Here is a 57,671-nt window from a genome sequence, read left to right on the forward strand (position 1 = left end):
ATGGACGATATAGCCCAGCGTATGGGAGTATCCAAAAAGACGCTGTATGCTCATTTTGCAGATAAGGATGAACTGGTGATGCATGCCATTTCCCGCTATCTGAACCACTTAGCCCAGGAATGTGTGGAGTACCAGGATAAAGCTGCAAATGCCATTGACGAACTGTTTCTGGTAATGAAAATGCTGGACCAAAGCTTCCGCAATATGAACCCGATCATCCTGTTTGATCTGCAGAAGTTTCACGTCAAAGCATTCCAGGTGTTTCAGGATTATAAGTATAATAACCTTCAGAAAACTGTACGGCAGAATTTAGAAAGAGGGGTCCGTGAAGGATTATACCGGTCAGACTTTGACATAGAGATTATGACGCAATACCGGCTGGCAACATCCATGCTTTGTTTTCAGCCTGATATATTCCCCTACGGGAAATATGATATGAGTAAAGTACAATGTACCCTGCTTGAACATTTCCTGTACGGACTTGTTTCACCGGAAGGGTATAAACGCGTTGAAGAGAATAAACTACAACTACAGTAAAACCAATGACCTTTATGCAACCTGACAAAAAGCATGCGGGCCTTACAGGACTCCTGCTGCTGATTATTTTTCACTGTGGAATGGCCCAGCAGCAGCCCAGACCTCCGCTGCAGGAAACGATCTCGCTGTCTGCAAAACAAGCAATTGATTATGCGCTTGCTAATCAGGCCAGCGTACGAAACGCGAAACTGGATGAACTTATTCAGCTGGCCAAAAACAAGGAAGTAAGCGGACTGGCACTGCCTACCCTTGCCGGTTCTGGTACCTACCAGCATAACCCTATCGTACAGAAACAGTTAATTGACGCCGCTAACTTCAGTGATACTGTACCGAAAGGTACCCTTGTACCCTTTGCATTTGGATTGAAACATAATGCAGTAGGAGAGGTCACACTTAAACAAGTGCTCTTTGACCCGAGTGTACTGGTAGCCTTACAGGCACGGCAAACGCTGGAGCAGCTTTCAGCTAAAACAGTTCAGAAGTCAGAGATTGACGTAAAGGTAAATGTGTATAAGGCTTATTATAATGTGTTATCCGCCCGCAGAGGCCTGGAAATACTCGGTAATAACATCACTAATCTGAACAAACTATTGGGCGAAACCCGCGAGACTTATAAGAACGGGCTGGTGGAGAAGCTGGATGTAGACAGATTAGTAGTGCAACTGACCAATCTGCGTACAGAAGAAACCAAGTTGCGCAATATTGCAGAAGTAGGTATTGCTGCATTAAAGTACCAGATGGGTATGCCTATCCAACAGCCTATACAGCTTACAGATACTTTATCCCTGGATGAGATCAAATCAGCGCTGGCTTCAGAGCAGTTTGACTACTCACAGCGTATTGAATATCAGTTGCTGCAAACGCAGAAGCGGGCAAATGAGTTCGACCTCAAGCGATACAAGTTGCAGAAGCTTCCGACATTATCATTGTTTGGTACCGGTGGTGTAAGCCGTGCGAGTGATGTATTCAACTACTTCAGCAATGAGACCTGGTATGGATATGTATCATATGGTGTAAACCTGTCTTTTACCATCTTCAGCGGGTACCAGCGCAGACGTAAAGAAGACCAGGCATTCCTTCAGCTGAAAAAGACAGAAGTATCGCTCGAAGATGCCAAGCTGGGTATAGATATGGAACAGGCACAGTCTACCTCCAATCTTCGTAATAATATTCTGACACTCGAAGCGCAGGAGGGCAATATGAAGCTGGCCGAAGAAGTGTATAATACCACGCAGATCAAATATCGCGAAGGTGTTGGCTCGAGCCTGGAAATGAGTACAGCTGAGAATGAATTACTTACTGCACAGAATAATTACTTTACGGCACTCTATAATGCCGCTGTGTCAAAAGTAGATTACCTCAAAGCATACGGAAAACTGTAAGTGCATACTACAACTAACTATTAACTTTTAATCATATGTCCAAGATATATCGTCCCGCTCTGCTGATTGTTTCACTTATGGCTGCCTGTGGTAGTCCATCTCCGGAGGCGAAACTTGCAGAGCTGAAAAAGCAGGAGGCAACCCTGAAGCAGGAAATTGCTAAACTGGAAAAGCAAACACAGAAAACAGATACTACCGCACGCAAGAAGAAAGCTGTGATCATAGCTACTGTTCAGGATACAGTATTTGAGCACTATATAGATGTGCAGGGTGCTATTGACGCACGTGAAAATGTCAGTGTATCATCCAGGATACCAGGTGTTGTAACAGCTATTCATGTAAGAGAAGGCCAGGCCGTTAGTAAGGGGCAGGCGCTTGCACAGGTAGATGATCAGGTAATGAGAGCGAATATGGCAGAACTGCGTACACAGATGGATCTGGCAAACACTATGTTCCAGAAGCAGCAGAATCTCTGGAATCAAAAGATTGGTTCTGAAGTACAATATCTGAATGCAAAAAATCAGAAGGAATCACTGGAGAGGAAAATGGCCACTTTACAGGATCAGATAGGGCAGGCGAGGATCGTTTCTCCTATCAATGGTACTGTTGATGCGGTGATTGTTAAACTTGGCGATAATGCGGCTCCTGGTAGTCCTGCATTTCATGTTGTAAATGGTAGTAACCTGCGCGTATTGGCCAATGTAGCAGAAGGTTATGCCAGCAAGGTAAAAACCGGCGATCAGGTAGTACTTGACTTCCCGGATATTGATAAAACCATCCGTACAAAGATCGGTTTTGCATCTAAAGTAATCGACCCTGTGAGCCGCACGATTAAAGTGGAAGTGCCTTTGCAGAATGATCCGGAATTACGCCCTAATATGATTGCCAGGATGAAGATCATTGACTACGTTGCTCCAAAAGCAGTAGTAATACCAGTGAATATTATCCAATATTCATTGGGTAAGCCCTATGTGGTTGTAGCAGAGAATAAAGGCGGCGAAATGGTAGCTAAGAGGAAAGAAATTGAGTTGGGCCGCACTTATAATGATAAGGCAGAGATTAAGACAGGCCTGGCAACTGGCGAACAGATAGTAACTATCGGTTACCAGGGATTGAATGATAACGACCTTATCCAGCTTTAATATTCTAAAACTGGTTTATGCAAGACAATCTGAATAAAGAATTTAAACCTACCAGCTGGTCCATTGATAATAAGGTAAGCATCTATGTTGCAACCCTTATCCTGGCCCTGGCAGGTATCATGTCCTATCAGAGCCTGCCGAAGGAGCAATTTCCCGAGGTAGTGTTCCCACAGTTCTATATCAGCACCATCTATAGTGGTACATCTCCCGAAGATATGGAGACGCTGGTAACGAAACCGATAGAAAAACAACTAGGCGGTATATCTGGTGTGAAATCTATCAAGAGTACCTCCATGCAGGATTACTCGGCCATCACTATTGAGTTTGATGCCAGTGAGAATATGGAAACAGCCCGGCAGGAAGTACGTGAAAAGGTAGATGATGCCAAGAAAGACCTGCCTAACGATCTTACCCAGGAGCCCCAGATCATCAAAATAGACGTATCCCAGATACCTATTATGAACGTGAACCTGTCAGGTGATTTTGATCTGCAATCACTGAAAAAGTATGCAGATGAGATGCAGGACAGGATAGAAGCATTGAATGAGATTACCCGTGTGGATATTGTTGGTGCGCTGGAAAGGGAGATACAGATCAATGTTGATAAGTACAAAATGGACGCTGCAAAAATCAGCTTTGACGATGTAGCCAATGCGATTGCGATGGAGAACCGTACTATCTCCGGAGGTCTGGTATCTATGGACGGGCAGAAACGTACATTGAGTGTAAAAGGCGAGTATAAAGATGCTTCCAAAATCAGGGATATAGTAGTGCGTGGTATGTCAGGCGCTACTGTCTATCTGAAAGATGTAGCAGAGGTGGTGGATGGCTTTGAAGAACAAGAGAGTTATGCCCGCCTGGATGGCAAGAATGTAATTACGTTAAACGTGATTAAGCAGAGCGGTAAGAACCTGATTGATGCGTCAGATAAAATCCGGGTGATCATTGATGAAATGAAGAAGGATTATCTGCCTGCCGGATTGAACGTCACTATTACAGCAGATCAATCTAACTCAACACGCGTAACCCTGCATGACCTGATCAATACTATTATCATTGGTTTCATACTGGTGACGTTGATTCTGATGTTCTTCATGGGAGCTGTAAATGCCATATTCGTTGCTTTATCAGTGCCTATATCCATGTTCATTGCTTTCCTGCTGATGCCGATGTATGACTTCACCCTTAATATGATGGTGTTGTTCTCCTTCCTGCTGGCATTGGGAATAGTAGTGGACGATGCGATTGTGGTGATTGAGAACGTACACAGGATATTCTATGAACGTCGGGATCTTGGTATAGTAAGAGCAGCTAAGGTAGCCGCAGGAGAGGTGTTCCTACCGGTATTCTCTGGTACGCTCACAGTACTCGCACCATTCTTCCCGCTGTTATTCTGGCCTGGCATTATCGGAAGTTTTATGTTCTTCCTGCCAGTAACGTTAATTACGACGCTGGGAGCTTCATTGATAGTTGCCTATATTATCAACCCGGTATTTGCGGTTGACTTTATGGATCGACATGAGGGAGAAAATCATCCTAAGCCGACGTTTAACAAGAAAATGAAGATACTGACTGTGGTATTCATAGTGGTGGCATTGCTGGCATATGTATCAGGTAGTCCGGGAGTAGGCAACTTCACCATCTTCATGCTGCTGATGATTATGCTGGAAAGGTTCTGGCTTGGAGGTGTAGCGCGTCGTTTCCAGAGTCATGTATGGCCTCGCGTACAGGAGAGGTATAAGCATATCCTGCAGTGGTGCCTGGTTGGCTGGCGCCCGATATGGATATTGCTAGGTACGTTTGGATTGCTGGTATTCAGCATTATGCTGACCGCTATCCGTAGTCCGAAGGTGGTATTCTTCCCACAGGCAGATCCGAACTTCATATATACTTACATCGAGTTGCCTATGGGTACCGATCAGAAGTATACTGACTCAGTGACCCATGTTATAGAACAGAAGATTGCGGCGGTAGTAGGCACTAAGAATCCAATTGTAGAATCTATTATATCTAACGTGGCAGTAGGAGCAGGAGACCCTTCTCAGATGGACATGAGTGTGCAGCCGCATAAGGGTAAAGTGACAGTAGCATTTGTGGAATTTGGTAAACGTGACGGGCACTCGACTGTTCAATACCTGGATAAGATCCGTAAGGCAGTAAGGGGTATTCCCGGAGTAGATATTACTGTAGAGCAAGAACAGGGTGGTCCGCCTACAGGTAAGCCAATCAATATTGAAATTTCCGGCGATGAGTTTGAGGAACTGACTATTGCAGCAGATAAAATGAAAAGATACCTGGATAGTCTGGAGATTGGAGGCGTAGAAGAGCTGAAATCTGACTTCCAGAGCAATAAACCGGAGATTCTGGTGAATATTGACCGTGAAAGAGCAAACAGAGAAGGTATTAGTACAACAACTATAGGTATGGCATTGCGTACCGCGTTGTATGGTCAGGAAGTATCCAAGTTCCGCGATCCGGAAGATGATTATAAGATCATGGTACGGTTCAGGGAAGATCAGCGTAACAACATCAATACCCTGATGAACCTGAATATCGTGTATCGCGATATGAATATGGGTGGTGCAATACGGCAGGTACCCTTATCTGCGGTAGCAGACATCAGGTATTCTAACACTTACGCCAGTATCAAACGTATTGATCAGAAGCGTGTTGTGACGTTGTATTCAAATGTATTGACCGGTTACAATACCAATGAAGTGGTGCAGCAGATACAGACCGCCATACAGGATTTCCCTAAGACGCCTGGTATTTCAGTAAAAATGACCGGGGAGCAGGAAGATCAGGAAGAGACATCAAGCTTTTTGGGTATGGCAATGCTGGGCGCTTTCGGTCTGATTCTGATGATCATGGTAACGCAGTTCAACTCCATAGGCCGTCCGCTGGTAATATTTATGGAAATATTGTTTTCTATTATAGGGGTGTTCCTTGGTTTTGCCATCTTTGGAATGGACATCTCTATTGTAATGACTGGCGTAGGTATTATGGCCCTGGCCGGTATAGTAGTACGAAACGGTATAGTACTGGTGGAATTTACCGACTTGCTGATACAGCAGAACATGCCAGTATATGAGGCAGTTATAGAAGCGGGCAGAACACGTATGACCCCGGTATTGCTGACAGCGATCGCGGCTATATTGGGTCTGATACCGCTGGCGGTTGGGTTTAATATCGATTTCGCCGGATTGTTCTCTTCATTTGAGCCGCATATCTTCTTTGGAGGCGATAACGTCGCATTCTGGGGACCGCTGGCGTGGACAATGGTATACGGACTCGTGTTTGCGACGTTCCTGACATTGATACTGGTACCGGTGATGTATGCGATGAATAAACGCTCAATAGATGTCCTGGACCGCTATAATTTGCCCAGGACGTTAAAATATGTCCCTTTTCTGGTGTTGATACTGAAACTGAGATTAAGGAAAGAGGAAGTGCGCAGGTTGCATGATCCGGCTTATGTATCAGCGAAGCCTTACCGGTTTTTCCCGGATGGAGAGGAAGAGGAGACAGAACATACATATAAGCACCATCAAGATAAGAAGATGCATGAAAGAGTTTAGTTCACACTATACAGTGTAACAGTTGTAGGTTTAACAGGTACCGCTTCGTTTCTACGAAGCGGTTCTTTTTTTATACCTTAACAAATTTTAACAATTGACTGCGATTGCAATTACTTACATTTGATCCACAAGAGCCATTCTTGTTAACCTTGATTAATATATCAACGCTATGCGACGCAACCATGAAATAGATTACCGTATCTATGGTGAAGAAATACAGATTGTCGAGATAGAGCTGGATCCACAGGAGACTGCAATTGCTGAGAGTGGAAGTTTTATGATGATGGACCAGGATATTCAGATGCAAACGATGTTCGGGGACGGTTCACAACCTAATCAGGGACTTTTAGGCAAACTGGTATCTGCCGGTAAACGTATGTTGACCGGAGAGAGTCTATTTATGACTGCTTTTACGAATATTGGTCAGGGTAAGAAGAAGGTGAGTTTTGCTGCGCCATATCCGGGTAGGATTCTTGCAATGGATCTGCAACGGATGGGAGGGAAGGTAATTTGTCAGAAGGATGCGTTCCTATGTGCAGCGAAAGGTGTTAGTATTGGGATTGAATGGCAACGGAAGCTGGGAACCGGCATTTTTGGCGGGGAAGGCTTTATTATGGAGAAGCTGGAGGGTGATGGTATGGCATTTGTGCATGCAGGCGGTATGGTTATCGAAAGAGAGCTATTACCTGGCCAGGTATTAAAAATTGATACTGGTTGTGTGGTTGCGTATACTTCAGGCGTACATTTTGACGTTGAATTTGTAAAAGGGATTAGGAATATGGTGTTTGGTGGTGAGGGATTATTCTTTGCCACATTAAGAGGTCCAGGTAGGGTGTGGATACAATCTTTACCTATCAGCCGGATGGCCGCGAGACTTATGTCTTATGGTACAGGAAAGCGTAAGGAGGAGGGTAGTATTCTGGGAGGATTTGGTAATTTGCTGGACGGAGATTGATCCAAGACACGTTATAGTGGTTCCGTATGCCCTGGAGGCTGCAACAGTACTCATTTTTTTAAGTAAAGTACAGGTAATGGCGGAATCAGGTAGAAGAAACCTGGAATTTTGATTTATGTTTGAAGTATCAAAAAGGTTTGCTGAAGAGCAGGACCAATTAGACCCATTAAAGACGTACAGGGAACAATTTTATTTCCCTCAGAGAAATGGAAGAGATGCTATATATTTTTGTGGAAATTCATTAGGATTACAGCCGAAAAACGTAAAACCGGCCATAGAACAGGAACTGAACGACTGGAAGCATCATGCAGTAGAAGGATACTGGAATGCAGAAAATCCATGGCTTTATTATCAGCAATATTGTAGCAAACCACTTACTAAAATAGTAGGAGCCAGCCAGGAAGAGTTAACAGTGATGAATACGCTTACTGTAAATCTCCATTTATTACTGATGAGTTTTTATAAGCCTACGACACAGCGTTTTAAGGTGCTGATGGAGGCGGGAGCGTTTCCGAGTGATCAGTACGCTTTAGAGACACAGGTGCGTCTGCATGGATTTGATCCGCAGGAGGCAATTATAGAAGTGGCCCCCCGGCCTGGTGAACATTTGATCAGAGAGGAAGATATTTTTAAGATTATTGAGCAGGAAAGTAGTAGCTTAGCAATAATATTATTGGGGGGAATAAACTATTATACCGGCCAATTGTTTAATATGCAGTCCATTACGGAAGCCGCCCATAGAGTTGGGGCTGTAGTCGGGTTCGACCTGGCACACGTAATAGGAAACGTACCTTTGAATTTGCACGACTGGGAAGTAGATTTTGCCGTTTGGTGCTCTTACAAATATTTAAATGGAGGCCCCGGCGCTGTAGGTGGAGCATTTATACACGAGAAACACGCCCGCGATACTAACCGGCAAAGACTAGGTGGTTGGTGGGGCAACGAAGAAAGTACCCGTTTTAAAATGGAGAAGGGTTTTAAACCCAAAAGCCGTGCAGAAGGCTGGCAAATTAGCACGGCGCAGGTATTTAACATGGTAGCATTAAAAGCCTCACTGGAACTATTTGAGTCCGCCGGGATGGCAGCTTTAAGAGATAAGAGCATTAAACTCACCAATTATCTTGAATTCCTGTTAAAACATATAGAAAACATAAAATTTGAAATAATTACGCCAAAAAATTGTAAGGAACGCGGTGCTCAATTATCTTTGCTCTTTCATGAAAAAGGGAGAGAAATCCAACAAAAGATGACAGACGCCGGTATAATCGTCGACTGGCGGGAACCCGGAGTAATTCGTATTTCACCGGCGCCCTTATATAACTCATATGGAGACGTATTTCATTTTTATGAAATCATAGCTAATATTGATTCAAACGCTTAATTAAGTAAGATGACTTTTGAGAGAAACGAACGCCCCCGTAGGCCCTACTCTCCAACTGGTACAGAGAAAGACCAAGATCCCAATAAGGAGAGACCAGGCGGTTACTTCAAACCCGATTTTAATAACGATAGGGAGGGCAGACCTGGTGGATACCGGGATAGAGAAGACAGACCTTTTAATTCTGATCGTGACGGTGGTTACAACCGTGGGGATCGTGATAGCGGTGGCGGATATCGTCCACGTGATAATGGAGGCTATGGCGACCGTGATGGCGGTGGTGGCGGCTATAACCGCGATGGCGGTGGTGGTGGCTACAATCGTGGCGGTGGTGGTGGCTACGACCGTGATGGCGGTGGTGGCGGCTATAACCGTGGCGGCGGCGGTGGTTACGATCGCGGCGGCGGTGGTGGTTATGATCGCGGCGGTGGCGGCGGTGGTTACAATCGCGGCGGTGGCGGCGGTGGTTACGATCGCGGCGGCGGTGGTGGTTATGATCGCGGCGGTGGCGGCGGTGGCTACAATCGCGGCGGTGGCGGCGGTGGTTACGATCGCGGCGGTGGCGGCGGTGGTTACAATCGCGGCGGCGGCGGTGGTGGTTATGATCGCGGCGGTGGCGGCGGTGGTTACGATCGCGGCGGTGGCGGCGGTGGTTACAATCGCGGCGGCGGAGGCGGTGGATTTAACCGTGGCGGCGGCCAGCGTGGTGGTCCACGTGGTGGTGGCCAGCGTAGACCTTTTACGCCTAAACCTGACAACAAGATCTATTTTATCGCCTTACTCCCTACAGCTGAAGTAGGTAAGGAGATCATTAAAATAAAGCAGGAATTTGCTGAAAACTATGGTCCTTTATATGCGTTAAAAGTATTGCCGCATATTACCCTGCAGGTACCATTTACAGCTGATCCTGCACTGGAAAAAGCTTTCTGTGATGAATTAGCAGAATTTGCTAAATCACAGGCACCGTTTGAGGTTTCCCTCGATGGTTTCGGTACCTTCCCTAATAAACAGAACCGCGTTCTGTTCATTAATGTAGAGAAGAGCGAAACAATGAGCGCCCTGCACAGACAGCTGATCAACTTCCTGCGTAAGGAATTTGGTTTCAGTACAATGCTGGCTCGTACCGGATTCACTCCGCATGTTACAGTTGCTTTCAAAGACCTGGAAGATGCGCAGTTTGAAAAGGCATGGCCTGAATACGAAAACAAGGAATATAAAGCCACCTTCAAGGTGAATAACCTGTACTTCCTCCGTCATAACGGTAAATCCTGGGAAGTTTTGCAGAAATGCAAACTGGGAGGAGCCTGACAATAAAAAGGTGGTCTGTTCAACAGACCACCTTTTTTATTTAACTACTTTTGTTTAAACAGTAGATTAATCCTGCTTACCAGACTTTCCAAGTCTATACACATCCCCTTCCTTCGTCCAGCTTACATTGGCACTTATTGATATAGTTGACAAGACTTCTTCTAACGGCTGAGCGGGTGTTATCCTGGTTTTAATATTGTATGACCTGACATCTTCATCCGCTACGATCTTAATACTATATAATGCTTCCACTTTTCTGATTACATGGCTGATCGGTTCGTCGTTAAAGACCATGATATTGTCCTTCCAGGCCATGAAGTCATGATTTGAAATGGCGTCTTCTGCCAGGTGTTGTTTTTCACCAAGGGTGACTTTTCGACCTTCTGTCAGTACTACCTGACCAGCCTTTTCTTCACTTCCTGCCGATACAGCTACTTTTCCACTAAGGACAAAGACTTCTACCGGCTCGACAGCATAGGCTTTAACATCGAATGTTGTACCTAATACCTGAGTCCTGGTTTGTGGCGTATATACTACAAATGGATGTGCATCATCTTTCACGACATCAAAGAAGGCTTCCCCCTCGAGATGAATAGCACGTTCTCCCTCACCGAAGTTTTTAGCATACTGCAGACTACTGCTTTTGTTGATAAAAGCCCGGGATCCATCCGGTAATAGAACAATATTCGTCTCATTAGCAGCAGTTTTTACACTGATGTGTTCCGGCCCACGGAGCATAAAGTACGCAGTTGCTGCACCGCCTATAAGTAGTATAGCAGCTGCTGCACGTATAAAACTGCGGGAACTTCTTACAACAGTCATTTGTGGTTGTGCGGGTTGTGACCGCATTTTACGGTTGAAGGCAGCCCAATTTGCATCAATATCAGGAGTGATATCATCGTCAGCATTACCGGTCAGATCCCAGGTTTTACGTACTTGCTCGTAATACCTGCGGTTTGCGTCATCTTCCTCCAGCCAGCTTTTCAGCTCTGCCTGTTCCGCAGCACTCAGGCTGCTTTCCAGCGAGCGCACTATCAACGTTTCTATATGGTCAAAGGTGTATGACATACATTAAAATTGTAAAAGTAAAGGATAAATAGCGCTACCTGCAAGGAAGAGTATAAAGATCTGCAGATAGTCCTGCAGGGATACCCTTAGCTTTTTCAGTGCGGTTATCATCTGATTTTCAACAGTCTTTACGGATATTTTAAGCGTAGCTGCAATTTCACGATAAGACATTTCTTCATAACGGCTGAGAATGAATATCTCCCGGCATTTCTCAGGCAGTTTATCTATCGCCTGTTGTATATGCCTGGTAGTCTGTTGCAGACTTTGACCGGCTGGTGCTGCCTGAACAGGCTCCATGTACTCCTCAATAGGCATATGTACGCCTTTTCGTTTATTCTTATCAAGATGATCAAGTGCCATATTAATACCCGCTCGCTGCAAATATGCCTTGAAGTATACCTGATGCAGTTCCGAACGCCTGTTCCATATCTTGATGAACACGTCCTGCGCAAGATCTTCAGCGGTTGCATTATCCTGGACGATGCGGTAAATTGTCTTACAAACGAAGGAAAAGTAGGTTCGGAAAAGGGTTTCCATAAACACCTCTTCATTCTCCTGCAAAAGTTGTTGTAGTTGTGCATTTTCCGGCATTGTACAAAAATAGGTTTTGTCCTTATTTCTACTAACAAAACTGTTTGTTGTTCCGGAAAATGCAGCTATATAACCAGCCTGCATGTGTGACACTTTCGATATTATAGTTTAATTACTCTCCCTGACCCTTGTATATTAGTGCTAACAGCTGCCCCACCTTTATATCTGACATCTCCGCTGCCACGAATGCTAACATCCAGTGAATGACCTACCTGTAATGTATGATTACCAGATCCTTTGACAGAAACATTGGCGTCATGACAATATAAATCAAGTCCGCTCACATCTCCGCTGCCATTAATAGTACTATGAAGGGATTGAACGGTTCCAAATAACTGGATATTGCCGCTACCATCGACACGTGTATCAAGTCTGTCTGTCACTATTTTAAAACGGGCATTACCGCTACCATCCATTTTATAGGAAAAATGATCTGTTTTAATGGTGTCCAGGCTTTCAACGCTGCCAGAGCCTGAGAAATCTACACCATAGTATTGAGCAGATTGAAGGTATACGTCAATGTTTCGGGTAGTACGCAGTCTAACACCTCGTTTGACGCGGATGCGAAGAGTGTTACCACTAACATAAGTTTCAATCGCCCGCATTGCGTTATCATCTGCGGTTACTTCAACCGGACCATCAGTACCCTGTCTGAGGTGTACGTGGAAGGGGCCATCTGCTGAAACGTCTGAAAAAGCAGGCACTTGCCTGGTTTCAGTTACAACTACTCCTGAACCAGATACAAAGTCTTTATCGCAGGCAGTCAGGGTAAAGCTAAACATGGCCAGCAGAAATATTTCCCAGCTCGCAGTGTTCCATCTGCGAATAATACTATTATAATTCGATTTTTCCATTTGAAGGGGATTTGACAATTATAACGGCAGGAAGAACAAATACCCCTATAAAGACTGGATATGGACCAAAAAAAAGAGCCGGCCATACAGACGTACGGAACCGGCTTTTTGATTAACCCCTATGAAAACCAACTATTGCTTACATTTTTATTGTTCAAGTTTGATTTCACCCAGATCAGTTACTCTTCCTTCTTCCACATTTATATCATTGATTGTTACCTTTTTAAAAGGTTGTTTGGCCTCAATGATCACGGAGTAATTGCCTGGTTTTGCGCCCTGCAAGTTAAAAGTCCCATCCAGCACATCCGCCTTCAGTGTATCTGCACCATAAATGGCCCAGGCTTTACTGGCTCCATCCAGCGGAGTAACTTTACCCGTAATGGAACCACCTTCAACACTACTGAAGGAAAACGCTGCGATAGCTGCAACTGTCAGGGCTAATATGCTTACGTTGAATTTTTTCATATCTACATTTTTAAGGTGATACAATCAAGTATTTTCCTTGTGGTGTAAGCATATTCGCAGTGAAATCTACTAAAGAACTACATGGTAAAAAGATCAATTTCCATGCCACCAGCTTGATCCAAGTTTTATAAGGCGGTATTTAACAATCCTTTATAACAGCTTTAACATTAATCGGTTAGGTGTTAACATAAAGCTGCCAGCGAACTCTAAAATAAGCCTGACAGAATGTTGTATTTATACAACAAAATGGCGCACACTGCCAACAAAAAAGCCTGCACATTGTGCAGGCCCTTATAACTTAGCTCAATATTAAACAACGCTACCTTCTGTTGAGTTTGGCGAGAAGATTCAATATTTCCAGATATAGCCACACTAACGTTACCAGCATTCCAAAGGAAGCCAGCCACTCCACATGTTTAGGCGCTCTTTGTTGTACCCCCTGATATACGAAGTCAAAATCGATTGTCAGGCGTAAGGCTGCTACTGTAACAACTACCAATGAAAAAATAATTCCAATGGTGCTACCTTCATGAAGGAATGGGATCCTGATATTAAACATGCCAAGTACCCATGCCAGCAGATAGAAAATAGCGATGCCTGCTGTAGCTGTAAATACGATAGATTTAAATCGCTCAGTAACACGGATAATACCTGTTCTGTACAATATCAGCATAGCAGTAAATACTCCAAAAGTTAACCCAACCGCCTGTGCAATGATACCATCATAAAGATTATTGAATATCACTGAAATAATACCCAATGTAAACCCTTCTGCGAGCGCATATGCCGGCGCAAGGTATTGAGCCCATTCTTTCTTAAACATGATGATAAGGAAGATCACTATACCAGCAATGAGGCCACCATAGAAGAGAGGAAGGATATTCTGATTTCTCGCAGGCGCTCCCCAAGCATATACAGCAGAAGCTACTACGAGTAATAATAAGAAGGCCATTTTACCAATTGTACCATTAACAGTCATGGTGCCCTCCGAACTTTGAGAACCTGCCTGCTGAAGATTTCTTTCAGTCAGTATAGGGTTACTACCGGATCCAAATATTGCCATTATAAAAAGGTTTAGTCCTACGAAATTACAATTTCAGTGATATTTCCAACGGTCGAGCCACGAGTTCTATCATTTATCAATTCTTATATTCCTGACTTGCCTCTATTGCCAATTGTAATCGCCAAATGAGTTTCCAAGCTTGGCTAAGACATTTATTCCCCATCAAATTCCCAAATAGATAAACAGATACAGTTAAATCTGACATAGCTTTGCATCCCGATCAGGCAGACTGTAAACAACCAATTATCGGCAGCTCATCAATTACTTAAAGTTATGAGGCATAACATTAATCTATGTGATGCGCACAGAAAAGTCTATAAGGTTTGTGTACTTTTGTCTTCCCTGACCTCGCTGACAGGTTTAATATATCCAGCGGTTACTACCTTGCGAATTATTAAATTTACAGCCTGAAATACAAAGGATAGTTAAATAAGATATTCAATGTCAAATACTTCGGTTCAACAGATAGAAGACGTAGTGATAAAATTTGCTGGTGACAGTGGCGACGGTATGCAGCTGACTGGTACTCAGTTCTCCAATAACACTGCATTAATCGGCAATGACCTAAGCACATTCCCGGATTTTCCGGCAGAAATACGCGCCCCACAGGGAACCCTCGCAGGCGTGAGTGGCTTCCAGCTGCATTTTTCTTCAAATCGAATTTTTACTCCGGGAGACGCCTGCGATGTACTGGTAGCGATGAACGCTGCCGCGCTGAAGGCTAACCTGAAAGGCCTCAAAAAAGGCGGTATCATCATCGCTAATACAGATGGTTTTGATGCTAAAAACCTTCGTCTGGCTAATTATCCGGATGGAGTAAACCCACTGGAAGACGGTTCTTTACAATCTTATCAGCTGCACACAATGGACGTTACCAAAATGACCCGTGAAGCGCTTAAAGAGGTTAACCTGGGTATGAAGGAAAAGGACCGTGCAAAGAATATGTTTGTATTGGGCTTCCTCTACTGGCTGTACGATCGTAATATGGAAAGTACAGAGAACTTCCTGACAGAAAAGTTTGGTAAGAAACAGGATATTCTCGATAGTAACCTGAAGGCATTACATGCAGGATATAACTTCGCAGAAACAGTAGAAGCATTCAGTACCCGTTTCCGTGTAGAAAAAGCCCGGATGGAACCAGGAACTTACCGTAGTATTACTGGTAATACCGCACTGGCCTATGGACTAATCGCGGCAAGCCAAAAGGCCAATTTGCCGTTATTCCTGGGTACTTATCCAATTACGCCGGCATCAGACATCCTGCATGAACTAAGCCGGTACAAGAACTTTGGCATTCGTACTTTCCAGGCGGAAGACGAGATTGCTGGTATAACATCCGCTATTGGCGCTTCATATGGAGGTCACATGGGCGTAACTACCACATCTGGTCCTGGGATGGCATTGAAAGGTGAAGCCATGGGGCTGGCAGTGATGCTGGAAATTCCCCTGCTGATAGTAAATATACAGCGTGGCGGCCCTTCTACTGGTCTGCCTACCAAAACAGAGCAATCTGACCTGCTGCAGGCTTATTACGGCCGTAACGGTGAATGTCCGATGCCGATCGTATCAGCATCTACTCCGTCAGACTGTTTTAGTGCCATATATGAGGCTTTCCGTATATCCATTGCACATATGACGCCGGTTATCTTCCTTAGTGATGGTTACATCGCAAATGGTGCAGAACCATGGCGCTTCCCGCAAAGCAAAGACTTACCTGTCATTCCTGTAACCTTTAAGAAAGGACTCGAGGACGGTGAAGAACAATTCCTGCCTTATCATCGTGATGAGAACCTGGTACGTCCGTGGGCTGTTCCTGGTACGCCGGGACTGGAGCACCGTATAGGTGGTCTGGAAAAGCAGAACATAACCGGTAACGTAAGCTATGATCCTGAGAACCACCAGTTGATGGTGCGTATCCGTCAGGAAAAAGTAGACAGGATTGCTGATCACATTCCTGCGCAGACGATTGAACTTGGCCCTGAGAAAGGTAAAGTACTCGTACTTGGATGGGGCTCTACCTACGGTGCCATTAAAAGCGCAGTACTTGAATTGTTGTCAGAAGGTCATGAGGTGGCACATGCTCATATCAGATATCTGCGTCCTTTCCCAAAAAATCTGGCGGAAATACTGCATAGTTATGATAAGGTATTAATCCCTGAGATCAACAATGGTCAGCTGATCAAGATTATCCGTGAGCAATTCCTGATCGATGCTGTTGGGTATAATAAGATTATGGGAGTACCTATTACTAAAGGAGAACTGGTAATCAAGATAAAAGAGATGTTGCAGCAATAATGCAGCAAACCTTCATGATAAATTTATATAAGATCCTGCCTTTAGGGGCAGGATTTTTATTATATTTAATACTATATAACAAAACAGGCAACTGTACGTTTGCTATATAGGAACGGATTACTACAACATCCAAAACCTTTATCATGAAAGGCGCTATCTGGTCTACACTGTTTCTCTGCCTGTTTACATTAAACAGTGCATTGTTATACGCCCAAACACACAATTACGAAATACGTTTCAGTAATCACGTTATAGGTAACATTACCGCACATTGTAAGGTAAACGGAGCTGCCCGAAATATCTCCATTAAAAGTAAGGTGGAGATGAAGCTACTCGCTAAATTCAACCTTGATATCTCCTGTGATTTCGATAATAATATTCTGATCCGTTCAAAAGTGATAAAGAGTTCCGGCAAGGAAGGCGACGATAAGACGATTGTCACCCAGCGGGAAGCGAAGCACTATGCGGTTATACTAAACGGACAGAAATCTGTGCTGAATACTTCTGAGATTATACATTCCGTTGGCGAAATGTACTTTACAGAGCCAAGACAGATTACAAAGATCTTTTCTGAGACTTTAGGCATGTTTTTGACGCTTAATTCCCTTGGAAATGGCTCATATGAGCTATTGCTGCCAGAAGGCAAGAAAAACGTCTATAAATACGAAAAAGGTACATTGGTGCAGGTAGAAATTGCGCAAGCTCTTGGTAAAGCCTATATTATCAGGATCAGTTGATCTGTCTGACTGGCTTTTGATCTTCACTCCAAATGAGTACTAATACATCACCAAAAGGGCACCTCAATATCCCTTCGATATACAGATGCCCTCTTAGTGCCCTTATGATGTAATGAAAATATGAATAGTAAAGCCTATTAAAAAGGGGCTTAACTTAAGCCCCTTTTTTACTAAAATGTTATAAAACACGTTCAATAATCTGCCCGCTTTTCTTCTCTTTTAAAATCAGCTTCTTAGCGCCGAAGTGAGTCATTTCTTCTTTTACCAGATAGTAATCCGCATCATAATCCACCAATGTCTGAGGCTTGGTTAATCCAGTCTGGCCACGCCAGATATCCAATTGTACCGGTTCCCATTGTTTGCTGGCGGCACTTCTATAAGCTGCGTCCAGGACTGCATTTACTACATATCCGTCATAGAAGGTTTCACGCGCTGGCCTATTATTCTCAATAGCGTTAAACATGTCAGCAAACATGTGGTTATATCCAAGTTCATTCAGTTCATCTCCTACCGGGAATAACCATCCGGTATTACTTTCTGCTTTTTCTGCAACATAATCAGCGCCTTTACCGGTGGTGAACATATCAAAGCCTGTACGCAGGAAGCTGTTGAGCCAGATTGTTCCTTCGGTACCCATTACTTCGTCACGTAAATCAAGTCCGCCACGGAATGTCCAGCTAACCTCAAATTGTCCGATAGCTCCATTCTCATATTTTACCAGGCCTATTGCATGATCTTCTGCGTCAATGGGTTTTACCTGCGTGTCAGCCCAGCACATTACTTCTACTGGTTTAATATCTTTTCCTATAAAGCTGCGAGCAATTTCTACGCAATGGCAGCCAAGGTCAAGAATACAACCACCGCCTGCCTGTTCCTTGTCCCAGAACCATTCACTGTGTGGACCAGGGTGGGTTTCCCTGGATTTGGCCCAGAGTATCCGTCCTAATGCACCACTTTGTACGCTATCGAGCGCTTTCAGGAACTTGGGCGTATAAACCAGATCTTCCAGGTAGCCATTAAATATGCCGGCGGCTTCAACCATTTCCAGCATACGCTTGGCTTCTTCAGCGTTGCGTCCTAATGGCTTGGTACAGATCACCCCTTTTTTGTGTTTGCAACAAAGGGCAACGGCTGCTTCGTGCAGATTGTTAGGAAGTGAGATGCAAACAACGTTCACATCGGGGTGTGCTATAGACGCTTCCATATCGGTAGTCCAATGAGCTACATTATAATCATCTGCAAATTTCTTTGCACTTTCTTCTCTTCGTGAATAGATACTGACAATCTTGTCTCGGCTTCTTTGCCCCTGTAGGGAGTCTGCATAGAAGCGGCCAATGAAGCCGGAGCCTAACATGGAAATACGTTGCATAAATATCTGATTGAGTTTAGGAATTACAATGAATCGGAAATAAAAACTCCGCAGTAAAACAACCAGATTGACATAGGTAGTTCACTGCGGAGTGTTATATGTAGAAGGGGATTATGCTACTACTTGTTTTTTATTGTCACGGAAAGTGACCATGAATAACAGCCATACTACAACAGCAATGCCGGACGGTATTACCCATACATGTCTCCAGAAATTATCAACAGGGTGAGTAGTGTAGTAATCTGTAATGAAACCAGCAACCCAAAAACCGATCAGCATACCTACACCATAGGTAGCGAGGGTAACCAGACCCTGAGCCGCACTTTTATACTTTTCTCCTGCCTGTGCGTCAGTGTAGATCTGACCAGATACGAAGAAGAAGTCATAACAGATACCGTGGAGTGCGATACCTAAGATCAGCATAAAGGAAAGATCATCTGCATTCCCAAAAGCAAATAACAGGTAACGTACTGCCCATGCAATCATCCCAATCATGATGGTTATCTTAAAGCCATAACGGCTAAAGAATACTGGGATCAGCAAGATGAAAAGTGCTTCAGATACCTGGCCAATGATCATCTTACCTGATGGGTTTTCCAGACCTGACTGCTCAAGGAAATTATGCGCATTTTGATAGTAAAATGCCAACGGAATACATATCAGGATAGAGGAAATGAAGAAGATCAGGAAGTTTTTGTTCTTCAGTAATTTAATGGCGTCAAGACCAAGGATAGAGCTGATACTATCTTTCTGACTTTTATCTTTAACAGGAGGTGTCTTAGGTAGTGTGAAGCTGAACAGACCAAGCAACAGGGAAGAGATAGATGCCATTGCGAATGTGTTCTTCAGGGCGCCTGCCGCAGTACCTTCTTTTGAGTCCCAATGGAAGATATAACTGATTGAGAAACCGGCAACAATCCAGCCTACAGTACCCCATACACGGATAGTAGAAAATTCTTTTTCAGGATTTGTCATCTGACGGAAGGACACAGAGTTTACCAGTGCCAGCGTTGGCATGTAACCAACCATGTAAGCAAAAACATAAGGGTAGAATACACTTACACTTTCTGCGCGATACATCTGAAACATCAGAAATGCGCCAAGCAGGTGCAGGATGCCCAGTATTTTTTCAGCATTAAAGTATTTGTCTGCAATCATCCCGATGATAAATGGTGCTATGATCGCGCCGTAGGACTGTGTTGAGAACACGCTGGCGGTTTCAAGACCGGATGCAGATAGGTTGTTTGCAAGAAATGTTCCCAATGTCACAAACCATGCTCCCCATGTGAAAAACTCAAGGAACATCATAATGGACAACTGTAAGCGAGTACCTGATTTCATAACGAATTTTAGACTTTATTACTCAGTGATAAACTTTAACGGCAAAAGATAAGTAAAATATAAACGAAATTCCAAATTAGTAGTACGGATGGTCGTGATTTACAGCAATTTTTTTGGCATGACGCTGATGTCAGAGCCTTCAGCCAGTAGTACTGATACCGGTTGCTGCTGTAACATGGGCACAAAAGCTGGCCCATAGAGTATTGCGGTGTCGCAGTGGTAGGAGTAATCGATGATGCGATGTGTTCTCCACTGAGGATGAGCTACCTGGTATTCACCTGTACGTTTATCCGCCATTTGTGTATAACCCCAGTAATGGTCAGTAATAAATTCCGCTTCACTGCCAGCCGTAATTGGGAGCGCTTCCTTTTCAGCAGTAGCTTTTAGAAAATTCCAGTTCTGCTTTACTTTCCAGTCATAGCTTACTTCCAGCATATTGTCCGGAGAGTACGACCATTGGTGCCGCATAGGATGGGTGGCATATTTCTCCTTGTAGATAGTGTTGGCCACAAAAGTGATCATTCTTTTAGGGACAATCTCCTTTACGAATACAACACCCCTTTTCCATACACGGTCTTCTTTATAGCGTACATAGAAACGAAGATTAACTTCTTCAAAGTTGCGGTGAAAGGGAAGGGATAAGCCCATTACCCGGGTATTCTGGAACAGAAAGCCGACCAGACTCACATATAAGGTATTATTCCAGATATCCAGTTCGGTATTACGAGGTACAAGTGGTTGTAAGACAGCGGGGTCTGCCTCAAAGTTAATCATGAGGAGATTGCGCCAGGCGGCTGTAAGAAAAGGTTTTCCCATAATAAGTTAGTTAATTACCACGTACGAGGGTGCGATAGTATTTGCATACTGGTCGGAGGCCGCATTCCTCACATTTTGGTGTGCGGGCAACGCAGATATATCGTCCGTGCAGGATGAGCCAATGGTGAGCTATGTGCACTTTCTCTGTGGGAATATACTTAAGTAATTGTTTTTCAGTCTGTAGGGGAGTAGTCGCGTTGGTTGTCAGGCCAATACGGGCAGAAACACGAAACACATGGGTGTCTACGGCCATATTAGGTTGTTGGTGCACGACCGAGGTAATCACATTGGCTGTTTTACGGCCTACACCTGGTAATTTCACCAGCTGCTCGACAGTAGAAGGTATTTCTCCATTGAAATCCTCAACGACCATTTGAGCCATTCCTATAAGATGTTTGGTCTTATTGTTAGGATAGCTGATACTGCGTATTAGTGGGAAAAGGTCGTCAAAAGTTGCCTGGCTGAGCGCTTCCACATCCGGGTATTGGCTGAAGATGGCAGGAGTGGTCATATTCACCCGTTTATCAGTGCATTGAGCTGACAGAATAACTGCTACCAGCAGTTGATAAGGATTGTCGTAAATCAGTTCAGTCTCCGCATTGGGAGCGTGTTCTTCAAAGTATTCAAGGACGAAGGCAAAGCGTTCTTTCTTTGTCATATCTGTAAAGATAGGGCAAAGATAATATGCTGCAAATATGCAGTGCAGCAGGAGCACAACGATGCCTGCCTCTTTGAGAGCGATCTATGAATAATTGGGCTGAGAGTTGATAATCAGTTGATTACTTGGTTGGCGTCGTCGCCTTCTTTGCGTATTCCGCGATTGCCTGTAACGTCTCTGGTCTGGGTGAGAAACGAATAGTATCGAGCGCTTTCCTGGTCTGGTTGAGACACATCTCTTCTTCACGGGATAATTCCGGGTCATTATTAGTCATGGTCTTTAATTTATTGGCGCTATTAGTTACAGAATTTAAGGCAGAAAATGAGTGTGTAAAATTCCCCATGCAATATTGTTTTAATACAAATGATTAGTTGCTAAGACTATAACGGAGATCATTGATGAAGTATTGTCAACGTTATGTGAAATATTTAGGAAGTAAAGCTAACCGGTCTGCACAGAATTTCGGACGGCAATAGGAATATCAGTAACGTGGATCGGCGTTCTAGTTTTTCTCAGTGATAATGAACAGATCTTCATCATCTCTCTTCATCAGGTATTTTTCACGTGCGAATTTCTCCAGCTTCTCTGGGCTGGACAATAGTTCCTGTTGTTCTTTTCTTGTTTTGCTGATCTCGTCAAGGAAGAACTTTTTCTGGCCTTCCAGTTTATTGACTTCAGACTGGAGCTCATACTGTGATATGAAGTTCTTACTATCCATAAATGCCAGCCAGATAAAGAAAGCAGCTGCAGAAACAAAGTATTTGTTTCGCATGTAAGCTGGCAATTTGATAGATTTCAGATCTGGCATAATGGGCAGATGAACTAAAGAAAGAGTTAATGTAAAAAAAAGCCGGGTTTTGAAGTAACTCAAAACCCGGCGAATATGGACCACTAATTAAAATATCGTCATCAAAGATCCATTGCCGACATTCGACGTACGACACTCAATCGAGCGTTGTTATTACTTCTTACCAAATTTAACGGATTTTCCCGGATAATACGCTACGTTGTCCAATTCTTCTTCAATACGGAGCAACTGGTTGTATTTAGCCATACGGTCAGTACGGGAAGCAGAACCGGTTTTGATCTGACCGCAGTTCAATGCAACAGCCAGGTCAGCGATGGTAGTATCTTCAGTTTCGCCGGAACGGTGGCTCATGATAGAGGTATAACCTGCTTTGTGCGCCATGTTAACTGCGTCAATAGTTTCAGTAACAGTACCGATCTGGTTTACTTTAATCAGGATGCTGTTTGCGATATTCTGGTCGATACCTGTTTTCAGGCGTTTTACGTTAGTTACGAACAGGTCATCACCTACCAGCTGTACAGTAGAACCAACAGCTTCAGTCAGTTTTTTCCAGCCATCCCAATCGTCTTCAGCCATACCGTCTTCGATAGATACGATTGGGTATTTTTTGCACCATTCAGCCCAGAAAGCAACCATTTCTTCGCTGCTGATCACTTTGCCAGAGCTTTTGTAGAATTTGTAAGTCTTGTCAGCATCGTTGAACATTTCGCTGCTTGCTGCATCTAATGCGATGGAGATCTGTTCACCTGGTTTGTAACCAGCTGCTTCGATCGCTGCGATAACTGTTTCAATAGCTTCTTCGTTGCTCTGGATTTCAGGAGCGAAACCGCCTTCGTCACCTACGTTAGTACTGTAACCTTTCTTTTTCAGAACGGATTTCAGGTGGTGGAATACTTCAACACCCCAGCGCAGACCTTCAGAGAAGGAAGATGCACCTACAGGAACAATCATAAACTCCTGGAAATCAATTTTATTATCAGCATGTACACCACCATTAATGATGTTCATCAGCGGAATTGGAAGGGTAGTAGCATTAACGCCACCCAGGTAGCGGTACAGTGGCAGGTTAGCTTCATCAGCGGCAGCTTTGGCAACAGCCATGCTCACAGCCAGGGTTGCATTAGCACCCAGTTTACCTTTATTTTCAGTACCATCCAGTTCAATCAGGAATTTATCGATACCGGCCTGGTCTTTAACGTCCCATCCAACCAGCTCTTCAGCGATGATGTCGTTTACGTTGTTAACAGCCTGGATAACACCTTTACCCATGTATACTGCTTTATCGTTATCACGCAGTTCAACAGCTTCGTGCTTACCGGTAGAAGCGCCTGATGGAACGGCTGCACGGCCAAAGTGACCGTCTTCTGTGGTTACATCTACTTCTACAGTCGGATTGCCACGGCTATCAAGGATCTGCCTTGCATGGATTGATGAAATGGTACTCATTGTCGTTTAATTGTTTTAATATAATAATTTGTAAGTCAATTTGTTACCGGAATAATTGAAGCTTCCCGGGAACCCCCTACTTTGTCAATTCCCTGAATATAGACTCCAGGCTTTGCGAATTGCTTTGCAAAGAAAGGATGTTCCTGTTATTTATCAAAGCAAATTGTAGCAGGTTTTTACGTACTTCTTCCAGATTGCCGGCAAATAACTGCCAAGTACGCGGATCCTGTTGTTTAACATTTGTCACACCCGTAAGCTGTTGTAACTCAGCTGTTGTTGGCAGAGGATCGCCGAAGGATACCTGGATATACCCATTATCCATTCTTCCTTGCTGAAGGTTTGTCAATGAGTCATCGGCGATGATATTACCTTTATTGATAATGATGACCCGGCTACACATAGCTTCGACTTCCTGCATAATATGGGTACTCAGAAGGATGGTTTTCTCTTTTCCCAGTTCAGAAATCAGTTCCCTGATATCTACCAGCTGATTAGGATCAAAACCGGATGTCGGTTCATCGAGTATCAATACTTCCGGATCGTGTATAAGTGCCTGGGCTAAACCCACACGTTGCTTATACCCTTTGGATAAGGCACCGATCTTCTTTTTACTTTCAGGTTGCAGACCAGTCATACCAATTACTTCAGCAATACGCTTTTCCGTATTGCTACCTAATTTGTGTATACTGGCAATAAAAGTGAGAAATTCCCTGACATACATGTCTGTATACAGCGGATTGGCTTCGGGCAGGTAACCAATACGCTGCCGCACTTCAATAGGATGTGTTACTACGTCATAGCCGCCTACACTGGCAGTGCCACTTGTAGGTGGCAGGTAACCAGTAATCATCTTCATGGTAGTGCTCTTACCAGCTCCGTTAGGACCCAGAAAACCCACTACTTCGCCCTTGGTCAGTGCAAAGGAAATATCATTGACTGCCCGTTGCTCTCCGTATACCTTGCTTAACTGTGTTACTGTGATTGACATTAGGTTTTCCACTTTGGCGGCCCTAAAGTATGAAAATCGGATTAGAATAAAAATCGCTTATAATCGTCTAAATGTTAAATAACTGTATTCCAGGTCTATTTGATAAGTGATGCTACCGATTTAACTAAACTTTTATACCAAAAATTAGCTCAGAATATATAATTTTAAATATATTCACAAATCATAACCTGATGCAGGGCAGTATGTTCTGATTAATTCTGGTTATATTTAACACCTCCATCGTATTGAATGCATGGTCACAACAGTTGTTAATCAATAATCACTATACATTTTAAACCCTGCAAACTTTTAACATTTCATGGCAATTAATTTACAGAAGGGACAAAAAATCGACATCGGATTATCCAATATCAGCGTAGGTCTGGGTTGGAATCCTAACGAAGGGACCGGGAATGCTTTTGACTTGGATGCATCCGCGTTTATGATTGATGGTAACAGGTTAATCCCCGCAGAAGGATATTTTGTATTTTATGGTAATACTACCTCCCCTGATGGTTCGCTACAGCATACTGGTGATGATCCTACAGGTGGTAATAGTGCTGAAGGTGATGATGAAACAATCAAAGTTGATCTTTCCAAAGTAAATGCAGATATCAAGGAGATATTGTTTGTAGTAACCATTCATGACGCTACTGATCGTAAACAGAACTTTGGACAGGTAAGAAATTCATATATCCGTATTGTTAATGATGCAAATGGAGAAGAAATTGCTAAATATGAGTTAGGCGAAGATTTCTCTATAGAAACCGGCGTGGAATTTGGTCGTCTTTATTCACGGGATGGCAAATGGCGTTTCGAGGCTTCAGGTATCGGGTATAAAGAGGATCTGGCTTATTTCCTGGGCAAATACTACAAGGGACAAATTATTAAGTAGTCTATTCTATCAATACACACATAGCATTATATTTTATGGCAATCAATTTAGTTAAGGGACAAACCATTGACCTCCGCAAAAATGATAAAGGTGAAAGCTTCGATCTGTCAACAGTGACTATAGGTCTGGGCTGGGATTTACGTAAGAAAAGCGGTGGCTTTTTCGGTAAACTTTTAGGTGGTAAAGAAGAGGAATTTGACCTCGATGCAATTGCTTTCCTGCTGGATAAGAATGGTAAAGTCGCAGATCTTGGTAAAACTGTACAGACAAATGATGGACGTAACCTGAGCCTTTATCAGGGAGATGTCATCTTCTTTAATAGTCAGCGTCACCCGTCAGGCAATATCTGGCTGACAGGCGATAATCGCACCGGTGCAGGCGACGGAGATGATGAGCAGATCATTGTTAAACTGGATAGCCTGGATGCGAAATATGAGAAGATACTTTTCATTGTTTCTATTTACCAGGGCCGTCAGCGTAATCAGCACTTCGGCGGTATTGAAAACGCTTTCATCCGTGCTGTAGACAACAAAGGGAAAGAGATTGTTAAATTCAATCTTTCCGGTGATGCATCATATACCAATATGTGCTCAATGGTCTTTGCAGAGGTATATCGTAAAGACGGTACCTGGAAATTCAGAGCATTAGGAGATCCTCAGCCAGCTGATAGCTTCGTGGAAATCCTGCGGAATTATGTTTATTAATTAACCCATTCTATAAGAGTCATTCATGAGAAGATTACCGGTTTATTTAGTCCTGGATACTTCCGGCTCTATGAGCGGCGAGCCCATAGAAGCTGTGAAAAACGGTGTACAGGTTTTGATCTCAACCCTGAGGCAAGACCCATATGCCCTGGAAACTGCATTCCTCAGCCTGATCACTTTTGACAGTGATGCGCGCCAATTGGTGCCGCTCACAGATCTGTCCTCTTTCCAGATGCCTGAATTAAAAGCTTCAGGTGGTACTTCTCTCGGTTCTGCATTACAGCTGGTAGCCGATAGTATCAACAGGGAAGTGGCAAAGTCTACTCCTGATGTGAAAGGTGACTGGAAACCGTTGGTATTCCTAATGACAGATGGTATCCCGACCGATACGTGGCAGAGCGGATTGAATGCCTTTCAGAATACCAAAATAGGTATTACAGTTGCCTGTGCCGCTGGCAATGGCGCTGATGTGAATCTGCTCAAACAGATCACCAATACCGTTGTTTCACTCGATACGGCAGATGCCGCTACTATCAAAGCTTTCTTTAAGTGGGTATCAGCCTCTGTAAGTACAGGCAGCCAGAAGGTTGAAAGTGGCGATAAAGAAGTAGCCGGACTGAATGAATTGCCACCACCTCCACCGGAAGTGAATATCGTTGTGTAATATGGGAAATATCAGGCACGTATCTTTCGATCTGTGGATGACGCTCATCCGTTCGCATCCTTCTTTTAAAACGAAGCGTGCGGCCCTTTTCCGCTCGTTCTTTTCCCTGGAAGCCTTTCCGCCGGAGAAAGTAGAGTCAGTATACAGGGAAGTGGATGTGCTGATTAATAACATGAACGAAATTACCGGGCGTAACGTACATACATTTGAAATGTACCTCTTATGCCTGCACCTGTTGGGAATAGATATTAAAACTGTGCAACCGGACAAACTGGAAGAATTTTACAGTTTGTCCGAAGCACTTTTTTTTCAATATCCTCCGTCGCATTTGTATGAGGACACAACACAGTTGTTAGCCGCTTTGCAGCACCAGGGTATTACCACCTGTCTGCTCAGCAACACAGGATTTATTCAGGGTCGTACATTACGTAAACTGATGACAGCATGGGGGTGGGACGCCTATCTTTCATTTCAGTTGTATTCCGATGAAACAGGTTTTTCCAAACCGGATATACAAATGTTCAGTCTTATGCTGGACCGTGTATCCTCATTGCATACTGACCTTGCCCCCGCGGAGGTATGGCACCTGGGAGATAACCAGCTGGCCGATGTAAAGGGGGCACAACGCTTGGGTATATCCGCAACACTGACTGACATAGTTCAGAACCCCTTAAACAAGTTGTTAAATGAAAGATGTTTATGCCTTACATAGCATTTTAGATGACGCTCAATTCCCGTTTGATCCTGCCGCTTACAGCCGCTTTAAATTCGGGGACGGAGCCGTTGCAAACGCATATGGTACTGCACTTGCAGAAGGCTTCATTACCGCGTACGGAAACAGATTGTCAGAGAATGAACAGCTGGTTGTATTACCAAGCCCTTATACCAGCATCCCTACCGCTTCTTTTCACATGACAACAGCATTTGTAAAAGTGCTGAACCGTTATTTGTGTATGAGAGGCTATAGTCCGGCAGAAACAGCCAAAATTCACCGCTACAAAACCTATAGCATTGACTATGGGGCGCTGGATATGGAAAGCCGGAAGGCACTTATCATCAATGATAAATATCATCTTGATAAGGACTTCCTGGCGGGTAAGACGCTGATATTTACTGATGACATCCGTATAACAGGTAGTCATGAATTGATTATCCGCAACCTACTGAATAAGTTCGAGCTAAGTAACGACGCGTATTTCCTCTACTATGCAAAACTGCATAATCAGGATATACATCCCAACATAGAAAATAAGCTGAACTACCATAGTGTACATTCCCTGCATTGTCTTGAATCGGTAATCGCTTCACCTGATTTCCTGTTTAACACAAGGGTGGTTAAATACATACTGAACGCGCCATTCGCCGCGTATGAGCAGTTACTGATGAAACAGTCAAATACGTTCCTGGAGGATCTGGCTGACTGTTGTATCAGTAATAACTATCACCACATGGAAGAGTACAGAACGAACGCAAATTATTTATTTGATCATCTTCAAAAAATTATACCATCATGGCAATCAATCTGCAAAAAGGAGAAAGAGCCAACCTTGAGTTACCAAAATTCACTATTGGCTTAGGATGGGACATCAATGAATCACATACAGGTGGCGAATGCGATCTGGATGCTTCTGTATTCATATTAGGCGAGAACAGAAAAATTCTGTCTGACCAGCATTTTGTATTTTATAATAACCTTGAATCTCCAGACGGTGCTGTAAAACACTCCGGCGATAATAGAACCGGTGCAGGTGACGGAGATGATGAAACAATCCAGGTAGATCTGTCAGCGATCAACCCTGCTGCTAAAGAGATCTGTATCGTGGTAACCATCCATGAAGCAGCGGCACGTAAGCAGAACTTCGGACAAATCCGCAATTCCTTTATCCGCATCTATGACGCTGCTAAAAATGTTGAGCTGGTGAAATATGAGCTTGGTGAAGATTTCTCTATCGAAACATCCGTGGAGTTTGGCCGTATCTACAAACGTGATAATCAGTGGAGGTTTGAAGCAGTAGGTGTAGGACAAAGCGGAGGACTGGAACAGTACCTAGCGAAATATGCATAACACATAAAATATAGTTGAGGAATCAGGCACTGAAATTACAGTAGTATTCAGTAATATTTCAGGTCCTGATTCCTTATCCTGGCCCCTGATATTTTTATAATCGATTTGACATTGTAAAAGCATGAGAAGACTTCCTGTATACCTCTTACTAGACACTTCGGGATCCATGAGAGGCGAACGAATAGAAGCTGTGAAAAACGGACTGCAGGTATTAGTATCAAAATTAAGACAGGATCCTTTTGCCCTGGAGTCTGTGTGGATCAGTATTATCACTTTCGATAGAGAGGTGAAACAGATACTGCCGCTGACTGCTTTAGAAACATTACAACTACCTGAAATTATAACACCAGAATCCGGTCCTACCAATATGGGCGCGGCATTGGAAATGTTATGCACTAAACTTGATACAGAAGTTGTTAAAGGAAATGATACACAGAAAGGAGACTGGCGCCCGCTGCTCTTCCTGATGACAGACGGTAAACCATCCGATCTGGCAGTGTTCCGTGAGGTAGTACCTAAAATCAAGGGTAAGAACCTTGCAGCACTAGTAGCTTGTGCTGCGGGTGCAGAAGCTCAGGACAGTTTTCTTAAGGAACTGACAGACACTGTGGTTCATCTTGATACTGCAGACAGCTCAACGCTGATGTCTTTCTTTAAATGGGTGTCAGCGTCAATTGGCACTGGCAATAAAAGCGTCGGTACCACCGAAGAAATACAGCTGCCACCACCACCGGCAGAAGTACATGTAATTATATAACGAAGCAGATCAAGCCCTGCTATACATCATAACCATCGTCATGCTAACAAAGCATGCATGACTCAAAAGTGCTATACCCATGTTTTACTTTTTACTGCATCTGATCATTAACATCCTGATTGTAGGGCTCTTTTTATACTCAAAGCTGCTGCCTTATGAGGAACGTTTAACCGGTCAGTATAAGCAGACATTTAACTTCTTTAAAAGCATTTTTAAACCTATACTGGGCCTGTTTAGTGGTATTAAACCATTTCGGGTAGGTACAGGGTTATCTGTAGACATGACACAGATAATATTATTGATCATTTTGCTCGTACTTAACTATTTCTACTGATGAGAAGACTTCCCATTTATTTCCTCATAGATGTTTCTGAATCTATGGTAGGAGAACAAATTCAGTTTGTGGAGGAAGGGCTGGCAACGATTATCAAAGAGTTGAAATCTGACCCGTATGCATTGGAAACTGCCTGGGTATCTATCATTGTATTTGCCGGTCAGGCCAAAACAATCGTTCCTTTGCAGGAAGTCATCAGTTTCTACCCTCCTAAGTTCCCCATAGGTGCCGGTACCTCACTCAGTAACGGATTAGGGCATCTGATGTACGAAATGCGCAAAAATATAATCCAGACTACTACTACTCAGAAAGGGGACTGGAAACCAATCGTGTTCCTCTTTACTGACGGTTCTCCTACCGATGATAGCGCTGCTGCTATCCGCGAGTGGAAACAGAATTGGCAAAGCAAGTCCAATCTGGTTGCCATCTCTTTTGGGGATGAGAACAATCTGAGTGTACTGAAGGAGATGACAGAAACGGTATTGTTATTTAAAAATGCAACGCCACAGTCATACAAAGAGTTTTTCAGATGGGTAACTGCGTCTATCAAATCCAGCAGCGTGAGTGTGAGCAACAACGGCTCAGGAATTGAGCTGGCAAAGCTGAACGACGGGATAATTGAAAAAGTGGAACTTGATAAGCTGCCTCCTGTAAAGCAGGGATTTGTAGATACTAACTATGCCATCTTTGCGGCAAAGTGTCAGAATACTGGTAAACCTTACCTGATTAAATATAAAAAGGGACTACGCCCTGTAACAATCAGTGGCTTAGATATGCAGTCTATGGGATACAGGCTGAACGGTGCATTCCCCGTAGATAATGTCTATTTTGAGCTGTCAGCTGATGGTGGCGTAGTTAATAGCAAAGTGAGTACAGATGAACTTGAAGGCTTTCCTACATGCCCCTGTTGCGGCAACCAGTACGGGTTTAGTGTATGTAGCTGTGGCAAAGTACATTGTGTAGGGCAGGAGGAAGTAAGTACCTGTTCCTGGTGCGGAAAGCAAGGTAAGTATGGTTTTGGTGATGGTCATATGGATATAAACAGAACACAGGGATAATGACGAAACACGACCAGTCTTTTATCGAATCATTGCTGAAACTAAAAGGAAGTGCCGTCAGGGATAACCAGCAGGCATTGTTCCAGCAGTTTATACAGGAAGAACAAATCCTGAAGGCTGTGCAGGTGATTATAAAAACTCAAACTGATATAGTGGAATCCTGGAAAGAAAGATCAATGATTGATGATATCCTGCAGAAGCACATTATGTTGCCAAACGGCAGGGTAAACAAAGCGTATAACTTTACCTTCGATCCTGTTGCATCAGGATTAACAGAGATGGGGGATTTTGAATGGCAGATCCCTGCGGAACTGGGTATTGCTTTTGACGAAGCTACCAATACGATCGCAGGTACGCCTAAACAACAGGGGGAGTTCATTCTATCACTGTTGTTCCGCCTGAAGGATCATCCGGCAGATAAGCCTTTCTCTGAAAAGAAAATTCATCTTGTGATCAATCCGGACCCGAAATCATTGTGGCAGAATCTGCCGTCTGATCAACAGGATAAGTACTGGCAACCAGACAGTGCAGCTGTAACACTGCCTTTCGGAAACCGTAAGCTGGTGATTGCCTCAAAGAGAGGACGTAGCCATGCACATGAAGGTAAGTTCAGGGATGATAGCTTCGGATGCGACTTTAATACTGAAAAGGGATGGGGCATCATTGCCGTGGCCGACGGGGCTGGCTCTGCTAAATACAGCCGTAAAGGAGCTGATATTGCCTGCAAAGCTGCCGTGAACAGTTTCCAGGAGCTGCTGACTGGCGATAAAATAGCCGGTCTGGAAGACGCCATTAACACCTATCTGACAGATCCGAGTGAAGACAGCCAGAAAAAGGTTAGTATGCAGTTCATTGAGCAACTTGGTAAACTAGCCTTTACAGCACAAGGGAAGATCAAGCAAGAGGCACAAGAGAACGGCGCAGAGCCGAAAGATTATGCTACCACCCTTATTTTTGCCCTGGTAAAACAATATCCTGCGGGATATGTAATCAGTTCCTTCTGGGTAGGCGATGGCGGCATAGGCATCTATCAGGACGCGACAGGCGAAGCTTTTGTCATGGGTACCCCAGACAGCGGCGAGTTTGCCGGACAAACCCGCTTTCTTACCATGTCGGACATCTTCGCAAACGGCGCTTACGTAAACCGCATCCGTTTCAAAGTAGTGCCTGATTTTACGGCACTATTGCTGATGACTGACGGTCTCACTGATCCGAAGTTCCAGACGGATGCCAATCTGCAAAAGAGTGAAATCTGGCGCCAGCTGTGGCAGGACCTTAACGGCGCTAATGAAGACGGTACCAAAGTGAATTTTGCAGGCTCTCCTGAAGAAGTAAAAGAATGTCTCCTCAGCTGGCTGGACTTTTGGTCTCCGGGAAATCATGACGATCGTACCATTGCTATTTTATACTGATAAGGATTACATGAGCAACATAATTACAGTAACAGCACAGGACGGGAAGACCTATCAATACGTTGATAATGGTGACCCGATGCAGGGAGGAATGAAAGATGTATATTTTTCTCCGGATAAGTCCTACGTAGTAGCATTCTTCCGGGATAAGCAGGATTTCAACTCCAAAGAACGCCTTAACAATATCGTCAACACCTTCCGGGATAGGATATTTAATCAGCCTGGTGGGGAGTACTGGAAAGATCTGTTCTGCTGGCCGAATAATATAGTAGAACGTGATGGTAAAACCGGTATCATCGTGCCGGTATATCAGCAGAAGTTCTTCTTTACTACCGGCTATAACCCGGGTGCTGCCCAGATGGTATCTATTGCGGGAAAGGAAAAGGAAGGTCGCTGGTTTGCCTCGCCCCAGTTCAGAAGCCGTCAGTTCAAACTGCACCTGGACCCAAGTGAGCTGGGCGATTGGTTTAAATTCTTCCTTATCAATATCAAGATTGCCCGCGCTGTAAGGCGTATGCATGCAGCCGGACTGGCTCACTCTGACCTTTCCTACAAGAACGTTCTGATTGATCCCCGTACCGGCAGTGCTACAATTATTGATATTGATGGACTGGTCGTACCGGGTAAGTTCCCGCCAGATGTGATCGGCACCCCTGATTTCATTGCTCCTGAAGTAATGGCAACCAAACACCTTCCGAAAGAAGATCCTGCCCGTAAACTACCTAGTATTGCTACAGACAGGCATGCGCTTGCTGTAATGATCTACATGTACCTGCTATACAGGCATCCTTTGCGAGGAGGTAAGATTCACGATACAGATGCACAGAAAGACGAAGAATTATCAATGGGAGCGAAGGCGCTGTTCATTGAACACCCTACTGATACTTCCAACAGACCGCGTCTTAACCAGGTAAAACCAACCCATCTGCCATGGGCGGACGTAAGCAAAGTACCATATACGATATGCGGCCCTTACCTGAAAGAGCTGTTTGATAAAGCATTTATAGACGGACTGCACAACCCTTCAATGCGCCCTACCGCAGATGAATGGGAGCAGGCGCTGATTAAAACAGTTGACCTGCTACAGCCATGTCAGAACAAAAACTGTGATCAGAAATGGTTTGTCTTTGACAATACTACCAGCCCCTGCTGTCCACATTGTAATACACCTTACCGTGGGCAATTACCTGTACTCAATTTGTATTGGTCAAGAAAACCGGGTAGCTTTACGCCAGAAAATCACCGATTAATGGTTTACCATAATCAGTATTTATATCCATGGCATGTGAATAGAAATATCTATCCAAATGAAAGACTAACAGATCAGCAGAAAAAACCAGTGGGATATTTTGTATTTCATAATAATAAGTGGCAACTTGTCAATCAAACGCTTACATCCTTGAAGGACGTCACAGAAGGAAAAGACATCCCTGTCAATTCTATGGTGGAGCTGACGGACAATAAACAACTACTACTGTCTCAGGAAGAAGGTGGACGGCTGGTAGTTGTGCAACTCGTAAACAACTAGTCTATCAACAAAAAACAAGAAAATAAAAAACAACTATGCAAATCGCTGAAATGTTCCAGCAGATCCTAGACAACCCGATACCCGCGTTGCTGATCGTTGGGAACCTGATTATTATTGAAAGCCTCTTGTCGGTGGATAATGCGGCTGTATTGGCTACAATGGTAATGGATCTGCCAAAGGAGCAACGTGACCGGGCCCTGAAGTATGGTATTATCGGAGCCTACGTTTTCCGTGGTATCTGTCTGCTATTTGCTTCCCTCCTCATTAAAGTATGGTGGTTGAAGCCAATCGGCGGCCTATACTTGCTGTATCTTACCTTTGACTATTTCCGAAAGAAAGCGGCAAAATCAAAAGCAGAAAAATCCACTGTTGTGGAAGATGAAGCTGAAGAGATCGATAAAAGCAAGAACTGGTTATATAAATCTACTATTGGATGGATGGGTCAGTTCTGGGCCACTGTGGTTTTAGTAGAGATTATGGACCTTGCATTCTCTATCGATAACGTATTTGCAGCAGTTGCTTTCAGTGATAATATCGTATTAATCTGGACCGGCGTATTTATCGGTATACTGGCAATGCGTTTCGTAGCGCAGGGCTTCGTGAAGCTGATGGAGAAATACCCTTTCCTGGAAGTTGCAGCATTCCTGGTAATTGGTGTATTAGGTCTTAAACTGATGTTAGCTGTATACGAGCACTTCTATCCGGAGACTGCTGCAGCTAAGTTCCTGGGAAGTCACGAAGCTGACTGGGCTACCTCCATCATTACTGTATCTATCTTCCTGGTGCCTATTATTACCAGTGCACTGTTTAACTTCCCGAAGAAACACAAGGTAGAAGCAGAGGCTGAGTAATATCACCCTGACATACCAACTTAATAATTGTAAAAAGGACCAGTTACTTGACTGGTCCTTTTGCTTTTATAACAAGTAGTCAAGCTTACCTATGCAGAAATGTAAATGGTATGTGTCAGGTCATAGCCGTGGGTGGTAGCGTTAGCACCCGGAGAGAATACAATTGGGAGTGCCGGAAAGATCACACAGCTGGTAATGTGTATAAGCACCTGACTAACGCTTCCTTTCATAATCGGGTGGTTCTGTTAGGACACAAATGCTTGCATTCGGGGCATTTTACTGCATATATAGAGTGCAAGTAGTTCTGGGATAGCACACATTTCAACATTATTTTATCTCCTTGTGATATTTAAATCGCCTTATTTTTGCGTCATGATAAAACGAATATTCGGGTTATGCATCTTGGTACCTCAGCTGTTACACGCTCAATTGCCGGAGAAAAACTATCCACAGGGGTATTTCCGCAATCCATTGAACGTGCCTATCCAACTGGCAGGTAATTACGGAGAGCTTCGTCCCAATCACTTTCACGCGGGTATCGATATTAAGACCCAGCAACAGGAAAATCTGCCTGTACATGCAGCGGCAGACGGGTATGTCAGCAGAATAGGTGTATCTCATACCGGGTATGGCAATATTGTGTACATCACCCACCCGAATGGGTATACCACGACTTACGGTCACCTGAATCGTTTCTTCCCTGCATTAGAGCAGTATGTTAAGCAGCAGCAGTATTCCGCAGAAAGCTGGGCAACAGATTTGAAGCTGCCACCGGATAAGTTTCCTGTGAAAAAAGGAGACTTTATCGCCTGGAGTGGTAATACCGGAGGCTCTGCAGGACCACACGTTCACTTTGAAATAAGAGATACACATACCGAAAAGCCCTTGAATCCATTGCTGTTTGGGTTTGAAATTCCTGACACCAAAGCGCCGGAAGTGTCCAGGATCGCTTTGTACGATATGGACAGGAGTATATATGACCAGACGCCTCTGATAGTTTCATTGAAGAAGGTAAACGGTGAATATGTACCTGCTACGCCGTTGATCAAGGTAAGGTCTGCTGTTGCAGGTATCGGTATAAACGCCATAGACCGCATGAGCAATGCGCCTAACAGCTATGGTATTTATGAAGTACTGATGTTTGACAGGGATGTGCCTAACAGCGGCTTTCAGATTGATAACATCGGTTTTGACGAGTCAAGGTATATCAATGCACATACAGACTATAAAGTAAGGAAGGGCGGCGGACCCTGGTTACAGCTATTGTTCTCTATACCAGGCAATAAACTGGATATCTATAAGGACGTGCAGGGAGATGGTACAATTGATCTTTCTGATGGTACGCCGCATCCTGTGAAGCTGCTGGTAAAGGATGCCTATGGTAATTCTTCGACCGTAAAATTCTCTTTGCAGCAAAGCGGAGATGCTATCGCGCCGACTAATTGTGCCAATACAATGTTTGCCGAATCAAGGAACATCTTTGAAAATAACCAGATAGAGTTCTCTCTGGATGAACAGGCGCTGTATGACAGGATCTGCTTTAACTACGGAGAAACTCCTACAGGGGAGCAATCAAAGTCTGTATCCTCAATATTCAGATTGCATACAGCACTCGTACCTGTTCACAACTACTTTACGCTGCGGATAAAGCCGGGAAAAACCATTCCGGCAGCACAGCAGCATAAAGTGGTCATGATCCGAGAAGGCCTGGGCGAGACTATCGTACCGGCTACGCTGGATAAGGGCTGGTATACAGGACAATTCAGGGAGTTGGGCAACTTCCACCTTGAAATAGATACAATTGCGCCGAAGATAGCGCTGCTGGGAGGTATAAAGAGTGGGGCTAACCTGTCGAAAGCTGCAAGGCTGTCTTTTGCCATCAGTGACAATTCAGGCATTAAAGCGTACAGAGCTGAACTTGATGGTAAATGGCTGATGTTTTCCCGGAAGGGCGGTGTCATTACCTATACTTTCGATGAGCACTGTAAATCAGGCAAACATAGTCTGCGTTTATTGGTGACAGATCTGGCCGGCAATACAAAAGAACAAACAATCACTTTTACAAGGTAGCGTAATACATACAATGACACATTTGAAAGAAGGGGATAAAGCGCCCATATTTAAGGGCACTGACCAGGAAGGAAAACAGGTGTCTCTTAAAGATTTGAAAGGTAAAAAGGTCATCTTATACTTCTATCCGAAAGATATGACGCCGGGATGTACCGCCCAGGCATGTAACCTGAGAGACAATTATCAGGCATTGTTAAAAAAGGGATTTGCTGTAGTGGGAGTAAGTACAGATAGCGAAGAGCGTCACCAGAAATTTACAGAGAAGTATGACCTGCCTTTTCCTTTATTAGCAGATGAGGACCGCACCATACATACACTGTATGGGGTATGGGGAGAGAAGAAGTTTATGGGAAGAATTTTTGATGGCACACATCGTACTACTTTCCTGATCAATGAGAATGGTGTGATCGATAAGATTATCGTGAAACCCGACACAAAAAATCATACTGAAGAGATCCTGGAGATCTGGAAGTAGCAGTAGTTTACTTGCGACACATGATCCGAATAAAAAAGCCCTCCTGTATCAGGAGGGCTTTTTCTTACATGCTGTTGTCAGCACTATCTTTTCTGGCGTTGTTTTTTGAACAGCTGACCAGTTTTGAACTTATTACCTTCTGGGCTACCCACACGGTCCATTGCACAACGGAAACCTACAGTATTGGTTGCCATATCTTCCTGCATGTAGCGACGAGCGCCAGGAGACAGCCAATATGCACGGTCATTCCAGCTACCACCTTTAACAACGTGAGATTTATCATTGATCAGGGAAGTGATACCGTAACCGTATTCTACGTTAGAAAGGGTGTCACCATCAAGGTAGTTGATCACATCACCTTTCTGGTAGTTCAGGCGGTTAGCACTTTCTTCGTCGGTTACATCACGCATTTTCAGGTGACCCAGGCTGTCCTTTTCAGGTTCGCCTTCGCCGTTCATATAAGTAGTCTGGAACTTGTTACCACGGAAGTAGTTGAAGTCATCACCGTCGATCGGATTCAGAGGACGGTAAACGTCCAGTACCCACTCGCTCACGTTACCTGACATATTATAAATACCGAAAGTATTAGGGAAGAAGGCGATTACCGGACCAGGGATGGATGCACGGTCATTCAGACCACCTGCCATACCCATGTTATCACCGGAACCACGTTTGAAGTTCGCCAGGAACTGACCTTGCCATGCACCACGGCGGATATCTCTCAAACCGCTGTTGTTGGTACCCCAGGAATACACCTGTTTATTCATGATCAACTCTTCACCACGTTTACCTTCTTTCTTAGAAGGGCCAGGGTTCTGACCGATGTAACCGAGTGCTGCGTATTCCCACTCAGCTTCTGTCGGAAGGCGATAGTTTGGTAACATTACACCATCTTCAAACTGAGCAGTACGAGGAGAACCGTCTGAGTTTCTGAACTGTTCTTTGGTAGATTTAGACATTTTACCAGGGATACCTTCGTACAGACCAGCTGTGTATGATTTGGTATCGAAGGTGTTATCATCAGACTGATTCTTTACATCATTCTGTGACAACAGGCCTTTGTCTATCAGCAGTTTTTCGTTCACACGGTTGGAACGCCATTTACAATAATCAACGGCCTGTTTCCAGTTCACACCTACTACCGGATAATCGTTATAGGCAGGGTGACGGAAGTAGTATTCTACTAGCGGCTCGTTGTAAGCCAATTCGCTACGCCATACCAGGGTATCTGGCAAAGCTCTGCGGTATACGTCTGGGAAAGATTCGTCATACATACGGCGTAACCAGAAAAGGTACTCGCGGTAGTGTACGTTCGCAACTTCCGTTTCATCAATGTAGAAGGAAGATACAGTAATACGTCTTGGAATGTTATTCCAGTCAGCCATTACGTCCTGTTCAGTCGCTCCCATGGCGAAAGTACCGCCCTGCACGAAAACAAGACCCGGACCAGTCTGCTGGTCCTTATTTTTGGCCACACTGAAACCACCCATCTTAGGATCGTTATAATTCCAGCCAGTAGCTGTGGATTTCTCCTTTTTCTTGCCAACTGAACAAGCGGACAGTGACAGGATTATACTGGCGCCTAAGAGCATTGAGACAGAGGTTAATCTATGCATGCGATTCAGCTTTTTTATTTGATGTTTATGGTAAACGCAAATGTAGGATAATTTATTTTATAGTAAAAATAATTAATCTGTAAGCGTTCACCCTTTTATTAAGTTTAAATAATTGACAATCAGTCTTTTGAGATTCCGGTGGCGAACTGGACTACGTATTAAGTTAATCTTAACTGTAATCCCTGCCAATGGCTATCTGGAGGCTGTCTGGTAGTAGCTGGCGTTGGTTTATGACTCATAGATACATGGTTACTACATACATATCATTTAGGCACTTTCTTTTAATCCCCCGGGATAATTATTTGTTCGTCGCTTGGCCGTCGCTAGTTCGTCGCTTGTTCGTCCACACTAAAAGTGATCTTTTCAGCTAAAAAAGGCAAATTCAATTGTAGGATGCTGACGTAAATATACAAATTTCTCATTCCGGTTTTCTTCTTCGAGGTCCTAACTTTTCTCTCTCCCGCTACAGGCAGCTTTAACCATTCATAGAACGCCGGCAGGCAGTAGATTATTATATTACCCACCTTCCCTTGTCATAAAATGTCCCGTTACCTTGCTCTCATATGTTATAAAAAGCTGAAATACAATGCAGCCATTCCGCAAAGACATTCCGTGACAACCGATCTGATGTCTGATTTAGCGTTATAAATATACTTAAATATTATTATGTTTGCGCAAATAACCACTATGAAGCTGACAGTCTTCTTCTGTGTATTGTTTGCCTACTGCCTGCCGGCGATCGGGGCGAACGGGAGAGGAGGTCCTTACGCCGCACATTCCGTGCTTTCCAAAGGAAGCTGGTTTAAGCTCGCCGTTACCCGGGAAGGCATCTACAAAATAGATAAAGCCCTGCTGGCCGCAGCTGGTGTCAGCGGAGCGCCTGCCAACGTTAGACTCTACGGGGCCGGTGGCCGTATGCTGCCGGAAGCTAATGCAGCCAGCAGACATGATGATCTACCGGAGGTGGCCCTGATTGAAGAAGGCGACTACCTTTTGTTTTACGCTCCCGGGCCACATTCCTGGCAATATCAGGGTGGCAACTTTACACATACTGCAAATCTTTATGCCGATACGGCCTGGTATTTCCTGACCACTGATAATGGGACAGGTAAGCGGGCTATAACAGATCCGACTACGCCGGCAGCATCGCTGCTGGTGAATAGTTTTGATTATCGTACTTTTTATGAGAATGATAGTCTCAATTTCCTGAATAGCGGGAAACAGTGGTGGGGTACAGTTTTTAACAGTGCCCGGCCCCAGCATACTATTAATTTCACGTTGCCACTCCTACCTCAGTCAGTAAAAGTAGGTGTCAGGGTGGCGGCCAGGAGTAACGGTACCAGCCGGTTTTCGATCCAGGCAGGTTCCGGTATGATCGGCAGCATTGGGTTATCTCCTGTGAGTGGTAATATTTTTGAAGCATTTGCTGCTATAGGTGTCGGTTACTACAATACCGCGCCCTCAGGTACTACGCTTCCTGTAACCCTCACTTTTACCCCTGGTGGAGGAGGTGCGCAGGGATGGCTGGATTATCTGACGTTGCAGGCCCGTTGTCGGCTGCAACTGCCCTCGGGACAACCATTGTTCTTCCGGGATATGGCAACGGTATTGCCAGGACAAACGGCACAGTACCGGATAGAGAATGCCGACAGTCAGACGACAATAATGGATATAACTGACCCTTTGCAGCCGGTGAAGGTACAAACGCGGCTTACAGGGAATACAGTAACCTTTTCGCGGGACTGTGGCACACTGCATGAGTATGCCGCTCTGAACGGTCAGGGGTATTTGCAACCGGTGCCCGCAGGGAAGGTCGCCAACCAGGACCTGCATGGTCTCAGTGGTGCAGATATGTTGATTGTTACAATACCGGGTTTGCAGTCAGCTGCTGATAAACTGGCTGCCTGGCATAGTATGCAGGACAAGCTGAATGTAAAGGTGGTCACAGTAAATGAAATCTATAACGAATTTGGATCAGGCACCCCGGATCCGACGGCTATAAGAGATTTTGTGAAGATGTGTTATGACCGCGGAGGCCTGCAATACCTGTTGCTGTTCGGAGATGCCTCTTACGATTATAAAAACAGGATAGCCGGCAATACAAACCTGGTGCCCACATGGCAAAGCGCTATCTCAAATGATCCGGTAAACGCCTATCCTTCCGACGACTTTTTTGGTTTCCTGGATGATGCAGATGATATTAATGACAACAGCAGGATAAATCAGCTGGATATAGCTATAGGCAGATTGCCTGTGCAGACGCTTTCACAGGCCGAGGCCGTGGTGAAGAAAATCATAGGTTACAATGTGCCTGCTAATTATGGTCGCTGGCAGCAGCATATTACAATTGTGGCAGATGATGGCGATGACAACCTCCACCTGCAGGATGCGGAGCATATGAGCGAGATTGTGGGTGGGCAATGGCCTGCGGGAAATATTAAAAAGATATACCTGGATGCCTATCCGAAAGTAGCTGATGCAGGAGGAAGTCGTTATCCGGCGGTAAATAAAGCTATTGCAGAAGATATTTTTGAAGGTACGTTAATATGGAATTATACCGGCCATGGTAGCTATTCCCGGCTGGCCGAAGAGGTCATTATGGAACAAAGTTCTTTGGCTACCTGGAAAAATACTGGTAAACTGCCGTTGTTTATCACTGCAACTTGCGATTTTGCACCTTTTGATAACCCGGCTTACGTTTCTTTAGGAGAGCAGCTACTATTACAGGAACAAGGTGGAGGTATAGCACTGATGACTACTACAAGAGCAGTTTTCTCGGCCTCCAACAAGGTAATGAATGCCAACTACCTGCAAAAGCTGCTAACCCCGGCTGCAGATGGACGGATGCCAACATTGGGTCAGGCTGCCATGCAGGCAAAAAACCTGACTTATGCCACGTATATTGACATTCCCAACAACCGTAAGTTCCAGTTACTGGGAGATCCGGCACTGACGTTGGCTTTCCCGCAGTATCATGTAGTAACTGATTCTATTAATGGCAAAGCAGCAGGAGACGTACCGGATACATTGAAAGCGATGGGCCGGTATACTGTTAAAGGCCATCTGGAAGACGCGCAGGGTGTACGCCAGGACAATTACAAGGGAACGTTATATACAACAGTGTATGATAAACCCGCATTGCAGTATACAATGGGTAATGATGCCGGTAGTACTAAAGCAGCTTATTACCAGCAGCAGCATATGTTGTATCGTGGCCAGCAGACCATTCAGGACGGACAGTTCACCTGTACGTTTGTAGTTCCTGCTGATATTGATTATCAGACGGGAGCAGGAGTACTCAGTTTCTATGCTGCGAATAGTATTATTGCCGCAGGAGGTGTATATTCAGGCGTGCAGATAGGAGGTACGGCAGATGATGTTGAACAAGATGCATCAGGGCCTGTTATACAAGCGTACCTGGACAATGAGTATTTCCGTAACGGTGGATTAACAGGAGAGAACCCTGTGTTACTGTTACATCTGAAAGACGAACAGGGTATTAATACTTCCGGCTATGGCATTGGGCATGATCTTATTGCTACGCTGGATAATGATAAAGAGCAGTATTATATACTCAATAATTTCTTTGAAGCGGTGACTGATAGCTATCAGGAAGGTAAGGTGCGGTTTCCGTTGTATGCACTGGCAGAGGGTTCACATACGATGACCATCAAAGCCTGGGATACGCATAACAACGCTGGTACAGCCACTTTGCAGTTCAGGGTAATTAAGTCATCCGGTATGACTATAGGAAAGGCAGGTTGCTTTCCGAATCCGTTTCATCACCAGACCCAGTTTACTTTTGAGCACAATCAACAGGATCAGGCGCTGGAGGTAATGGTGCAGATATATACGGTAACCGGCCAACAAATAAAAACTATACGTCATACAATAAATAGCGGTGGTAGCCGTTATGTAGGAGCACCTTGGGATGGAACCAACGATTCCGGCTCCCGTGTGCCGCCTGGAATGTATATATATAATATTTTGGTAACAGCGAATGGTAAAAAAACGATTTTAGGCGGGAAAGTCACTGTATTTTAACCTATGCATCAAATGCAAAAACTAAATTCGCACGTCCCTTACCAGGCCCCTGTTATTGAACATATTGATTTTCGAACTATTTTTACAACTCGTTCTAAACACTATTGCATGTATAATTGCATGATCAGAAAGGTAACTGTAAGCCTTATTTGTTGCATCCTATTTTCTCTGTCTGTCAGCGCCCAAATTGGTACTGGTCAACTCGATGGCAGGACCAATACTATTAATACAGCTGTTCCTTTTCTGCGCATTTCTCCGGACGCAAGAGCCGGCGCCATGGGCGATGCTGGTGTTGCCACTTCACCGGATGCAAATTCCATCTTCTGGAATCTGTCGAAGGTATCGTTTGCTAAATCCCGTTCTAATATATCTGTTACCTATACCCCCTGGTTAAAAGAACTGGTAAACGACGTGTTCCTGGCTACGCTGGGAGGATACTATCAACTGGACGAGTTTCAGACAGTATCTGCGTCATTGCGTTATTTCTCTTTAGGTACTATCAACTTTACTGACATCACAGGTATGCCTACGTATGACTATCGTCCGCGTGAGTTTGCGTTTGATGCAGGTTATTCCCGCAAATTATCTGACAATCTCTCCGTAGCACTTGCCGGACGTTATATCTACTCTAACCTGGCCAGCGGCGATATTAACGGCCGTGTGATCAAGCCGGGTACTGCCTTTGCTACAGACCTGTCATTGTTCTATACAAAAGATTATGAGAAGTCAGACAACGCTGTCAATACCTGGAACGTGGGTCTGGCACTGACTAATATCGGTACTAAGATATCTTATACAGAATCTGCCACTAACAGAGACTTCCTGCCAACTAACTTCGGATTGGGTACTGCTTATACTTTTGGCCTCGATGAGACCAATAAGCTGATGCTGACATTAGACCTGAATAAACTGATGGTGCCTACGCCTGACAGTCTTGGACTATACCGTCAAAAGTCTACCATATCAGGTATGTTCTCTTCCTTTGGTGATGCACCAGGTGGTTTCAGTGAGGAGTTACAGGAGTTTACAGTATCTGCAGGCGGTGAATATGCATTCCGCGACCAGTTCTTTGTACGTGCCGGTTACTTCTACGAAAACAAGAACAAGGGTAACCGTAAGTATGTAACAGCCGGTCTGGGTGTGAAATATAATATGTTTGGTCTCAACTTCTCTTATCTCGTACCATCAGGTAATGGCATCCAGCGTAACCCGTTGTCAAATACACTTCGTTTCTCACTGGTGTTTGACCTGGATCATCAGAACGAGGATAACAGCAATACCTGGTAATAGCTGTGCTCTAAATAGTTAATGTTTTTTAAAAATATAAGAATCCTCCGGAAATCGCCGGAGGATTTTTAATTTGCGGGTAATTTTAGCCTTTAAAGGCTTATATTTCAAAGTTTATACATCTGTCATGACTAAATTGCGTATCGGGCTTGGAGTAGATTTTCACCAGTTAACAGAAGGAAGGGATTTCTGGCTGGGTGGCGTTTTGGTACCGCACCATAAGGGTGCATTAGGGCATAGCGACGCAGACGTGTTGTTACATGCTATCTGCGATGCGATGCTGGGAGCGGCCAGTCTGGGTGATATTGGGGTACACTTTCCGGATACGGACAATACCTATAAAAACATTGACAGCAAGATATTGCTGAAACGTACATTGGAATTGATCAACCAGAAAGGCTATCAGGTCGTAAATATAGATAGTACCTTATGCCTGCAGGCGCCTAAGATCAAGCCTTATGTAGTACAAATGCAGGAAACGATTGCCGGCATACTCAATATATCAACAGAAGAAGTGTCTATCAAGGCTACAACTACTGAAAAGTTGGGCTTTGTGGGCCGTGAGGAAGGTGTGGTGGCTTATGCTACTGTATTATTGGAGAAAGCATAAGAAATAGTAAATCAACTACTTGTCTATAGTCGGCTGACTATGGACTATTTAAAATACCTTTGCATTAATGGCAGCTATTACAGTTAAAATCATCAATAAATCCGCCAATCCGCTGCCGGCCTATGCCACAGCAGAAGCGGCAGGTATGGACCTCCGGGCCAGCCTTGAGACAGCAATTACACTTCAACCGCTGGAAAGAATACTTATCCCTACCGGCCTGTTCATAGAACTGCCAACAGGATATGAAGCACAGCTCAGACCGCGTAGTGGTCTCGCTATAAAGCAGGGGCTTACACTGCTGAATACACCCGGCACAATTGATGCAGACTACAGAGGGGAGATCAAAGTCATTATGATCAACCTGTCTAATGAGCCGCAGGCAATTGCACCCGGAGAGCGTATTGCTCAAATGGTCATTGCGCCCTTCGTTCAGGCACAGCTGGAAGCAGTAGAGTTGCTGACAGATACTGAACGTGGCGCCGGCGGTTTCGGCCACACCGGTAAATCTTAATAAATGTTCAGAACCCACAATAACGATAAAACCTTGCCCGTAATTAATAGTCTGCCGGCTTTCAGCAGGCGCGTAAGCCGGTTGTCCTTGTTACTGGCAGGTTTTTGTTGTGTGTTGGGTATGGCCTGCCGCACAGGCAAGGCCGTCACTTCCCGTCAGCCTTCTTCCCGGAATACGCATGTAGTCAGGGATTCATCTCTGCTACAACAGCGGGCTGACAGCCTGTTCTTCTCTGCTCAGCGTTCCAAATTGCTGGGAGACTACCGTACCGCTATTACTCAATTCTCTGACTATCTGCGTCTTAAAAGGAATAATCCTACTGCTTACTACGAACTGGCTCGTCTTTTCATTGAGGTGCGCAATCCGCAGTATGCATTGGGCTTTGCCAGAAGAGCCGCAGCTATGGATACTACCAATAAGTGGTTTCAGATTACATTAGCAGATGCTTTTGGTGTCAATGCCCAGTTTGACAGTGCAGCAGCAGTATATAGCCACCTTTCAGCAAGATATCCTGCCAGCGAAGAGTATCTCTATAACAAAGGGATGTTCCTGGCAAAAGCAGATAAGCCTGACGAAGCGCTTGTGGTATTTGATACGCTTGAGTCAAGAGCCGGGCTGGTTGAAGAGCTGGCGTTTCAGAAGCAGCGGTTATACCTGAAATTGAACAGGGTAGAAGATGCCGCAGCAGAAGTGCAGAAGCTGATCAATCAGAATCCCGAGGATGTAAGGTATTACCTGATCTTGGGAGATATCTACAATTCAAATGACCGTATGGAAGAAGCTACCGCGATATATAATGAGGTGCTGGAACGTGACTCTGTCAATCCACGTGCACTTATTGCATTATCCGGTTACGCCAAGAAGGAAGGCCGGTATGATGCATACTGGAACTACCTGATCCGCGCTTTTTCCAATCCGGATTACAATATAGACGAGAAAGTGGCGTATGTATACCCTTACCTTCAAATGCAGAAGCTGGATACCAGCAAGCTGATGGAAGGGTTACAACTTGCACGCCTGGTGATAGAGGCACATCCCGAAGAGGCAAAGGCTTATGCGCTGCAAGCGGATATGTACTCGCAGGCGGGTATGCTCGATAGTGCCTTGATGGATTATAATAAGGCAGTGACGCTGGATTCTACACGTTTCACCGTTTGGTACCAGCTAATGTGGATCTACTCTAAAAAAGAAGAGCCTGATAACCTGTTGAAAGTGAGTGAAGTGGTAGCTGAACGCTTTCCAAAGGAATTTATGGGCCATTATTTCAGAGGGGTGGCCAACTTTTTGCTACAGAATTATCCCGCATCCATAGAGGCTTTGAATATAGCAGTGCAGACCGGCAGTAATAATGACAAAAACACGCGAGCAGATGTGTTTTCATTGTTAGGAGACGCTTATCATGCTACTGGTCAGCATCTGATGTCTGACAGCAGTTATGACAGGGCGCTGGCCCTGAAGCCCAATGACGCAATGGTACTCAATAACTTCAGTTATTATCTTTCTCTTCGGGGAGAGCAGCTGAGCAAGGCGGAGAGTATGTCCAAGCGTTCATTGGAACTGGAGCCTGAGAGTACCAACTTTATGGATACATACGCCTGGATATTGTTCCGGATGGCCCGATATGAACAGGCCAGGGAGTGGATGGAAAAGGCGATGCAGTATGAGGAAGCACGTGAGAATCCTAATATGCTTGAGCATTACGGTGATATCCTGTTTAACCTCCATCAGGTGGACAAGGCCCTGGAGTATTGGCAGCTGGCCAAACAAAAGGGAGCCAATTCGGTTGCGTTAGCCCGTAAAATTGCAGAAAAACGGTATATACTTGCAACCGAAAGAGAATAGCGAACTTTCCCGTGAACAGGGGAATGTATTGAATTAAAGATCATGATGAAGCAAACATTAGCACTGATAGTATCAGGTATTATTAGCACGGGACTCTTTTCATGCAGGCATAGCCGTCAGATAGCAAGGACCTCTTTTCCCGTTGCGGATACCAGCCATCAGGCAAATACGGCAGATAGTGCATCTATAGCAGCTGCCAATACTTTCAACACAGAAATGCTCGCAAAACTGCGCAGTAACTATATCAGTTTTAATACTTTTTCCGCCAAGCTAAAGGTTGACTTCGAGACAGAGGCTAAACAGATGTCGGGCATCAGTGTTAACCTGCGCATGCAGAAGGATAGTATTATATGGATCTCGGCATCTGCACCGATTATAGGGGAAGTAGCAAGAGCAGTTATTACACCAGACAGTCTGAAAGCAATAGATAAGTTTCATAAAATTGCCTATCTGCGTGGTATGAAGGATGCAAAGGATATCCTGCATATTCCCTTTGATTTCAGAACACTGCAGGACCTGATCATTGGCAATCCAGTTTATCTTACGGACTCCGTATACCAGGTAGTAAAGACGCCGGCAGTTGTGTCTTTCGCTTGTGATAGCACAGTATTCACCAGTCTGTTTAATGTGTTGGCTGACGACTATATATTGCAACAGAGCAAGGTTATAGATAAAGACAGTACACGTAACCGTTCAGTAGAACTGACATACGGCGAATATAAATCAATGGATAAAGGTAAATTTGCCACCCGCCGGCAGGTCTATGTTGAAGACAAGAAATATACTAAGATCAACATGGAATTTAACAAAATAGATTTCGACCAGCCGATAAGCCTTCCATTCAGTATTCCCTCTAGTTATTCAAGGGAATAGGAATAGATTGTAATGCACCCGAAATTTGTAAATTGCTATTTTGCAGCTATCTTTAAAACCATCATGCTGAATCTGAAGAAGTTTTTCCCGTTTGTATTGATCTTAGGTTTATTACCGGCCTTGCTGTATGCACAGGCTCCCCAATTATCGCGGGACGAACTGGAGCATAGAAAGAAAGAGTTGCAGCGTGAGATAGATGAGGCAAATGAGGCGCTGAAGAATACGAAGAGATCAACACGTGAGAGCCTGAGTCAATTAAGGGCATTGCGTGAGAAGATTAATCTGCGTACCCGCCTTATCAATAACATCAACGAAGAAATAAACTTTATCAACGGCGATATTAACTCTGCTTACAGGGATATTAAAACCCTTGAGAAAGACCTGGATACGCTGAAGTCACAATATGCACAGCTAGTCGTATATGCGTATAAAAATCGTAGTACTTATGACATGCTGAACTTTATCTTTTCTGCAGAAACATTTAATGATGCGATCAAAAGGTATCAGTATCTGAAACAATACCGTGACTATCGTCGCAGGCAGGCTGATAATATCCTCGAAACAAGAGTGTTGTTAAGCAAGAAAATTGAAAATCTGCAGGATCAGAAGGAGAAGCGCTCTGGTACACTGAAAACAGAGCAGGAGCAACGAACCATTCTTGAGGTTGATAAAAAGGAAAAGGATAAGGTGCTCACTAATCTGAAAGGACGTGAGAAGGAACTGGTTGCAGATATTAATAAGAATAAGAAAGATGCGCAGAAAGTACAATCTGCTATTCAGGCGGTAATCCGTCGTGAGATAGAGATTGCACGCAGGCAGGCCGAAGAAGAAGCTGCCGCTAAGCGTAAAGCAGCTGCAGAAGAGAAGCGCAGGAAAGAGGAAGCTGCCCGTAAAGCCGCCGCCCTTGCCGCAGCTAATGCTGCCGCTGCCAACGCAGCAAAAAATGCAGCTAACAATGCTAACAACAATGCGGTTGCTGCTAATAAACCAGACAACAAGCCTGACCCTAAACCAGAGCCTAAAGCAGCAGAACCTGCTCCTAAGCCTGCAGCGCCTGCACCAGAGCCTGAGAAGCCAGTACGTACAGAGAACGTCCTGGAGGCTACACCTGAAGCGCTTGCATTATCAGAAAGCTTTGAAAGTAATCGTGGCAAACTACCATGGCCGGTAAGTTCCGGTCACATAATTGGTCACTTTGGTCGCCAGCAGCACGCGGTAATGGAAAGGATTACAGTAGAGAATGACGGGGTGATCATCGGTACCAGCAAAGGCGCTGCCGTAAAAGCAATATTCCAGGGTGAGGTTAGAACTGTGGCAGTGATTCCTGGTGGCGGTTCATTGGTAATCATCCGGCATGGTCAATACTTCACAAACTATGCACGATTAAAGAGTGTGAACGTAAGAACAGGAGATAGGGTAAGTACAGGCCAGGTAATTGGTACTGCCGGTACTAACGAATTGGAGAATCTGGGAGAAGTGGAGTTGCAGATCTACCGGGGTATACAAAAGCAGAACCCTGAGTTCTGGATCAGAAAGAAATAATAGTGTCACGATAATGGTAAAAGCCCCCGGGAATGGTTTATTTCCCGGGGGCTTTTTCGTATCCGGCCAGCTTGCTTTCCGGTGAAGGTATTCGTATATCAGCGAATAGCAGGAGGACAAAAAGAAACCCGCCTGGTTTTCATGACCAGACGGGTATAATATGTTAAGCACTAATCAGCTTATTTATCTATAGAGGTCAACGCTTTATTCATCACTTCTTCATACAATGCCTCATACTGCGGGATGATATTGTCGATATGGAAACGTTGTGCCTGTTCGAGCGCACCTTTCCGCATTGCAGCCAGGAGTTGTTCATCTTCCAGCAATTGGATGGCGTGAGTTGCCATGCTGTTAACATCTCCTACGGGGCTCAGGAAACCTGTTTTACCATGAATATTCACTTCAGGAAGGCCACCGGCATTTGACGAAATCACAGGTACTTCTGCAGCCATAGCTTCCAGAGCGGCCAGGCCGAAGCTTTCATAGTCGGATGGTAGCAAAAACAGGTCAGCGATAGACATTACATCTTCCAGTTGTTCCTGCTTACCCACAAAACGTACGTCTCCGCAGAGATGCATATCGCGGCACATCGATTCTATAGCCGGCCGGTCAGGGCCATCGCCAACAAGTAGCAGCTTAGCAGGCATTTTGGCCCGCACCTGCTGGAAGACCTTCACTACATCAGGTACCCGCTTAACTTTACGGAAGTTGGATACGTGCAGGAGGATCTTTTCGCCATTAGGAGCAATCGCATTTCTAAAATGCATCAGTTCTGCTGCGCGACGCTTGAAGCGCTCGGTATCCACAAAGTTGTAAATGACTTCAATATCTTTCTCAATCTGGAATGACTTGTAGGTCTCTTCTCTGAGATTGTTGGATACAGCTGTAATAGCGTCAGACTCGTTAATAGAGAAAGTTACTACAGGTGCATAGGTCTTATCCTTACCTACCAGGGTGATATCAGTACCATGTAGCGTAGTGATAAATGGTACAATGCGGCCCTGCTTGCTTACAATCTGTTTGGCCAGATAGGCAGTAGATGCATGCGGAATGGCATAGTGTACATGCAGCAGATCCAGCTGCTGGTTCAGTATGACGTCTACCATTGTGCTGCTCAGTGCAGACTCGTAGGGCGGAAAATCAAATAGTGGGTAAGTAGGAACCTGCACCTCGTGATAATATATATTAGCATGAAAGGCATTGAGCCGCACAGGTTGCTGATAAGTGATAAAATGGACCATATGGCCTTTATCTGCCAGCGCTTTTCCCAGTTCAGTTGCCAGTACGCCACTACCCCCATAAGTAGGGTAACATACTATTCCAATTCGCATGTGTTGTTATTTAATACTTTAAAACGCTCAACGTCAATGTTAGACGTTTAGCATAAAATGCAGAACGCTTCACGCAGAACACAGTTTTTACGTTAATTACAGGCTACAAAATTATAACATTTTAAATTGCCGCTCCCGGTATTTGGGATTAGCGGCATGTTAAGATTGTCATGTAGGATTAATGTATGGCTGATCCATTTGAATAACAGGGTTATTTAATTAGTTTTAGTGCCTTAAATCGACTTTGTATATGAGAAATTACCTGCTGCCGGCACTGTTGGCCATCACCTTTCCGGTATGCGCCCAACAGCAAGAGAATGATTCCCTGATTTTAAGAAACCTGGCTAACGAAGTCCTTACACATAGTACTGCATATGCTAATCTGAGGGAACTAACCCAGCAGGTAGGCGGACGTCTGGCGGGATCGCCGCAGATGGTACAGGCTGAGAAGTGGGGCGTGAAAGTATTGAAAGACGCTGGCGCAGACACTGTGTATATGCAGGCATGCCAGGTGCCTCACTGGGTAAGGGGCGCAAAAGAGGAGGTACGTGTCATCTCCCGCCGTCGCGATTTTATCCCGCCGTTGAATGTGCTGGCGCTCGGTAATTCTATAGGTACTGCACCGGCAGGTATAACTGCTCCGGTGATAGAGGTGGCTTCTTTTGAAGACCTGGAGGCCAAAAAAGATAAAGTAAAAGGAAAGATCGTATTCTATAACTATGCTTTCAAACCAGAATTTGTCCGCACCTTCGAGTCTTACGGAGACGCTGTTAAGTATCGCGGACAAGGGGCCAGTCGTGCTGCAAAATATGGGGCTCTGGCTGTAGTGGTACGTTCCATGAGTCATGGGGCCAATAATCTTCCGCATACAGGCTCCCTTCGTTATGATGAAGATGCGCCTAAGATCCCGGCAGTAGCTATCGGACTGGAAGATGCAGATATGTTGAGCAGCCGTCTGAAAGGCGAGTCAGACCTGAAACTGTTCTTCCGCACAAACTGTCAGATGCTGCCTGATACTACCGGCCATAATGTGATCGGCGAGATTCGTGGTAGTGAAAATCCCGACAGATATATCACTGTAGGCGGACACCTGGATTCCTGGGACGTTAATGAAGGTGCGCATGATGACGGTACCGGTTGTGTACAGTCAGTAGAACTATTACGTGCTTTCAAAGCGCTGGGTATTAAACCAAAGAATACGATCCGTATCGTACTGTTTGCCAATGAAGAAAATGGTGCGCGCGGAGGTAAGAAATATGCAGAAGTTGCAAAAGCAAAAGGAGAGCAGCATATCTTCGCACTGGAAAGTGATGCAGGTGGTTTTACTCCACGCGGTTTCTCCCTGATGATGCCGGATGATAAACGTGCGAAGGTGAAATCATGGGCACCGCTGTTCCTGCCTTATGACGTATATGATTTTGATGCCGTAGGCGGTGGAGTGGATGTAGGACAGCTGTATGAAGCAATTGGTACTCCAATGGGCGAATTGCTGCCAGATTCTCAACGTTACTTTGACCTGCACCATGCAGCAAATGATACCTTTGAAGCTGTGAACAAAAGAGAGATGGAGCTAGGAGCATTCAGCATGGCAGGACTGATTTACCTGATCGATAAATATGGATTGTAATCCTTACCTGATCAAATAAACAATATGCGCAGATTTCTTTTTATGGTCGTTGGAGGCGTTCTTGTAGCGCTGGCGTTATTCTTCACCTACAAGTATTACTTCGTATTCGGTCGAGGTGTGAAAGCCGGAGAATTGAACTACTTCGTAGAGAAAGGGTATGTTTTCAAAACGTATGAGGGCCGCCTTATCCAGAGTGGTTACCGCTCCAAGCAACCCGGCGCTCTGCAGTCTAATGAGTTCCAGTTCTCTGTAACTGATGAACGTGTTGCACAGCGTCTTATGGGCGCGAGCGGTCAGTTTGTAGAACTGCATTATAAAGAATACCTGGGTGCAATTCCGTGGAGAGGGTTCAGCAATTTTATTGTGGATAGTGTAATCACCATAAAGGAAGCGAATTACGGAGGTAATTAGAAATCCGGAAGTGAATATTCAGCTTTGATATCCGAGGCTAAGAACTGCTGTGGAAACACCAGTTTAAAAAGCAAGCGCCTGATCTGCATATAGATCAGGCGCTTGTTGTTTAGTTAGTTAGTATTAATGTCTGACGGTATTCTGCCCGCTTTTTAACCTTACTTTAGCAGGCTAGATAGGTGATATACTTATTGTGCCAGTAGCAGGAATATCGCTGGTTTTTTATGTAGTTCAGGAAGCGCTTGTTTCCAGGCTTTCACAGTTCTGGTACGAATAAATTCATCTGGCCCGGTGATGTCTGCTGCCACACATACCTGCGTATTGTCTTTGCAGTTAGCAAGGATATCCTTCAGCAACTGGTTGTTGCGGTACGGCGTTTCTATGAAGAGCTGGGTCTGTTGCTTCTTCTGTGACTGCATTTCCAGATCACGGATGGATTTAATGCGTTCAGGAGGTTTCACAGGCAGATAGCCTACAAACTGGAAGTTCTGGCCATTCATTCCAGAAGCCATCAGTGCCAGTAGCATAGAGTTAGGTCCTACCATCGGGATGACCTGTGCATCAATAGTATGTGCTACCTGTACGACGAGATGTCCTGGGTCTGCTATAGCCGGACATCCTGCTTCACTGATTACACCGATATCCTTGCCGGCAAGCAGCAATTGTTTGGCCAGGGCAGTATCCGGCTGCTGATGTTCAGACATCAGCAGCAGCTGTAACGCATCAATGTTAATACTTTTATCCAGTGCTTTCAGATATCTTCTGGCTGTACGTTCATTCTCCACAAAGAATACGCTGATCTGCTGTACTACCGGGGTAATATAGGCCGGTATAGTGTGCAGGGTATCTGCACTTAATACGGTGGGAATCAGGTATACCTTACCAGGTTGCGCCATGCAATAATCTTTTATCGGATAAGTGAATAGTTGCGGCTATAACGGCATAGGAGGGAGCCATAACCCATCCTAGTATAGGAATAAACATCAGTATATAAAATACCATCCCGTTACCCAGGGCAATACCTCTGTGCGCTTTGATGAAGTTGATGCTCTGTTTTGTACTCATCTGGTGTCTCTCGCAACTGTAGTCTACCATCGAGAAGCCATAGAAGTAGCATTCTATAAAGAAAGCAAACAGCGGAGTGATCCAGCCTACTATTGGTATAAATGATAGTATGATGAGGAATATAACACAGATAGTCTGATAGAGCATATTGCGCAGGGATATAATGATACCACGGCCCATATCTTTAACAAACTGCTGCATGCTGAATGGGAAGTCCCGCTCTTCCAGTATTGCTTCTGTTTTCTCTGACAGATAGGCAAACAGGGGAGAGCCGAGTATAAGGAAAAGGTATTTGTAGTATGAAAAGTATAACAGCAGCATCATGATCCTAATGGAAAAGGCCAGTAGGATAAAGAAGAAACTGACCCAGCTGCTTTCAAGGTCCTGTATCCATATTTTAAGTGGAAGCAGGTTAAACAGGTATTCAACAAATTCTCCGGAGTAGCCCCATACAAAGTAGCTGCCTGTCATAAACAATATGCAGTAAAGGATACCGGGCACAAGTATCCACTTCCATAAGCTGTGCTGCATAATAAACTGGTGAGCTTTTCCATAAGCCTGGATAGCAGCCAGTACTTCTCTGAATGAAAACAAAATCCTGGAATTTTAGTGTTATTTATTCGCTAAAAGCATTGATCCGGTTGTAAGTAACTAAAAATCAGTGGAACAATGGTAAAAAATATAAGCACACAATAAAAAACCTGCCAGCTTTTGCAACTGGCAGGTTCTTTTGAAATGAGTTTATGTCAGATCAGAACCTCGGACAGAGAGTTCTGTATTTACTTCCTTCGCTGCGTCTATGTATATAGATAATAGAGAGCTCCATACCACCGCGATAGTTAGAAGCCGGCTTCAGTGTAGATACGTTCATGTCATAAGAAGCACCTATTGTGAAACCATTTATCTCCAGACCAATATACGGGTTGATCGCATCTTTCAGACGGTACCAGCTACCCAGATAGAAGGTAGTCGGATTTTCATCATCACCATTCAGGTTAAAGCCATAAGCACCACCAAAAGCAAATTCAGATGCAGTACTTTGTTTCATGTACAAGGCACTAAAGTGAATGCGGTTACCACCATTTACCGGTACGGAACCACCACCATGTGCAGTAAATCTGGATGTCAGACGGTTATTGTTCTGCGCCATGAATGTTTCAGTAGGCTGTGTGATGTGGTAATAAGATGCACCCACGTAGATATTAGAAGATTCACCCACCAGACCATTATACAGGATACCGATATTCGGATCAAAGTAAGAGATCGTAGGGTTGACAAATGTTTCACCGCTTGGGATTGCCGGATTGTAACCGTTATTATCAATCTGGTTCTCAAAAACCAGTTTGGTCTGATCCAGTCGTTTTTGTACCAATGTTGCCTGCAGACCAACTGCCAGGGTATGGTTACCTTCCGGATCTAAACCTTTATGATAGGCTGTACTGAAGCTCAGATATGTAGAAGTCAGTGCACCACCACCAGTTCTGTCGTACATGGCCATTACGCCAACACCCCATATATCAGTGTAAGACAACACATTCTTCAGAATGCCGAAGTCTACTGCCGCAGTTCCTGTAGTGAACGGAGTAGAGATACTTCTCCACTGTGAACGATAGTTCCCTGAGACACGAAAGTCGCCTGAAAACAGGCCGGTAAATGCCGGATTAAGTGTGAGTGGAGAGGCGAAGAACTGCGAAAAATGCGGGTCCTGCGCCCTGGCCGGGTTCATCAGATAAAGGGCAATCGTGAAAAACAGCAACACTTTTTTCATAAAACAATACTTATAAGTATAGGGTTTTCTCATGGTTCCATGTGAAGGTACACAATGCTACTCATATTTCAAATTAAAAATATATAACATTGAAGCTGAGAAATCCCTAAAGTGTTATTAATGAGTGACTAAAACGGCTAGTTTTTATTTGGTTGACTACTCAATTTTTTTTGATACTGCTCCTTTCTGATGATAATAGGCTTTTACTGCTGTATTTTGTTCCCAAATGCGAGATCTCCGGCGTCTCCGAGGCCTGGAACAATGTAGCCTTTGGCGGTCAGTTCATCATCGATGTCACCAGCCCAGATGCTCAGATTGTTATCGGCGTGTCTTTGTACATATTCAATTCCTACGGTACAGGCGATGGCTACTACAAGGTGTATATGTTTCGGTTTGCCCAGACTGTTCAGGTGCTCTATGGTCTTAACCAGGGAAGCACCGGTTGCCAGCATCGGGTCAGAAAGAATAATAACCTGGCCATCAATGGCGGGACTGGATACATATTCCAGATTAATATCGAAGGTGCCGTCGTGTTTGTGCTTACGGTAAGCAGAAATAAAGGCATGATCAGCTTTGTCAAAGTAGTTCACCAAACCCTGATGCAGGGCAAGGCCGGCTCTGAGGATGGTAGCAAGAACAGGCTGCTGTTTTAGTACCCGGCAGTTAGCAATTCCCAGTGGCGTCTGTATCTCCTTTTCTTCGTATTCCAAGGTCTTACTGATCTCATATGCTGCAATTTCACCCACCCTTTCCATATTACGCCTGAAACGCATACGGTCTGTCTGTACTTCAACGCTTCTGATTTCACTTAGCCATTCTCCTACTAACGAATTGGTGCTACTTAGATTCACTATCATGCATGCAAAATACCAAAATTTTCAAAGCCGGAAAATCTAAATAACAATAAAGTAACGAAAAGACCGGTCAAGGTATCCAAACCCTGACCGGTCCCGGGATAACAATGAAGAAAGACCGGTTAGAACGAACTATTTTGTACCATGATTGTTGCTGATTAATTGCGCTTTTTTGACTAGTTGGATAAATTCAGCTCTATACCCCTCTTCATCACTTCCACGGGCACTTCCGGCTATCTTCAGTACCTGCTCATAAGTCGCTTTACCCTTGTGTTCGGAATTACGTAGTAGCAGTCCGAAGTCAGCAACAGCTGTGGCCATACGGAAATCTTCCGGCGCATCCTTGATATCCTGCTGCTTCCATAATAGTACCTGCGTTACCAGCTGGCTCTTACTGGATTCCGGTGTTTTATACCGCATTTTTACAGTAAGTACTTCCGGACTGTTGTCACCAACGGCTTTGTTCTGCTGGTACTTCAACGGGTCAACAGCCGGCGTTCGGCTTTTACTGCCCACAGGAATGATCTCATACAAGGCTGTCACAGTATGACCTGCGCCCATATCTCCTGCATCTTTCTTGTCGTCATTAAAATCTTCATCCGCCAGCATCCTGTTTTCATAACCTACCAGCCTGTACGACTGCACATGTTTAGGATTAAACTCTACCTGCAGCTTTACGTCTTTGGCAATGGTAAACA

53 protein-coding genes (2 of these 53 only partly in view) are annotated in these 57,671 nt (G+C 44.5%); 32 read left to right on the forward strand and 21 right to left on the reverse strand.

All coding sequences use genetic code 11. From position 1 onward, the window contains the following. The 7 genes from K1Y79_RS19290 to K1Y79_RS29155 form a co-directional block, all read left to right on the forward strand. Window positions 1–537, forward strand: the 3' portion of a protein-coding gene (locus K1Y79_RS19290) for a TetR/AcrR family transcriptional regulator (RefSeq protein ID WP_220251793.1). 72 nt of this gene lie to the left of the window's left edge; the window shows 537 of its 609 coding nt (coding positions 73–609); the start codon falls outside the window, past its left edge; it ends in the stop codon at window positions 535–537. A gap of 14 nt (window positions 538–551) precedes the next feature. Continuing rightward, complete coding sequence (locus tag K1Y79_RS19295; protein WP_220251794.1) at window positions 552–1,919, forward strand: TolC family protein; 1,368 nt, start codon at window positions 552–554, stop codon at window positions 1,917–1,919. 35 nt (window positions 1,920–1,954) lie between these two features. Beyond that, window positions 1,955–3,061 (forward strand): efflux RND transporter periplasmic adaptor subunit, encoded by a 1,107-nt coding sequence (locus K1Y79_RS19300; protein ID WP_220251795.1) that lies wholly within the window; start codon window positions 1,955–1,957, stop codon window positions 3,059–3,061. A gap of 17 nt (window positions 3,062–3,078) precedes the next feature. Beyond that, complete coding sequence (locus K1Y79_RS19305; RefSeq protein ID WP_220251796.1) at window positions 3,079–6,639, forward strand: efflux RND transporter permease subunit; 3,561 nt, start codon at window positions 3,079–3,081, stop codon at window positions 6,637–6,639. Window positions 6,640–6,808: 169 nt separating this feature from the next. After that, entirely contained in the window at window positions 6,809–7,594 is a 786-nt protein-coding gene (locus tag K1Y79_RS19310; protein WP_220251797.1) for a TIGR00266 family protein, read from the forward strand. A 115-nt stretch (window positions 7,595–7,709) separates the two neighbouring features. Further along, window positions 7,710–8,975, forward strand: a complete 1,266-nt coding sequence (kynU, locus tag K1Y79_RS19315) for a kynureninase (RefSeq protein ID WP_220251798.1) — start codon at window positions 7,710–7,712, stop codon at window positions 8,973–8,975. Window positions 8,976–8,984: 9 nt separating this feature from the next. Then, complete coding sequence (locus K1Y79_RS29155) at window positions 8,985–10,280, forward strand: 2'-5' RNA ligase family protein (protein WP_236059700.1); 1,296 nt, start codon at window positions 8,985–8,987, stop codon at window positions 10,278–10,280. A gap of 66 nt (window positions 10,281–10,346) precedes the next feature. Here the strand turns inward: K1Y79_RS29155 and K1Y79_RS19325 are convergent, their stop codons facing one another. The 5 genes from K1Y79_RS19325 to K1Y79_RS19345 all read right to left on the reverse strand — a co-directional run bounded on the left by K1Y79_RS19325 (window position 10,347) and on the right by K1Y79_RS19345 (window position 14,321). Next, a complete protein-coding gene (locus K1Y79_RS19325; RefSeq protein ID WP_220251799.1) occupies window positions 10,347–11,348 on the reverse strand; it encodes a FecR family protein in 1,002 nt (333 codons plus the stop codon). Between the two features lie 3 nt (window positions 11,349–11,351). Next, window positions 11,352–11,939, reverse strand: a complete 588-nt coding sequence (locus K1Y79_RS19330) for an RNA polymerase sigma factor (RefSeq protein WP_220251800.1) — start codon at window positions 11,937–11,939, stop codon at window positions 11,352–11,354. Between the two features lie 101 nt (window positions 11,940–12,040). Further along, window positions 12,041–12,793 (reverse strand): head GIN domain-containing protein, encoded by a 753-nt coding sequence (locus K1Y79_RS19335; protein WP_220251801.1) that lies wholly within the window; start codon window positions 12,791–12,793, stop codon window positions 12,041–12,043. 147 nt (window positions 12,794–12,940) lie between these two features. Continuing rightward, window positions 12,941–13,258, reverse strand: coding sequence for a carboxypeptidase-like regulatory domain-containing protein (locus K1Y79_RS19340; protein ID WP_220251802.1), 318 nt, complete (start codon window positions 13,256–13,258; stop codon window positions 12,941–12,943). A gap of 319 nt (window positions 13,259–13,577) precedes the next feature. Next, window positions 13,578–14,321 carry a Bax inhibitor-1/YccA family protein gene (locus K1Y79_RS19345; protein WP_220251803.1) on the reverse strand — a complete coding sequence of 248 codons (744 nt, stop codon included), beginning with the start codon at window positions 14,319–14,321 and terminating at the stop codon, window positions 13,578–13,580. 441 nt (window positions 14,322–14,762) lie between these two features. Between K1Y79_RS19345 and K1Y79_RS19350 the strand changes: the two genes are divergently transcribed. Further along, on the forward strand, window positions 14,763–16,616 hold the full coding sequence (locus tag K1Y79_RS19350) for a 2-oxoacid:acceptor oxidoreductase subunit alpha (RefSeq protein WP_220251804.1): 1,854 nt from the start codon (window positions 14,763–14,765) through the stop codon (window positions 16,614–16,616). Between the two features lie 143 nt (window positions 16,617–16,759). Further along, a complete protein-coding gene (locus K1Y79_RS19355) occupies window positions 16,760–17,353 on the forward strand; it encodes a DUF6134 family protein (RefSeq protein ID WP_220251805.1) in 594 nt (197 codons plus the stop codon). Window positions 17,354–17,531: 178 nt separating this feature from the next. On the opposite strand, the gene K1Y79_RS19360 is transcribed toward K1Y79_RS19355, so the two are convergent. From K1Y79_RS19360 to gldA, 8 genes are all read right to left on the reverse strand, one after another. Then, window positions 17,532–18,722: a Gfo/Idh/MocA family protein gene (locus K1Y79_RS19360; protein WP_220251806.1), complete on the reverse strand. Its 1,191-nt coding sequence runs from the start codon at window positions 18,720–18,722 to the stop codon at window positions 17,532–17,534. A gap of 111 nt (window positions 18,723–18,833) precedes the next feature. Then, window positions 18,834–20,063: a nucleoside permease gene (locus K1Y79_RS19365; RefSeq protein ID WP_220251807.1), complete on the reverse strand. Its 1,230-nt coding sequence runs from the start codon at window positions 20,061–20,063 to the stop codon at window positions 18,834–18,836. 99 nt (window positions 20,064–20,162) lie between these two features. After that, window positions 20,163–20,879, reverse strand: a complete 717-nt coding sequence (locus tag K1Y79_RS19370) for a YqjF family protein (RefSeq protein WP_220251808.1) — start codon at window positions 20,877–20,879, stop codon at window positions 20,163–20,165. A 10-nt stretch (window positions 20,880–20,889) separates the two neighbouring features. Further along, entirely contained in the window at window positions 20,890–21,537 is a 648-nt protein-coding gene (gene nth / locus K1Y79_RS19375) for an endonuclease III (protein ID WP_220251809.1), read from the reverse strand. Between the two features lie 121 nt (window positions 21,538–21,658). Beyond that, a complete protein-coding gene (locus K1Y79_RS19380; RefSeq protein WP_220251810.1) occupies window positions 21,659–21,811 on the reverse strand; it encodes a hypothetical protein in 153 nt (50 codons plus the stop codon). Between the two features lie 228 nt (window positions 21,812–22,039). Then, the gene (locus tag K1Y79_RS19385; protein ID WP_236059701.1) at window positions 22,040–22,309 is read right to left on the reverse strand and encodes an FtsB family cell division protein; all 270 of its coding nucleotides are present in this window, start codon (window positions 22,307–22,309) and stop codon (window positions 22,040–22,042) included. Window positions 22,310–22,498: 189 nt separating this feature from the next. Then, a complete protein-coding gene (gene eno / locus K1Y79_RS19390; protein WP_220251812.1) occupies window positions 22,499–23,791 on the reverse strand; it encodes a phosphopyruvate hydratase in 1,293 nt (430 codons plus the stop codon). Between the two features lie 76 nt (window positions 23,792–23,867). Then, window positions 23,868–24,779, reverse strand: a complete 912-nt coding sequence (gene gldA, locus K1Y79_RS19395; RefSeq protein ID WP_220251813.1) for a gliding motility-associated ABC transporter ATP-binding subunit GldA — start codon at window positions 24,777–24,779, stop codon at window positions 23,868–23,870. 319 nt (window positions 24,780–25,098) lie between these two features. Between gldA and K1Y79_RS19400 the strand changes: the two genes are divergently transcribed. From K1Y79_RS19400 to K1Y79_RS19455, 12 genes are all read left to right on the forward strand, one after another. Next, window positions 25,099–25,674, forward strand: coding sequence for a TerD family protein (locus tag K1Y79_RS19400; RefSeq protein ID WP_220251814.1), 576 nt, complete (start codon window positions 25,099–25,101; stop codon window positions 25,672–25,674). A gap of 35 nt (window positions 25,675–25,709) precedes the next feature. After that, entirely contained in the window at window positions 25,710–26,378 is a 669-nt protein-coding gene (locus tag K1Y79_RS19405) for a TerD family protein (RefSeq protein WP_220251815.1), read from the forward strand. Window positions 26,379–26,403: 25 nt separating this feature from the next. Further along, the gene (locus K1Y79_RS19410) at window positions 26,404–27,042 is read left to right on the forward strand and encodes a vWA domain-containing protein (RefSeq protein ID WP_220251816.1); all 639 of its coding nucleotides are present in this window, start codon (window positions 26,404–26,406) and stop codon (window positions 27,040–27,042) included. 1 nt (window position 27,043) lies between these two features. Next, window positions 27,044–27,754: an HAD family hydrolase gene (locus K1Y79_RS19415; RefSeq protein WP_220251817.1), complete on the forward strand. Its 711-nt coding sequence runs from the start codon at window positions 27,044–27,046 to the stop codon at window positions 27,752–27,754. Next, window positions 27,729–28,619 carry a phosphoribosyltransferase family protein gene (locus tag K1Y79_RS19420; RefSeq protein ID WP_220251818.1) on the forward strand — a complete coding sequence of 297 codons (891 nt, stop codon included), beginning with the start codon at window positions 27,729–27,731 and terminating at the stop codon, window positions 28,617–28,619. The genes K1Y79_RS19415 and K1Y79_RS19420 overlap by 26 nt, the downstream gene beginning before the upstream one ends. Continuing rightward, window positions 28,553–29,107, forward strand: coding sequence for a TerD family protein (locus tag K1Y79_RS19425; RefSeq protein ID WP_220251819.1), 555 nt, complete (start codon window positions 28,553–28,555; stop codon window positions 29,105–29,107). Before K1Y79_RS19420 ends, K1Y79_RS19425 begins: the two co-directional genes overlap by 67 nt. Before the next feature lie 121 nt (window positions 29,108–29,228). Then, window positions 29,229–29,864, forward strand: a complete 636-nt coding sequence (locus K1Y79_RS19430; RefSeq protein WP_220251820.1) for a vWA domain-containing protein — start codon at window positions 29,229–29,231, stop codon at window positions 29,862–29,864. Window positions 29,865–29,943: 79 nt separating this feature from the next. Then, window positions 29,944–30,198 (forward strand): hypothetical protein, encoded by a 255-nt coding sequence (locus tag K1Y79_RS19435; RefSeq protein ID WP_220251821.1) that lies wholly within the window; start codon window positions 29,944–29,946, stop codon window positions 30,196–30,198. Beyond that, window positions 30,198–31,256, forward strand: coding sequence for a TerY-C metal binding domain-containing protein (locus K1Y79_RS19440; protein ID WP_220251822.1), 1,059 nt, complete (start codon window positions 30,198–30,200; stop codon window positions 31,254–31,256). The genes K1Y79_RS19435 and K1Y79_RS19440 overlap by 1 nt, the downstream gene beginning before the upstream one ends. Beyond that, window positions 31,256–32,668, forward strand: a complete 1,413-nt coding sequence (locus K1Y79_RS19445) for a PP2C family serine/threonine-protein phosphatase (protein WP_220251823.1) — start codon at window positions 31,256–31,258, stop codon at window positions 32,666–32,668. Before K1Y79_RS19440 ends, K1Y79_RS19445 begins: the two co-directional genes overlap by 1 nt. A gap of 10 nt (window positions 32,669–32,678) precedes the next feature. Next, entirely contained in the window at window positions 32,679–34,196 is a 1,518-nt protein-coding gene (locus tag K1Y79_RS19450) for a helix-hairpin-helix domain-containing protein (protein WP_220251824.1), read from the forward strand. Window positions 34,197–34,231: 35 nt separating this feature from the next. After that, complete coding sequence (locus tag K1Y79_RS19455; protein WP_220251825.1) at window positions 34,232–35,047, forward strand: TerC family protein; 816 nt, start codon at window positions 34,232–34,234, stop codon at window positions 35,045–35,047. An 89-nt stretch (window positions 35,048–35,136) separates the two neighbouring features. On the opposite strand, the gene K1Y79_RS19460 is transcribed toward K1Y79_RS19455, so the two are convergent. Further along, on the reverse strand, window positions 35,137–35,277 hold the full coding sequence (locus tag K1Y79_RS19460) for a hypothetical protein (protein ID WP_220251826.1): 141 nt from the start codon (window positions 35,275–35,277) through the stop codon (window positions 35,137–35,139). A 142-nt stretch (window positions 35,278–35,419) separates the two neighbouring features. Between K1Y79_RS19460 and K1Y79_RS19465 the strand changes: the two genes are divergently transcribed. Together K1Y79_RS19465 and bcp are read left to right on the forward strand one after the other, a co-directional pair. Next, window positions 35,420–37,117 (forward strand): peptidoglycan DD-metalloendopeptidase family protein, encoded by a 1,698-nt coding sequence (locus tag K1Y79_RS19465; protein WP_220251827.1) that lies wholly within the window; start codon window positions 35,420–35,422, stop codon window positions 37,115–37,117. Between the two features lie 13 nt (window positions 37,118–37,130). After that, window positions 37,131–37,592: a thioredoxin-dependent thiol peroxidase gene (gene bcp / locus K1Y79_RS19470; RefSeq protein ID WP_220251828.1), complete on the forward strand. Its 462-nt coding sequence runs from the start codon at window positions 37,131–37,133 to the stop codon at window positions 37,590–37,592. Between the two features lie 83 nt (window positions 37,593–37,675). On the opposite strand, the gene K1Y79_RS19475 is transcribed toward bcp, so the two are convergent. Further along, a complete protein-coding gene (locus K1Y79_RS19475) occupies window positions 37,676–39,208 on the reverse strand; it encodes an SUMF1/EgtB/PvdO family nonheme iron enzyme (RefSeq protein WP_220251829.1) in 1,533 nt (510 codons plus the stop codon). A gap of 687 nt (window positions 39,209–39,895) precedes the next feature. On the opposite strand from K1Y79_RS19475, the gene porU reads away from it, so the two are divergent. The 7 genes from porU (at window position 39,896) to K1Y79_RS19510 (ending at window position 49,917) form a co-directional block, all read left to right on the forward strand. Beyond that, window positions 39,896–43,252, forward strand: coding sequence for a type IX secretion system sortase PorU (gene porU, locus K1Y79_RS19480; RefSeq protein WP_220251830.1), 3,357 nt, complete (start codon window positions 39,896–39,898; stop codon window positions 43,250–43,252). A gap of 108 nt (window positions 43,253–43,360) precedes the next feature. Then, entirely contained in the window at window positions 43,361–44,539 is a 1,179-nt protein-coding gene (gene porV, locus K1Y79_RS19485; RefSeq protein WP_220251831.1) for a type IX secretion system outer membrane channel protein PorV, read from the forward strand. Between the two features lie 127 nt (window positions 44,540–44,666). Then, window positions 44,667–45,149: a 2-C-methyl-D-erythritol 2,4-cyclodiphosphate synthase gene (gene ispF, locus K1Y79_RS19490; protein ID WP_220251832.1), complete on the forward strand. Its 483-nt coding sequence runs from the start codon at window positions 44,667–44,669 to the stop codon at window positions 45,147–45,149. 67 nt (window positions 45,150–45,216) lie between these two features. Further along, window positions 45,217–45,660 carry a dUTP diphosphatase gene (gene dut, locus K1Y79_RS19495; protein ID WP_220251833.1) on the forward strand — a complete coding sequence of 148 codons (444 nt, stop codon included), beginning with the start codon at window positions 45,217–45,219 and terminating at the stop codon, window positions 45,658–45,660. 3 nt (window positions 45,661–45,663) lie between these two features. Continuing rightward, window positions 45,664–47,502, forward strand: a complete 1,839-nt coding sequence (locus K1Y79_RS19500; protein WP_220251834.1) for a tetratricopeptide repeat protein — start codon at window positions 45,664–45,666, stop codon at window positions 47,500–47,502. 42 nt (window positions 47,503–47,544) lie between these two features. Further along, window positions 47,545–48,375 carry a DUF4292 domain-containing protein gene (locus tag K1Y79_RS19505; RefSeq protein WP_220251835.1) on the forward strand — a complete coding sequence of 277 codons (831 nt, stop codon included), beginning with the start codon at window positions 47,545–47,547 and terminating at the stop codon, window positions 48,373–48,375. 12 nt (window positions 48,376–48,387) lie between these two features. Continuing rightward, entirely contained in the window at window positions 48,388–49,917 is a 1,530-nt protein-coding gene (locus K1Y79_RS19510) for a murein hydrolase activator EnvC family protein (protein ID WP_220251836.1), read from the forward strand. Window positions 49,918–50,096: 179 nt separating this feature from the next. Here K1Y79_RS19510 and bshA read toward each other — a convergent pair whose 3' ends face one another. Beyond that, window positions 50,097–51,248: an N-acetyl-alpha-D-glucosaminyl L-malate synthase BshA gene (gene bshA, locus K1Y79_RS19515; protein ID WP_220251837.1), complete on the reverse strand. Its 1,152-nt coding sequence runs from the start codon at window positions 51,246–51,248 to the stop codon at window positions 50,097–50,099. A gap of 250 nt (window positions 51,249–51,498) precedes the next feature. Between bshA and K1Y79_RS19520 the strand changes: the two genes are divergently transcribed. Together K1Y79_RS19520 and K1Y79_RS19525 are read left to right on the forward strand one after the other, a co-directional pair. Beyond that, complete coding sequence (locus K1Y79_RS19520) at window positions 51,499–52,875, forward strand: M20/M25/M40 family metallo-hydrolase (RefSeq protein WP_220251838.1); 1,377 nt, start codon at window positions 51,499–51,501, stop codon at window positions 52,873–52,875. A 24-nt stretch (window positions 52,876–52,899) separates the two neighbouring features. Beyond that, window positions 52,900–53,286: a hypothetical protein gene (locus tag K1Y79_RS19525; protein ID WP_220251839.1), complete on the forward strand. Its 387-nt coding sequence runs from the start codon at window positions 52,900–52,902 to the stop codon at window positions 53,284–53,286. 188 nt (window positions 53,287–53,474) lie between these two features. Here K1Y79_RS19525 and K1Y79_RS19530 read toward each other — a convergent pair whose 3' ends face one another. The 5 genes from K1Y79_RS19530 to K1Y79_RS19550 all read right to left on the reverse strand — a co-directional run. Further along, window positions 53,475–54,182 (reverse strand): SAM-dependent methyltransferase, encoded by a 708-nt coding sequence (locus K1Y79_RS19530; protein ID WP_220251840.1) that lies wholly within the window; start codon window positions 54,180–54,182, stop codon window positions 53,475–53,477. Continuing rightward, the gene (locus K1Y79_RS19535; RefSeq protein ID WP_220251841.1) at window positions 54,166–54,945 is read right to left on the reverse strand and encodes an EI24 domain-containing protein; all 780 of its coding nucleotides are present in this window, start codon (window positions 54,943–54,945) and stop codon (window positions 54,166–54,168) included. The genes K1Y79_RS19530 and K1Y79_RS19535 overlap by 17 nt, the downstream gene beginning before the upstream one ends. A gap of 157 nt (window positions 54,946–55,102) precedes the next feature. After that, window positions 55,103–56,119: a PorP/SprF family type IX secretion system membrane protein gene (locus K1Y79_RS19540; protein WP_220251842.1), complete on the reverse strand. Its 1,017-nt coding sequence runs from the start codon at window positions 56,117–56,119 to the stop codon at window positions 55,103–55,105. Window positions 56,120–56,322: 203 nt separating this feature from the next. Then, window positions 56,323–56,976, reverse strand: coding sequence for a uracil phosphoribosyltransferase (gene upp, locus K1Y79_RS19545; RefSeq protein ID WP_220251843.1), 654 nt, complete (start codon window positions 56,974–56,976; stop codon window positions 56,323–56,325). 129 nt (window positions 56,977–57,105) lie between these two features. Beyond that, a protein-coding gene (locus K1Y79_RS19550) for a YfbK domain-containing protein (protein WP_220251844.1) crosses the window boundary here: on the reverse strand, window positions 57,106–57,671 show its final stretch. The gene runs 1,327 nt beyond the window's last position; the window shows 566 of its 1,893 coding nt (coding positions 1,328–1,893); the start codon falls outside the window, past its right edge — the gene reads right to left on this strand; the stop codon is at window positions 57,106–57,108.

The organism is Chitinophaga rhizophila (assembly GCF_019492185.1).
GTDB lineage: Bacteria > Bacteroidota > Bacteroidia > Chitinophagales > Chitinophagaceae > Chitinophaga > Chitinophaga rhizophila.

Bases quoted from the DNA above. Each gene is read 5' to 3' on its own strand.
- K1Y79_RS19465 (WP_220251827.1), top strand. From the start codon at position 35,420: ATGATAAAACGAATATTCGGGTTATGCATCTTGGTACCTCAGCTGTTA.
- K1Y79_RS19430 (WP_220251820.1), top strand. From the start codon at position 29,229: ATGAGAAGACTTCCTGTATACCTCTTACTAGACACTTCGGGATCCATG.
- upp (WP_220251843.1), bottom strand. From the start codon at position 56,976: ATGATAGTGAATCTAAGTAGCACCAATTCGTTAGTAGGAGAATGGCTA.
- K1Y79_RS19325 (WP_220251799.1), bottom strand. From the start codon at position 11,348: ATGTCATACACCTTTGACCATATAGAAACGTTGATAGTGCGCTCGCTG.
- K1Y79_RS19445 (WP_220251823.1), top strand. From the start codon at position 31,256: ATGACGAAACACGACCAGTCTTTTATCGAATCATTGCTGAAACTAAAA.
- gldA (WP_220251813.1), bottom strand. From the start codon at position 24,779: ATGTCAATCACAGTAACACAGTTAAGCAAGGTATACGGAGAGCAACGG.
- K1Y79_RS19520 (WP_220251838.1), top strand. From the start codon at position 51,499: ATGAGAAATTACCTGCTGCCGGCACTGTTGGCCATCACCTTTCCGGTA.
- K1Y79_RS19305 (WP_220251796.1), top strand. From the start codon at position 3,079: ATGCAAGACAATCTGAATAAAGAATTTAAACCTACCAGCTGGTCCATT.
- K1Y79_RS19345 (WP_220251803.1), bottom strand. From the start codon at position 14,321: ATGGCAATATTTGGATCCGGTAGTAACCCTATACTGACTGAAAGAAAT.
- K1Y79_RS19370 (WP_220251808.1), bottom strand. From the start codon at position 20,879: ATGGGAAAACCTTTTCTTACAGCCGCCTGGCGCAATCTCCTCATGATT.
- K1Y79_RS19525 (WP_220251839.1), top strand. From the start codon at position 52,900: ATGCGCAGATTTCTTTTTATGGTCGTTGGAGGCGTTCTTGTAGCGCTG.
- K1Y79_RS19310 (WP_220251797.1), top strand. From the start codon at position 6,809: ATGCGACGCAACCATGAAATAGATTACCGTATCTATGGTGAAGAAATA.
- K1Y79_RS19450 (WP_220251824.1), top strand. From the start codon at position 32,679: ATGAGCAACATAATTACAGTAACAGCACAGGACGGGAAGACCTATCAA.
- K1Y79_RS19540 (WP_220251842.1), bottom strand. From the start codon at position 56,119: ATGAAAAAAGTGTTGCTGTTTTTCACGATTGCCCTTTATCTGATGAAC.
- K1Y79_RS19350 (WP_220251804.1), top strand. From the start codon at position 14,763: ATGTCAAATACTTCGGTTCAACAGATAGAAGACGTAGTGATAAAATTT.
- porV (WP_220251831.1), top strand. From the start codon at position 43,361: ATGTATAATTGCATGATCAGAAAGGTAACTGTAAGCCTTATTTGTTGC.
- K1Y79_RS19330 (WP_220251800.1), bottom strand. From the start codon at position 11,939: ATGCCGGAAAATGCACAACTACAACAACTTTTGCAGGAGAATGAAGAG.
- kynU (WP_220251798.1), top strand. From the start codon at position 7,710: ATGTTTGAAGTATCAAAAAGGTTTGCTGAAGAGCAGGACCAATTAGAC.
- K1Y79_RS29155 (WP_236059700.1), top strand. From the start codon at position 8,985: ATGACTTTTGAGAGAAACGAACGCCCCCGTAGGCCCTACTCTCCAACT.
- K1Y79_RS19365 (WP_220251807.1), bottom strand. From the start codon at position 20,063: ATGAAATCAGGTACTCGCTTACAGTTGTCCATTATGATGTTCCTTGAG.
- K1Y79_RS19360 (WP_220251806.1), bottom strand. From the start codon at position 18,722: ATGCAACGTATTTCCATGTTAGGCTCCGGCTTCATTGGCCGCTTCTAT.
- K1Y79_RS19530 (WP_220251840.1), bottom strand. From the start codon at position 54,182: ATGGCGCAACCTGGTAAGGTATACCTGATTCCCACCGTATTAAGTGCA.
- K1Y79_RS19460 (WP_220251826.1), bottom strand. From the start codon at position 35,277: ATGAAAGGAAGCGTTAGTCAGGTGCTTATACACATTACCAGCTGTGTG.
- K1Y79_RS19435 (WP_220251821.1), top strand. From the start codon at position 29,944: ATGTTTTACTTTTTACTGCATCTGATCATTAACATCCTGATTGTAGGG.
- dut (WP_220251833.1), top strand. From the start codon at position 45,217: ATGGCAGCTATTACAGTTAAAATCATCAATAAATCCGCCAATCCGCTG.
- K1Y79_RS19475 (WP_220251829.1), bottom strand. From the start codon at position 39,208: ATGCATAGATTAACCTCTGTCTCAATGCTCTTAGGCGCCAGTATAATC.
- K1Y79_RS19500 (WP_220251834.1), top strand. From the start codon at position 45,664: ATGTTCAGAACCCACAATAACGATAAAACCTTGCCCGTAATTAATAGT.
- K1Y79_RS19505 (WP_220251835.1), top strand. From the start codon at position 47,545: ATGATGAAGCAAACATTAGCACTGATAGTATCAGGTATTATTAGCACG.
- ispF (WP_220251832.1), top strand. From the start codon at position 44,667: ATGACTAAATTGCGTATCGGGCTTGGAGTAGATTTTCACCAGTTAACA.
- eno (WP_220251812.1), bottom strand. From the start codon at position 23,791: ATGAGTACCATTTCATCAATCCATGCAAGGCAGATCCTTGATAGCCGT.
- K1Y79_RS19405 (WP_220251815.1), top strand. From the start codon at position 25,710: ATGGCAATCAATTTAGTTAAGGGACAAACCATTGACCTCCGCAAAAAT.
- K1Y79_RS19335 (WP_220251801.1), bottom strand. From the start codon at position 12,793: ATGGAAAAATCGAATTATAATAGTATTATTCGCAGATGGAACACTGCG.
- K1Y79_RS19420 (WP_220251818.1), top strand. From the start codon at position 27,729: ATGAAAGATGTTTATGCCTTACATAGCATTTTAGATGACGCTCAATTC.
- K1Y79_RS19295 (WP_220251794.1), top strand. From the start codon at position 552: ATGCAACCTGACAAAAAGCATGCGGGCCTTACAGGACTCCTGCTGCTG.
- K1Y79_RS19355 (WP_220251805.1), top strand. From the start codon at position 16,760: ATGAAAGGCGCTATCTGGTCTACACTGTTTCTCTGCCTGTTTACATTA.
- K1Y79_RS19455 (WP_220251825.1), top strand. From the start codon at position 34,232: ATGCAAATCGCTGAAATGTTCCAGCAGATCCTAGACAACCCGATACCC.
- bshA (WP_220251837.1), bottom strand. From the start codon at position 51,248: ATGCGAATTGGAATAGTATGTTACCCTACTTATGGGGGTAGTGGCGTA.
- K1Y79_RS19300 (WP_220251795.1), top strand. From the start codon at position 1,955: ATGTCCAAGATATATCGTCCCGCTCTGCTGATTGTTTCACTTATGGCT.
- K1Y79_RS19400 (WP_220251814.1), top strand. From the start codon at position 25,099: ATGGCAATTAATTTACAGAAGGGACAAAAAATCGACATCGGATTATCC.
- porU (WP_220251830.1), top strand. From the start codon at position 39,896: ATGAAGCTGACAGTCTTCTTCTGTGTATTGTTTGCCTACTGCCTGCCG.
- K1Y79_RS19510 (WP_220251836.1), top strand. From the start codon at position 48,388: ATGCACCCGAAATTTGTAAATTGCTATTTTGCAGCTATCTTTAAAACC.
- nth (WP_220251809.1), bottom strand. From the start codon at position 21,537: ATGACAAAGAAAGAACGCTTTGCCTTCGTCCTTGAATACTTTGAAGAA.
- K1Y79_RS19385 (WP_236059701.1), bottom strand. From the start codon at position 22,309: ATGCGAAACAAATACTTTGTTTCTGCAGCTGCTTTCTTTATCTGGCTG.
- bcp (WP_220251828.1), top strand. From the start codon at position 37,131: ATGACACATTTGAAAGAAGGGGATAAAGCGCCCATATTTAAGGGCACT.
- K1Y79_RS19340 (WP_220251802.1), bottom strand. From the start codon at position 13,258: ATGAAAAAATTCAACGTAAGCATATTAGCCCTGACAGTTGCAGCTATC.
- K1Y79_RS19410 (WP_220251816.1), top strand. From the start codon at position 26,404: ATGAGAAGATTACCGGTTTATTTAGTCCTGGATACTTCCGGCTCTATG.
- K1Y79_RS19440 (WP_220251822.1), top strand. From the start codon at position 30,198: ATGAGAAGACTTCCCATTTATTTCCTCATAGATGTTTCTGAATCTATG.
- K1Y79_RS19380 (WP_220251810.1), bottom strand. From the start codon at position 21,811: ATGACTAATAATGACCCGGAATTATCCCGTGAAGAAGAGATGTGTCTC.
- K1Y79_RS19425 (WP_220251819.1), top strand. From the start codon at position 28,553: ATGGCAATCAATCTGCAAAAAGGAGAAAGAGCCAACCTTGAGTTACCA.
- K1Y79_RS19415 (WP_220251817.1), top strand. From the start codon at position 27,044: ATGGGAAATATCAGGCACGTATCTTTCGATCTGTGGATGACGCTCATC.